At 62.8% G+C, this 56,274-nt stretch carries 52 protein-coding genes and 3 pseudogenes (2 of these 55 only partly in view); 34 read left to right on the plus strand and 21 right to left on the minus strand.

What is annotated here, in order from left to right; translation table 11 throughout:
• On the minus strand, positions 1-68 hold the start of the coding sequence (locus tag MacB4_RS10825; protein WP_206863823.1) for a YdcF family protein. Its footprint begins 763 nt before the window's first position; the window shows 68 of its 831 coding nt (coding positions 1-68); it begins with the start codon at positions 66-68; its stop codon lies beyond the left edge, outside the window.
• Between the two features lie 131 nt (positions 69-199).
• Between MacB4_RS10825 and MacB4_RS10830 the strand changes: the two genes are divergently transcribed.
• The 9 genes from MacB4_RS10830 (at position 200) to MacB4_RS10870 (ending at position 10,070) form a co-directional block, all read left to right on the plus strand.
• Entirely contained in the window at positions 200-967 is a 768-nt protein-coding gene (locus tag MacB4_RS10830; protein WP_206863824.1) for a hypothetical protein, read from the plus strand.
• Positions 968-1,052: 85 nt separating this feature from the next.
• On the plus strand, positions 1,053-1,787 hold the full coding sequence (gene pyrH / locus MacB4_RS10835) for a UMP kinase (RefSeq protein ID WP_206863825.1): 735 nt from the start codon (positions 1,053-1,055) through the stop codon (positions 1,785-1,787).
• Between the two features lie 62 nt (positions 1,788-1,849).
• Entirely contained in the window at positions 1,850-2,413 is a 564-nt protein-coding gene (gene frr / locus MacB4_RS10840) for a ribosome recycling factor (protein WP_206863826.1), read from the plus strand.
• Positions 2,414-2,432: 19 nt separating this feature from the next.
• Positions 2,433-3,014 (plus strand): DJ-1/PfpI family protein, encoded by a 582-nt coding sequence (locus MacB4_RS10845; RefSeq protein WP_206863827.1) that lies wholly within the window; start codon positions 2,433-2,435, stop codon positions 3,012-3,014.
• 47 nt (positions 3,015-3,061) lie between these two features.
• Positions 3,062-3,481, plus strand: a complete 420-nt coding sequence (locus MacB4_RS10850) for a hypothetical protein (protein WP_206863828.1) — start codon at positions 3,062-3,064, stop codon at positions 3,479-3,481.
• Between the two features lie 473 nt (positions 3,482-3,954).
• On the plus strand, positions 3,955-4,434 hold the full coding sequence (locus tag MacB4_RS10855) for a BREX-3 system P-loop-containing protein BrxF (RefSeq protein WP_206863829.1): 480 nt from the start codon (positions 3,955-3,957) through the stop codon (positions 4,432-4,434).
• A gap of 242 nt (positions 4,435-4,676) precedes the next feature.
• On the plus strand, positions 4,677-8,957 hold the full coding sequence (locus MacB4_RS10860; protein WP_206863830.1) for an AAA domain-containing protein: 4,281 nt from the start codon (positions 4,677-4,679) through the stop codon (positions 8,955-8,957).
• A 40-nt stretch (positions 8,958-8,997) separates the two neighbouring features.
• Complete coding sequence (locus MacB4_RS10865) at positions 8,998-9,255, plus strand: hypothetical protein (RefSeq protein ID WP_206863831.1); 258 nt, start codon at positions 8,998-9,000, stop codon at positions 9,253-9,255.
• Between the two features lie 44 nt (positions 9,256-9,299).
• Positions 9,300-10,070, plus strand: coding sequence for a DUF3800 domain-containing protein (locus tag MacB4_RS10870; RefSeq protein ID WP_206863832.1), 771 nt, complete (start codon positions 9,300-9,302; stop codon positions 10,068-10,070).
• 21 nt (positions 10,071-10,091) lie between these two features.
• On the opposite strand, the gene MacB4_RS10875 is transcribed toward MacB4_RS10870, so the two are convergent.
• Positions 10,092-10,334 (minus strand): transposase, encoded by a 243-nt coding sequence (locus MacB4_RS10875; protein WP_242529247.1) that lies wholly within the window; start codon positions 10,332-10,334, stop codon positions 10,092-10,094.
• Positions 10,335-11,186: 852 nt separating this feature from the next.
• Here MacB4_RS10875 and MacB4_RS11415 point away from each other — a divergent pair.
• Positions 11,187-11,381: pseudogene (locus tag MacB4_RS11415) on the plus strand (hypothetical protein); the annotation flags it as partial.
• 38 nt (positions 11,382-11,419) lie between these two features.
• Positions 11,420-11,569, plus strand: coding sequence for a hypothetical protein (locus MacB4_RS11300; protein ID WP_242529248.1), 150 nt, complete (start codon positions 11,420-11,422; stop codon positions 11,567-11,569).
• 750 nt (positions 11,570-12,319) lie between these two features.
• Here MacB4_RS11300 and MacB4_RS10885 read toward each other — a convergent pair.
• Both MacB4_RS10885 and MacB4_RS10890 read right to left on the minus strand, forming a co-directional pair.
• Entirely contained in the window at positions 12,320-12,571 is a 252-nt protein-coding gene (locus tag MacB4_RS10885) for a hypothetical protein (RefSeq protein WP_206863834.1), read from the minus strand.
• On the minus strand, positions 12,568-12,996 hold the full coding sequence (locus tag MacB4_RS10890; protein WP_206863835.1) for a putative toxin-antitoxin system toxin component, PIN family: 429 nt from the start codon (positions 12,994-12,996) through the stop codon (positions 12,568-12,570). The genes MacB4_RS10885 and MacB4_RS10890 overlap by 4 nt, the downstream gene beginning before the upstream one ends.
• A gap of 816 nt (positions 12,997-13,812) precedes the next feature.
• On the opposite strand from MacB4_RS10890, the gene MacB4_RS10895 reads away from it, so the two are divergent.
• A complete protein-coding gene (locus tag MacB4_RS10895; protein ID WP_206863836.1) occupies positions 13,813-15,036 on the plus strand; it encodes an ImmA/IrrE family metallo-endopeptidase in 1,224 nt (407 codons plus the stop codon).
• 17 nt (positions 15,037-15,053) lie between these two features.
• On the opposite strand, the gene MacB4_RS10900 is transcribed toward MacB4_RS10895, so the two are convergent.
• Positions 15,054-15,506: a hypothetical protein gene (locus MacB4_RS10900; RefSeq protein WP_206863837.1), complete on the minus strand. Its 453-nt coding sequence runs from the start codon at positions 15,504-15,506 to the stop codon at positions 15,054-15,056.
• A 74-nt stretch (positions 15,507-15,580) separates the two neighbouring features.
• On the opposite strand from MacB4_RS10900, the gene mauJ reads away from it, so the two are divergent.
• Positions 15,581-16,735: a methylamine utilization protein MauJ gene (gene mauJ / locus MacB4_RS10905; protein WP_206863838.1), complete on the plus strand. Its 1,155-nt coding sequence runs from the start codon at positions 15,581-15,583 to the stop codon at positions 16,733-16,735.
• On the opposite strand, the gene MacB4_RS10910 is transcribed toward mauJ, so the two are convergent.
• Positions 16,689-17,897: an ISL3 family transposase gene (locus tag MacB4_RS10910; protein ID WP_206863332.1), complete on the minus strand. Its 1,209-nt coding sequence runs from the start codon at positions 17,895-17,897 to the stop codon at positions 16,689-16,691. The two genes, mauJ and MacB4_RS10910, sit on opposite strands and share 47 nt — an antisense overlap.
• A gap of 308 nt (positions 17,898-18,205) precedes the next feature.
• Between MacB4_RS10910 and MacB4_RS10915 the strand changes: the two genes are divergently transcribed.
• The 11 genes and pseudogenes from MacB4_RS10915 to MacB4_RS10965 all read left to right on the plus strand — a co-directional run bounded on the left by MacB4_RS10915 (position 18,206) and on the right by MacB4_RS10965 (position 27,069).
• On the plus strand, positions 18,206-19,600 hold the full coding sequence (locus MacB4_RS10915) for an ISL3 family transposase (protein WP_206863839.1): 1,395 nt from the start codon (positions 18,206-18,208) through the stop codon (positions 19,598-19,600).
• Positions 19,601-20,053: 453 nt separating this feature from the next.
• Positions 20,054-20,461: a hypothetical protein gene (locus tag MacB4_RS10920; RefSeq protein ID WP_206863840.1), complete on the plus strand. Its 408-nt coding sequence runs from the start codon at positions 20,054-20,056 to the stop codon at positions 20,459-20,461.
• A 552-nt stretch (positions 20,462-21,013) separates the two neighbouring features.
• The gene (locus MacB4_RS10925; protein ID WP_206863841.1) at positions 21,014-21,235 is read left to right on the plus strand and encodes a DUF1778 domain-containing protein; all 222 of its coding nucleotides are present in this window, start codon (positions 21,014-21,016) and stop codon (positions 21,233-21,235) included.
• Positions 21,195-21,623: a GNAT family N-acetyltransferase gene (locus MacB4_RS10930; protein ID WP_206863842.1), complete on the plus strand. Its 429-nt coding sequence runs from the start codon at positions 21,195-21,197 to the stop codon at positions 21,621-21,623. Before MacB4_RS10925 ends, MacB4_RS10930 begins: the two co-directional genes overlap by 41 nt.
• 178 nt (positions 21,624-21,801) lie before the next feature.
• Positions 21,802-22,008, plus strand: a pseudogene (locus tag MacB4_RS10935) (hypothetical protein); the annotation flags it as partial.
• A 133-nt stretch (positions 22,009-22,141) separates the two neighbouring features.
• A complete protein-coding gene (locus tag MacB4_RS10940) occupies positions 22,142-22,432 on the plus strand; it encodes a hypothetical protein (protein ID WP_206863843.1) in 291 nt (96 codons plus the stop codon).
• A gap of 482 nt (positions 22,433-22,914) precedes the next feature.
• On the plus strand, positions 22,915-23,811 hold the full coding sequence (locus MacB4_RS10945) for a hypothetical protein (RefSeq protein ID WP_206863844.1): 897 nt from the start codon (positions 22,915-22,917) through the stop codon (positions 23,809-23,811).
• Between the two features lie 207 nt (positions 23,812-24,018).
• Positions 24,019-24,753: a hypothetical protein gene (locus tag MacB4_RS10950; protein WP_051460321.1), complete on the plus strand. Its 735-nt coding sequence runs from the start codon at positions 24,019-24,021 to the stop codon at positions 24,751-24,753.
• Positions 24,754-24,756: 3 nt separating this feature from the next.
• A complete protein-coding gene (locus tag MacB4_RS10955; RefSeq protein WP_206863845.1) occupies positions 24,757-25,485 on the plus strand; it encodes a hypothetical protein in 729 nt (242 codons plus the stop codon).
• Between the two features lie 61 nt (positions 25,486-25,546).
• Positions 25,547-26,293 (plus strand): hypothetical protein, encoded by a 747-nt coding sequence (locus MacB4_RS10960; protein ID WP_206863846.1) that lies wholly within the window; start codon positions 25,547-25,549, stop codon positions 26,291-26,293.
• A gap of 68 nt (positions 26,294-26,361) precedes the next feature.
• Positions 26,362-27,069 (plus strand): hypothetical protein, encoded by a 708-nt coding sequence (locus tag MacB4_RS10965; protein WP_206863847.1) that lies wholly within the window; start codon positions 26,362-26,364, stop codon positions 27,067-27,069.
• Between the two features lie 77 nt (positions 27,070-27,146).
• Here the strand turns inward: MacB4_RS10965 and MacB4_RS10970 are convergent, their stop codons facing one another.
• Positions 27,147-28,256, minus strand: a complete 1,110-nt coding sequence (locus tag MacB4_RS10970) for a Fic family protein (protein ID WP_206863848.1) — start codon at positions 28,254-28,256, stop codon at positions 27,147-27,149.
• A 460-nt stretch (positions 28,257-28,716) separates the two neighbouring features.
• Between MacB4_RS10970 and MacB4_RS10975 the strand changes: the two are divergent.
• From MacB4_RS10975 to MacB4_RS10985, 3 genes and pseudogenes are all read left to right on the plus strand, one after another.
• Positions 28,717-29,841 (plus strand): annotated as a pseudogene (locus MacB4_RS10975) (IS1380 family transposase).
• A gap of 297 nt (positions 29,842-30,138) precedes the next feature.
• On the plus strand, positions 30,139-31,632 hold the full coding sequence (gene ltrA / locus MacB4_RS10980) for a group II intron reverse transcriptase/maturase (RefSeq protein WP_206863849.1): 1,494 nt from the start codon (positions 30,139-30,141) through the stop codon (positions 31,630-31,632).
• Positions 31,633-31,647: 15 nt separating this feature from the next.
• The gene (locus tag MacB4_RS10985; protein WP_255551671.1) at positions 31,648-31,974 is read left to right on the plus strand and encodes a transposase; all 327 of its coding nucleotides are present in this window, start codon (positions 31,648-31,650) and stop codon (positions 31,972-31,974) included.
• A 1,126-nt stretch (positions 31,975-33,100) separates the two neighbouring features.
• Here the strand turns inward: MacB4_RS10985 and MacB4_RS10990 are convergent.
• Positions 33,101-33,439, minus strand: a complete 339-nt coding sequence (locus tag MacB4_RS10990; protein ID WP_206863850.1) for a phage holin family protein — start codon at positions 33,437-33,439, stop codon at positions 33,101-33,103.
• 287 nt (positions 33,440-33,726) lie between these two features.
• On the opposite strand from MacB4_RS10990, the gene MacB4_RS10995 reads away from it, so the two are divergent.
• Entirely contained in the window at positions 33,727-33,876 is a 150-nt protein-coding gene (locus MacB4_RS10995; protein ID WP_206863851.1) for a hypothetical protein, read from the plus strand.
• Between the two features lie 269 nt (positions 33,877-34,145).
• On the opposite strand, the gene MacB4_RS11000 is transcribed toward MacB4_RS10995, so the two are convergent.
• Positions 34,146-34,541 carry a hypothetical protein gene (locus MacB4_RS11000; protein ID WP_206863852.1) on the minus strand — a complete coding sequence of 132 codons (396 nt, stop codon included), beginning with the start codon at positions 34,539-34,541 and terminating at the stop codon, positions 34,146-34,148.
• 347 nt (positions 34,542-34,888) lie between these two features.
• On the opposite strand from MacB4_RS11000, the gene MacB4_RS11005 reads away from it, so the two are divergent.
• Positions 34,889-35,074, plus strand: coding sequence for a hypothetical protein (locus MacB4_RS11005; protein WP_206863853.1), 186 nt, complete (start codon positions 34,889-34,891; stop codon positions 35,072-35,074).
• Positions 35,075-35,623: 549 nt separating this feature from the next.
• On the opposite strand, the gene MacB4_RS11010 is transcribed toward MacB4_RS11005, so the two are convergent.
• The 6 genes from MacB4_RS11010 to MacB4_RS11035 form a co-directional block, all read right to left on the minus strand.
• On the minus strand, positions 35,624-36,022 hold the full coding sequence (locus MacB4_RS11010; protein WP_206863854.1) for a type II toxin-antitoxin system VapC family toxin: 399 nt from the start codon (positions 36,020-36,022) through the stop codon (positions 35,624-35,626).
• Positions 36,019-36,285, minus strand: coding sequence for an AbrB/MazE/SpoVT family DNA-binding domain-containing protein (locus MacB4_RS11015; protein WP_206863855.1), 267 nt, complete (start codon positions 36,283-36,285; stop codon positions 36,019-36,021). Before MacB4_RS11015 ends, MacB4_RS11010 begins: the two co-directional genes overlap by 4 nt.
• 368 nt (positions 36,286-36,653) lie before the next feature.
• On the minus strand, positions 36,654-37,820 hold the full coding sequence (locus tag MacB4_RS11020) for an FAD-binding oxidoreductase (protein WP_206863856.1): 1,167 nt from the start codon (positions 37,818-37,820) through the stop codon (positions 36,654-36,656).
• On the minus strand, positions 37,821-38,225 hold the full coding sequence (locus MacB4_RS11025; protein ID WP_206863857.1) for a hypothetical protein: 405 nt from the start codon (positions 38,223-38,225) through the stop codon (positions 37,821-37,823).
• A gap of 72 nt (positions 38,226-38,297) precedes the next feature.
• Positions 38,298-39,089 carry an ABC transporter permease gene (locus tag MacB4_RS11030; protein WP_242529249.1) on the minus strand — a complete coding sequence of 264 codons (792 nt, stop codon included), beginning with the start codon at positions 39,087-39,089 and terminating at the stop codon, positions 38,298-38,300.
• Positions 39,082-39,915 carry an ABC transporter ATP-binding protein gene (locus MacB4_RS11035; protein ID WP_242529250.1) on the minus strand — a complete coding sequence of 278 codons (834 nt, stop codon included), beginning with the start codon at positions 39,913-39,915 and terminating at the stop codon, positions 39,082-39,084. The genes MacB4_RS11030 and MacB4_RS11035 overlap by 8 nt, the downstream gene beginning before the upstream one ends.
• A 128-nt stretch (positions 39,916-40,043) precedes the next feature.
• Between MacB4_RS11035 and MacB4_RS11040 the strand changes: the two genes are divergently transcribed.
• Entirely contained in the window at positions 40,044-42,611 is a 2,568-nt protein-coding gene (locus MacB4_RS11040) for a glycosyl hydrolase family 28-related protein (protein ID WP_206863859.1), read from the plus strand.
• 63 nt (positions 42,612-42,674) lie between these two features.
• The gene (locus tag MacB4_RS11045; protein ID WP_206863860.1) at positions 42,675-43,064 is read left to right on the plus strand and encodes a DUF4260 family protein; all 390 of its coding nucleotides are present in this window, start codon (positions 42,675-42,677) and stop codon (positions 43,062-43,064) included.
• A 7-nt stretch (positions 43,065-43,071) separates the two neighbouring features.
• On the opposite strand, the gene MacB4_RS11050 is transcribed toward MacB4_RS11045, so the two are convergent.
• Positions 43,072-43,821: an SDR family oxidoreductase gene (locus MacB4_RS11050; RefSeq protein ID WP_206863861.1), complete on the minus strand. Its 750-nt coding sequence runs from the start codon at positions 43,819-43,821 to the stop codon at positions 43,072-43,074.
• Positions 43,822-43,939: 118 nt separating this feature from the next.
• Here MacB4_RS11050 and MacB4_RS11055 point away from each other — a divergent pair, with 118 nt between their 5' ends.
• Positions 43,940-44,371 (plus strand): hypothetical protein, encoded by a 432-nt coding sequence (locus MacB4_RS11055; RefSeq protein WP_206863862.1) that lies wholly within the window; start codon positions 43,940-43,942, stop codon positions 44,369-44,371.
• Positions 44,372-44,423: 52 nt separating this feature from the next.
• Here the strand turns inward: MacB4_RS11055 and MacB4_RS11060 are convergent, their stop codons facing one another.
• Positions 44,424-48,725 carry a DEAD/DEAH box helicase gene (locus tag MacB4_RS11060; protein WP_242529251.1) on the minus strand — a complete coding sequence of 1,434 codons (4,302 nt, stop codon included), beginning with the start codon at positions 48,723-48,725 and terminating at the stop codon, positions 44,424-44,426.
• A 172-nt stretch (positions 48,726-48,897) separates the two neighbouring features.
• On the opposite strand from MacB4_RS11060, the gene MacB4_RS11065 reads away from it, so the two are divergent.
• Positions 48,898-49,494, plus strand: a complete 597-nt coding sequence (locus MacB4_RS11065; protein WP_206863864.1) for an IS607 family transposase — start codon at positions 48,898-48,900, stop codon at positions 49,492-49,494.
• A 460-nt stretch (positions 49,495-49,954) separates the two neighbouring features.
• On the opposite strand, the gene MacB4_RS11070 is transcribed toward MacB4_RS11065, so the two are convergent.
• From MacB4_RS11070 to MacB4_RS11080, 3 genes are read right to left on the minus strand one after another with little or no spacing between them, the layout of a single operon-like run.
• Entirely contained in the window at positions 49,955-50,926 is a 972-nt protein-coding gene (locus MacB4_RS11070; protein ID WP_206863865.1) for a hypothetical protein, read from the minus strand.
• Positions 50,886-51,830 (minus strand): hypothetical protein, encoded by a 945-nt coding sequence (locus MacB4_RS11075; RefSeq protein ID WP_206863866.1) that lies wholly within the window; start codon positions 51,828-51,830, stop codon positions 50,886-50,888. Before MacB4_RS11075 ends, MacB4_RS11070 begins: the two co-directional genes overlap by 41 nt.
• A gap of 22 nt (positions 51,831-51,852) precedes the next feature.
• Entirely contained in the window at positions 51,853-53,220 is a 1,368-nt protein-coding gene (locus tag MacB4_RS11080; protein WP_206863867.1) for a hypothetical protein, read from the minus strand.
• 334 nt (positions 53,221-53,554) lie between these two features.
• On the opposite strand from MacB4_RS11080, the gene MacB4_RS11085 reads away from it, so the two are divergent.
• Positions 53,555-55,054, plus strand: coding sequence for an amino acid permease (locus tag MacB4_RS11085; protein WP_242529252.1), 1,500 nt, complete (start codon positions 53,555-53,557; stop codon positions 55,052-55,054).
• On the opposite strand, the gene MacB4_RS11090 is transcribed toward MacB4_RS11085, so the two are convergent.
• A protein-coding gene (locus tag MacB4_RS11090) for an AAA family ATPase (protein WP_206863868.1) crosses the window boundary here: on the minus strand, positions 55,022-56,274 show its 3' portion. 367 nt of this gene lie beyond the right edge of the window; only the last 1,253 of its 1,620 coding nucleotides appear in the window; its start codon lies off the right edge, out of view — the gene reads right to left on this strand; its stop codon occupies positions 55,022-55,024. The genes MacB4_RS11085 and MacB4_RS11090 overlap by 33 nt on opposite strands.

Genomic DNA, 56,274 nt, shown 5'->3' on the forward strand with positions numbered 1-56,274 from the left:
GATTTCCTTTCGGGAGAAAATCCGCTTGTCGTGCCGGAGGCGGCTTGGCTTCCTATGGAGCCGGGCATGTTCCCTCTTCTTTCCTATCCCCGCGTCCGGAGGACGGACCGAAAGCGGATCGCGATCGCAGCGGCTCCGAAGCCTCTCGACCGCGAGGATCGGCCGGCCAATCCGTGAGCGGGGGCGAGCGGTGCGTCCGATGGAAAAGCAAATCCTGCGTCATCTCCCGCTTGTACCGAGCCTCCTGGCTCTCGGCGGGTGGCTCCTTTCTTCCTGGCTCGTGCCGGGATCCGCGTGGGCGGACCCGGGGGAAGCGGAGCGGATCGTCCACCGGCTGGCCGAGCAGGACAAGCGGCTGGCGTTTCGCCGCCGCCAGTTCGATTACGATCTCCTGATCGTCCGGGAGAAGCTCGATGCCGACCGCCGCATCGTTTCCGAGAGCAAGGAGCGCCAGGTAGTCTATGCCGACCGGGCCCCCGATTACGGCTCGCGGCCGGAGAAGGGGCCGGAGGGGGAGACCGCCAAGGCGGCTCAGGAAGAGCCCTTCGAGGTCCTCAACCTGATCGACCACTATTTCTATGCGATGGACGGCAGCGAAACGGTCAACGGGGTCGACTGCTACAAGATTCGCTTTACCCCGAAGCCGAACATGCCCTACCGGAACCGGGAGGAGAAGGTCTGCAATGCGGTCTGGGGCCACCTCTGGGTTTCCAAGGAGGATGACTCGCTCATGCGAAACGAGGGCTTCCTCGAGCATCCGGTTGCTGTCGCCTGGTTCTTTGCGCGCCTCTACGAGCTGGAGTTTCGTTGGGAGTCGCAGCGGCTCCCGAACGGAGACTGGGGTCCCAAGGAGGTCCGCTACCGCTATGCGGTTCACATTCCCTTCGGCTGGCTGAGGGAGAGGGTCGTCCGTCAATACAGCGATTTCCGATATCATGGTGCTGCAAGGAGGCCCTCCATACGCTAGCCAAGCGACCGGGAAGGGCCATTCCGCGCCCAAGCAGGGAAGCATTGACAAGCGCAGCGAGAGAAGGGAAGGTGCCCTAGCCTCCATGGAACCGCCTGCGGATCACCGACGACCCCCGGCCTATCGACGGGTTCTCTTGAAGCTGAGCGGGGAGGTGCTGGGCGGCCCGGAAGCCCCGATCTCGATGGAGGTCACGCTTCGGATCGCGCGCCAGGTGGCGGAGGTCTACGGCTCGGGAATCCAGATTGCGATCGTCATTGGGGGCGGGAACATCTGGCGAGGAACGACGGGCCTCAAGAGCGGGCTCGATCGACCGACCGCCGATTACATGGGGATGCTGGCGACGATCATCGATGGCCTGGCTCTGCAAGGCGCCCTCGAGAGCATCGGGATCCCGACCCGGGTGCAGACCGCCGTCGAGGTGCGGAACGTGGCGGAGCCCTTCATTCGACGGCGCGCGATTCGCCACTTGGAAAAAGGGCGGATCGTGATCTTCGTGGGCGGCACCGGCAATCCCTTCTTCTCGACCGATACGACGGCCGCCCTGCGGGCGAGCGAGATCGAGGCGGAGGTGATCCTCAAGGGGACGAAGGTCGACGGGGTCTACGATAGCGATCCCCATCTCAATCCCGGGGCCAAGCGGTTCACGCAGCTCCGCTACATCGACGCGATCCAGAAGCGGCTCTCCGTCATGGATTCGACCGCCTTCACGCTCTGCATGGATAACAACATCCCGATCGTCGTCTTCGACGTCTTTGCCCCGGGCAACCTGCGGGCCGCAGTCTATGGCGAGCCGATCGGCACGCGGGTCTGCGCGTAGCGCCGAGTTCTCTTGTTGCACCGGGAACCCTCTCCCCTCAGAATGAACCAGAAAGGCAGAGCATGAGCAGCTTCGAAGAGATTCTCTTCCATACCGAGGAACGCATGGAGAAGGCCATCGAGCACCTCCGCGAGGAGTTCGCCTCGGTCCGATCGGGCAAGGCCTCGCCGGAGCTCGTGGCGAACATCTCGGTCGAGGCCTACGGCTCTCCGATGCGCCTTCGCGAGCTGGCGGCCATCACCGCACCCGACGCCCATCTTCTCGTCGTCCAGCCTTGGGATCCGAGCGTCGTCGATGCGGTCCGGAAGGCGATCGAGGAGGCGAAGATCGGGATCAATCCCATCGTGGACAGCAAGTTGATTCGGCTGCCGGTCCCCCCGCTTTCCGAAGAGCGCCGGCACGAGTTGATTCGCGTGGTGCGGAAGATGGCCGAGGAGGGCCGCGTGGCCCTCCGGGGCGTCCGTCGGCATGGGCTCGAGGAGGCGAAGGCCTTCCAGAAGGAGTCGGAGGTGAGCGAGGATGATCTCACCCGCGCCGAAAAGGAGGTGCAAAAGCTGACCGACCGGTTCATCGCCGAGGTCGACCGGCTCCTCCACACCAAGGAAGCCGAGCTCCTGAAGGTTTAGGCACGGGGGACCAGGGGCCGTGAGCGCGAAGACGATCCTGCTCCTCGTCGGCGATTTCGTCGAGGACTACGAGGCGATGGTGCCCTTCCAGGCCTTGCGGATGGTCGGCCATCGGGTGGATGCCGTCTGTCCCGGGAAGCGGGCGGGGGAGAAGGTCAAGACGGCAATTCACGATTTTGAAGGCGATCAGACCTATTCGGAGAAACCCGGCCACTGGTTCCCCTTGAACGCCACCTTCGCGGAGATCGACCCGAGGCACTACGACGCCCTGGTGATCCCCGGGGGGCGAGCTCCCGAATATCTGCGGCTCGACCCGGCGGTCCTGGATCTGGTCCGAGAGTTCCTCGATGCGGGCAAGCCGATTGCGGCCATCTGTCACGGCGCCCAGCTGCTCGCCGCCGCCGGGGGCCTGAAAGGCCGGCGGGCATCGGCCTATCCCGCGGTTGGACCTGAGGTCAAGGCGGCGGGAGGAACCTATGTCGATCTTCCGCCGACCGGGGCCCTGGTCGACGGCAACCTCGTCACCGCACCCGCTTGGCCAGCCCATCCGGAATGGCTCGCCCGCTTTCTAGAGCTTCTGGGGACCCGGGTGATCCCCTGAGCCTGCTCCGCTCCGGGAAAGAAAGGAGCTTGACCGTGCAAAGGAGGGTGAAAATGCCCGCTTGGGCCCGCTGGGGGATCCTCCTGCTCGCAGGCCTGCTCGGTGCCTGCGCCAATGTCGGCTACATGCCGACCGAAGGCCCGGGGTTCCTCCTCCCCGCCAAGCCCGGCACCAAGCGGGTCGTCGACGGGATGGACGTCTGGACGCGCGGCGGCCCAGACCGTCCCGCCTGGGTCCTGGGAACGGTCATGGAGACCCGGGGCAAGGGACCGATCGGCGGAGGGGGAACCCTGCGCGGGCTCGTCAAGCAGGCGAAGAAGCGCCATGCCGATGCCGTCGTCCTCCTGCAGAAGCAGAGCCAGTGGGTAGGCGATGCCGTGGAGGAGTTCGTCCTGCCCGATTGGGAGGTCAACCGGGAGGCCCTGCTCATCCGCTACCGGCATCCCAAGAAGGCCTTGAGGCATTGAGCCCGCAGGATGCTCCGTTAGAAGAGATCGGTCGTTGCTCCTTGGGGGCCGCCATCGACCCGCTCCGGGCAATCGATGGGCGTCGATGTTCCCAAGCTTTGTCTCCCGGCCATCGGCTGCCTTGAGGGCTTCCTGCCCGTCGGCTGGCGGACGATATTTAGCGAGCTGAGGGAAGGCGTCTCTAGGAAATCTACTGACACCAACTCTCACTGACTGCAAACTCCGTGAGTTGCCTAAGGTGCAATGACAGGAAAGTTGCCTTCCCGGCAGAAAGGTGCTTCCGATGCAGGAAAGGTGAAGCGACATCTTGGCCATTGAAGAGTTGTCTATCTATTGGGTGGCTCTTCAAGCTTTCTCGGAGAGGCTAGATCGGATGCCAGAAGATGGGTCGCCATCGGTGCTTTGGTGAGGTTGACGCGGACTGACCGGTTGGAAAAGGCACGCAGACCTGCGAAAGGTGGAGGAAACGAGTCATGGCGGAGCGCTTGGCGGATCCGGCCTCGCGAAAGAGAGGAGAGGGGCAGGAGCTCTCCGGCGGCTCGATCCTGATGGCAGGCCTGGCAAGGAGCGCGAAGATATCCGCGCTGCAGGAGGGGTTGGCTTCCTCTTCTGCACAGCGGTTAAACATGGATCCCCAGGTGTCTTGGTGGGCTCCTCATCCCACCGAGCGCCAGCGGACGCTGCCGGATTTGCGCCTCTCCGGCGAAAATCTGGCTGAAGCCAGCAGCAAGGACGTTGTCCCCGAGTTCACTGCGATTCTCTTCGTTACCCATCGGAAGCAGAACGCCTGGGATATGCTTCCAAAACTCTCCCGGAACGGGGCGGTCGTGCTCCCCTGGAATGAATCCATCGTGGATGGCGAGGCGTCTTACGCCATCCCGGACCACCTTGAATGCCGCCGTTACCCGATTGGCGGTTTTCTAGCGGCCAGTCCGGAGGTGGAGGAACGGTGAACGCAACCTCGCGCAAGACGGCTGCGCTGCTCCACTTTCTCCGAGCGACGGTTACTCTTCGGCGGGAGCGGGTCCCATCTTATCGAGACGAAGAGAAGCTTCTCTGGTTTGCGGATCTCCCTCGCAATCTGCCGCAAACGTGGAAAGACGCATGTAAATCGCCATTCCTGGCGGATAACCCGGCGGAGGTCCCCGATCGCTGGCTCGAAATTCGCAAGAAGCGCAAGCCGACGTTTCCCGCAGTGCCCAAGGAGCTGAAAGACTGGGTCTCGCAAAAATTTCAGTCTGATCCAGACAAATATGTGGATTGGGGACTGGAGGACCTTGTTGGCCTGCTCAATCCGCAGATCACTATCCCCGTCGAAAGGAGAGTGCCAGATCCTGGCGCTCTGCGGGGAGCGGGCCGCCCACAGACTGCGAGAGTTTCGGAGGTGCGGCGCCTAGGGGATCACTGTGAGATAAAGACTGTCTGGCGCAAATACCTCCTGAATGAGTGGCGGGCTTGGGCAGAGCAGATGCGCCGCTGGCAAATCGTCCAGCGCGTTTACGAAGACGTTGACTTCATGCGTCGGCGGCTTGAGGAAGCGGAGGAGCGTTATGAACTGCTCCTGGCGGTAGGGCTCCTGCAGTGGCGCGATTCGACTGGGGTGACCGTCAAGCGGCACTTGCTCACGGCTCCTGCTGAGATCAGCCTGGACGCAGTAAGGGGGATTCTCACAGCAGCGCCAGGTGCTTCCTTTGAGAAGTTCCGTGTTGACTTGGACATGCTCGAGCGACAAGCCCAGCCTCGGCTGGACGGCACCGACCTTGAAGATCGGTTGGAGGAACTGGATGTTCGGGCCTGGGACAAGGCCAGCGTCGCCAAGGTCCTTCGTATCATCGCTAACAAGACGAGCGGCGATAGCGAAGTCAGCGAAGACGTCTGGAGTCCACTGGAACGAGCGGATCAAAGGCTGCGAATTCTCTACGCACCCGCACTCGTCCTTCGCGAGAGGCGCCCCACGGTATACGAAGAGCTGATCGGCAATCTCCTGAACGCTTGTGAGCGGGAGCCGGCTTTTTCAACGACAGCCCCTTGGGAACGTTTCATCAGCGAGGGCGAAGCCGCGAGGAGTCCGACCGTCGGAGGAGCTGATCCCTCTGTCGATTTTGCCGACGCAAGCGACCGCCTTTACTTCCCCCGACCAACAAACGAGGAGCAACGACGGATTATCGATCGCCTTGCGGCTCACCCTTATGTGCTGGTCAAGGGACCGCCCGGAACCGGGAAGAGTTATACTATCGCCAATCTAATCTGTCACCTCCTAGCAACGGGTGAACGTGTCCTTATCACGGCCCATGTATCGAAAGCATTGGATGTGCTGCGGAAACTGTTGCCCGAGGAGATCCGTAATCTCTGCGTCACCGCTTTCGACTCAGGCCGCGAGGACCACCGGCTTCTGGAAGATAGCGTCCGGGGCATCCTTTCCCGGAAGAACGAATGGAGGGGGGCAGAGCAAGCGCAGAGCGAGATCGATCGATGGGAGGAGAAACTCCGTCAACTCGAAGATGAGACTGCCGCAGTTGTCCGCCAACTTCGGGAATTACGAGAAGCCGAGACTCACTCGCATACCCTCATTGGGGGATATCAGGGAACTGCTGCGCAGATTGCAAGGCAGGTCGAGAAAGAACGCGAGAGGTACGAGTGGTTTCCACCATTGCCAGACGAGCAGAGCCGCTGTCCCCTCGGGCCCGACGATATCGAGTTCCTCGCCGACGTTCACGCGGCCATGACTAACGAACATCTCAGCGAGCTCCGCCTGGAGGTCGGCACGTTTCCCCTTCCCGATCCCAGTGAGTTCGCGCAAGCGCTTCAGAGCCTTCGTGCCGCAGAAGATGAAGCTGAGTCCATGCGTGGCGCGTTATCCGATGAGTACTTGCCTGCGCTGCGAGCGGTTTGTGTCGCGAACCTCGATGCGTGCCGGAACTTTCTGAAGAATCTCGAGGCACACGCGGCGCGGGCGGAGTCCATTCTCGGTGACCCAACCCGTCAAATCGTGAAGGACTTGCTGATAGATTGGGGCCGTAATGGGGATCGATTGGAACGCGAGCTTAGGGGCCTCGTCGAGCAGATGCGCGCAGCACGGGAGCGCGCCGCTACCTTCCAGATCGACGTGCCGTCCGACATCGAGGGCGGGACGCTGTTGGCCGACACTCGGCAACGGCTTGAGCACTTTAGAAACGGCGGTCGGCGAGGCTGGGGTTTTCTTGCTCCTCGCGTCGTACGGGAAACGCGCTACATCGAGAAACGCTGCAAGGTCAATGGGAGGCCACCTCGCGAGGAGAAGTCGCTCGACGCGCTATTGGGGTTCCTCGAACTAAAGAGGCTCCTTCAGGAGTTCCAAACACGATGGCCGAGTCCGGTGGCAATTCCTCATAGCGAGCCCGCACGTGCAGTAGATCTGGTGGCGGATCTTGCTCAAGAGCTTACCCGTCTGGTGGAATACTTCAGAGCCTCTGATCGCAACGCTCTCGATCTAGTTCCGGTTGAGAGGAGAGTGACTCTGGCCGAACCCGCTGAGCGCACAAGGTGGCGACGCGCCCTCGAAGCCGAGCTAGCCCTTCGCCTTGCACAGCAGATGAGGGCGCCAGTCGAGGAGTGGCGCGGCATAATCCGTGGGCTTGCCCATAACGCGGTGCATCCCTGCATGGCTGAGCTTGCGCAGGCCATCGAGGATCTTGACCCCGCGAGGTGGACCGCCGCGTGGCAGGCGCGGCAACGCTTGATGAAGGCGAAAGAGGACTTACGCCACTACCAGGAGCTGCTTGGTCAGCTTCGAGGGACATCTCCCGAGCTCACAAGGCGCCTGCAGTCGACCCAAGGCAATCCGGAGTGGAAGGATCGATTGCGTCAGCTCGAACGGGCATGGGCTTGGGCCGCTGCGAGGAAGTGGCTTTGCAAGGTGGCAGACCCGGAGCATCACGAGGAGCTCACCGAAAGAGGACAGCGGCTGCAAAAGGATAAAGAGAAAACGCTCGAGAAGCTCGTAGCACTTAAAGCCTGGCACGCCTTCTTTCTGCGACTCGATGATCAGACGGAGCAAAATCTCACGGCTTGGACACAGGCAATCGCACGGATCGGAAAAGGAACGGGCAAGTATGCCTATCGGCATCGGACAACAGCCCGCCAGTACCTGAAGAAGTGTCTCCCCAAGATGCCATGTTGGATCATGCCGCTCCACAGGCTGTGGGCGACCACGGACCCGACGCCCGGAATTTTCGATACGGTGATCGTGGATGAGGCTTCGCAAGCGGGAATCGATGCCTTGGCGTTGCTTCTCCTGGCCAAGCGAATCGTCGTCGTCGGGGACGATAAGCAGAATAGCCCGGAAGGAGTGGGCGTCTCCGAAGATGACATTGCCCGTCTCGCGCGCGATCATCTTCACGACTTTCGATTCCGGGACGAATTCCGGCCTGACACAAGTCTCTACGACCATGCCGAGCGAGCTTTTGGACACCCCGTCTCCCTTCGCGAGCATTTTCGCTGCGTGCCCGAGATTATTCGCTTCAGCAACGATCTCTGTTACACAGATGCCCCCTTGGTCCCCTTGCGACAGCCGCCTCCCAATCGATTGGAACCGCTGCAATCTCACTTTGTGCCGCAAGGCGTCTGCGAAGGCAGTGGGGAGCGTATCCTTAACCGTGCGGAGGCAGAGGCAATCGTGGAGAGAATTCGCGCGTGTATCGATGATGACACCTATGACGAGAAGACCATGGGGGTGATCGTCCTGCAGGGACACGCCCAAGTGGATCTCATTGAAAAGAAACTAGCCGAGGCCCTTGAGTCCGATGTTCGTGAGAAGAGAAAACTGCGCTGCGGAGTGCCTGCTTCCTTCCAAGGAGATCAGAGGGATGTGATTTTTTTGTCGCTGATCGTCTCCCCTGATCATCGGTTTAGGGCATTGACGGAAATCGGAGCTCAGCGGCGCTTCAACGTCGCCATGAGCCGGGCGCGAGATCAGGTGTGGCTTTTCCATAGCGTCCAGCTGCATGACCTCAGTCGTGAAGATCTGCGCTGGCGCCTCTTGCAATTTTTTTCGAGCCCCGAGCAGATCCAGCCGGTCTATCAGGAGCTCGAGCGACTCGAGCACGAAGCACTACGGACCCATAGACGACCAGGCAGCCAGCCGGACCCATACGAAAGTTGGTTCGAAGTCGATGTCGCCTTAGAGCTGCTTCGTAAGAATTATAGGGTTCATCCACAGTATGAAGTCGCGGGCTACCGCATTGATCTTGTGGTCGAGGGATTGTCCAATCGGCTCGCCGTGGAGTGTGACGGTGACGCTTGGCATGGGCCCGAGAGATGTGAATCCGACATGGCGAGGCAGCGGCAGCTTGAGCGGGCAGGATGGAAGTTCGTGCGTGTTCGGGAGTCGGAGTGGTATGCCGATCGAAATCGCACGGTATGCCTCCTTGAACGTGAATTGCAAAGGATCGGTATTCGGCCGGTTCGAGAAGAAGTTGGGCAAGAGGAAGTAGAATAACTAACGGCCAGCGCTTAAGCAAAAACGGGGCTGCTTGGGCATGAGCACGAGGAAGGAGAACGGCAGGGGCTTCGCGAACCGGAAGAGAAGGATCCGAACGAGATGGGAGACGATCCGTGGCCCGTGGTCAGCCGATCTTTTGGACAATCTTCGGATCGCGGCCATCGACGCGCTGAACGGTGCGGGATTCGACTTCACCCCTCGTAAGTCGAACCGGAAGGAGGCCGAGGCACCCCCTTTCATGGAAATTGTGGCAGGTCTCCTGGAGCGGAAGCAGGAGGTCCTAGTGAGCATCTAGCAGCAAGCACAGCGTATCAGCAATAATAGTCAGGAGCCGAAAACATGTTTCTTGTGTTCGTGGACGAGTGCGGTTACGAGGAGAATTGGCAAACTGAAAGCAACATCAGAAATCAGCCTGTGCATGTTGTCGCTGCTGCTGCTATCGACTCGAATGAACTCGAGCGGATCTACACGAAAATTCGTAGCTCGGTTAGAGCCTGCGACCTTCCACACACCAATGCTGATTTGCTTGGGATGGGTGAAGAGATTAAGGCAGCTCCGCTGGACCGAGGGAAGGGATTTTGGGGAAAGCACACAAAATGCAAGAACCAAGTCCGCCAGAGCTACCTCGATCATAGGGAAGTAACCTACTTCGTAGTGTGTGTCGACAAAGCTCGCCATAAGGCCAAGTATAAGGAACCCAAGGATCCGGCATATTACGGTCTGAAATTGTTTCTCGAGCGGGTGCAGGGATTTGCGGAGGATATGCGTATTCAGGCGTTCGTACTGATCGATATCAACAAGCGGGACGAACCAAAACAGCGGAACGAGGTTACGAATCTAGTTCTCGAAGGATCGTCTGGGCAGGGTTCAGACAAGTTCTATGGGATGATATACCAGTGGAAACTCAAAATCACAAATGTTCTGGAGATCCATTTTGTCGACAGTAAATATTCCCTTGGCCTTCAGATCGCAGATTTCGTTGCGCGATGCGCCTACTCATGGTGGAAGTCCGGCGAGAAGCAAGATCACCCAGGGTGGAGCTTGATAGAGCATCGGCTTTATAAATACCCCGACCACCGCGGGTGGGGGTATAAGGAAGTTCCATCATAAGAACATGGCCTCTTCGCTGTTTCACGTGGGTAGAGCGGGAAGATCGAGGCGCAACTTTCCGGCTTTGAGGAACGCGGCAATTCTCAGGTAGCGGAAGCTTCGGAAGCCTCTGGCCATCCTTTTGGCAAGCTGGATCCGCCCCTGGATCGCTTCGATGGTTCCGTTGGTGATCCGGCTCCGGAGAAAGGCGATGATTCCCCCCAGGTGCTCTTGGATGGCTTTGGAGAGTCTTCGGAAGGGGCAAGCCGACTGCGATCCGCCCACTGGAACCACCAGCGGAGCTCTTGGCGATCCTTCGGGGAGAAGATCTCTGGGAGAGCCTCCTTTCCTTTCAGGCAGGAAGAGCCGCTTCGCTGCATTGGCAACGATCGTCACGTAACGGTAACCCTGCTCGCTTCAGGCACGTTGGCGTCTTCCAGTCTTCTCGAGTAGAGCGTGCGCCGCAAGCAGAACGGCTACAATGGCGCTCGTGCATTTATGGTTATGGATGTGAAGGCGCCGGACCGTAAGACATGCTTCCCCTCTCTCTCCATTGGCAATCCGGCGGGATCCATCAGCCTCGAGGAGGAAGAGGAGGTCATCTGGGCGGACATCGTGGCGGTTGGGAAGGATCGGCAGACCAAGTACCGACCTACGGGGCGGTCGCGGTCGAGCAGGTCATCTAGGGATTGGGGCGAGGATTCCATCCCATGCTCGGAAGATTCTGCTCAGGGCTCTCCGGGCCGCCTTGGCCGCCAATCTGGTGATCTTCTCCAAGGCTGAGTAGATTTTTCCTGGGCTGCCCGTGAGGAGCTATGCCTTCGCCGTCGGACATGGGAGAGATCACGGAGGAGACCCGCCCCGAGGCCAACAAGGGCGGAGCTCCAGGAAGCTTGGAGTCCCCAGACGGTGATCGCAAGCCGCTCAAGCCATTGCTGGGGCGACGGAAGACGTTCTGCCGCGATTGCTTGGCGCGCTACGGCGGCACATATTGGCGAGATGGAGAAGCGGGTCCCAATCCAGAATCCGCCGATCCGCCTCGACCACGTCAAGCGCGAGATCGTAGCGGCACACCCTTGCGATTCCGGCCGAGGCGGTCGATCTCGCTGGCAAGTCAGAATCCCGGCGGAGAGCGGAATGCCCAGAAAAGAACTGAAGAACAAACCCCTCGTCGAAGTCATCCTGGAGCTGAGGTGGATCCTACCGGCTGCGGGGATGGGAGGAGACCCGGATTACCATCTCTTGCTTGGCCGATTCTCGGAAAGGGTGGAGAGCGCATATCCGTTCCATGAGATGCTGCCGACTGCCCAGATTCCCGATGCGATGGCTATACAGGTGGTGCAGCACCGTTTTAGGACAGGGAAGGACCGATGGCCTCTGGTACAGATGGGCGGCGCGACCGTACACCATCCATCCCTGACGGGTTCTCGCGGTGGCTGGACAAGGCGCACGATCTGACCGACGACTGGTTCTTCAAGCTGATCGAGGGCGAACTTGAGAGCACATTCTCTGCTGAGTAGCGAGCTGGCCACCATCGATGTCCAAACGGGCTCGACGGGCATGGACACGTCGGCGTCCGGTGCCTGGAGAGAAGGCTCTGTCGAGCGGCCGGAGATGTCCTGCGTGACGAGCTGGCTGCCCCCCAAGGCTGGGCCTGGCCCGCGACGCCAAGGATCCCGCCAAGGCGCGCCGGATCCGGCGGAGCAACCTTGGGCGGAGGAAGCTGGCGCGTCGGCTATCCAGGGTTCGGGCGGAGGTGGAGGGGCGGGTCAACACGGCGGTCCGGGAGTTTCTTGGGGAGCGGAGGCCGTCGGTCTTCGCCAGGGAGATTCTGGATTTGCGTGGCAAGGCCAAGAGACTGGAGATGTCCCGGCGGATCATCCAGATGCGCGTCGGCGCATCAAAACCGCCCGGTCAACCGGAGAGCGAAACGGCCATGGCAATCCGGGCCCAGCCGGTCAAAACCGTGACGAAAAGGATGCGCTCACCATCCATAGACATGTTTGGGCACATTTTTAGGAGCAGACCGCTTCTAGGCTGGCTGGGAACGGACGCCCGGCGCTCATCACCGGGACGCTCGGGCAACCGTCGGCGGAAGGCTGGTAACCACGGACGCGAACCGGATCAAGGGTGATCCAGCCTGGACTTCCTGGCCGCAGCGGCCCGCGAGGCAATCTCGATCTCCGCGGAGGCCTTCTTGAGCGCCTTGTCCGGCGGCAGTCCGCGGGCGCACCAGCGCAGCTTCTTCCTTCCGCAATGACGGCGATGAATCAGTTGGCTAGCGCATCGCCCTTCACCGGAGCCTTGCCCTTGCCCGTTCGGCAAAGGATGTCGAGCGCCCTGGGGATGTCGGCGCGAGCCGCACGTTCCGCGAAATAGGCCTCCGTGCGCAGGGCCGAGAGTTTCTCGGCCACCGCCACGTTGATGAACTGGTTGATCGCCACCCCTTCCGTTTCGGCCACCTTGCGCACCTCGTCCATCAGCGAGGCCTGAAGCCGCAGCGCGAAATTGCTCTTCCTCATCTTTTAACCTCCAATGCTTTCCATGCCTCGCCTGGAGCGAGGACCTTGATCCCAAAATTCCCCGCGGCTTCCCGGAAGTCGCGAAGATTGAACGTCACGATGGCATCAGCCCTGCCGTTCGTTGCTGCCTCCAGCACCATGTCGTCGTCCGGATCGCGCAGCGTCGGCCGCCACAGAAACGCCAGTCGCACCGGCTCGGCCACCGCCGCCACGGCGTCCAGCAACGCAGTAACCTCGTCCACCGACAGCCCGGATGCCTCCAGATGCTCAGATCGCGTCATGACCGCCTGATACTCGATCATCAGCGGCATCGAGGCGAGCAGCGTGAAGCGCCGTTCCAACGCCGCAACCAGCAGGCGGCGGGATGCTCCCGCGTCGCTGCGAACGGCGGCGACCATGGTCGCGGTGTCAAGGATCAGCCTCATGGAGACATGATGGGATCAATGACAACATATTACATGCGATATGTGCAAGACCAACCGCAAGGCTGGCGTGGATGAACCGCCATTTCTCACCAGCGCGAGGTTTCACGAAAGAAAGGGAGGCCCGCGTCGATTGAGAGGGTGTTCGGCAGGGAAAGGCTCTTCGCGAGCGGGGATCGAGCAAGAGTTCTCCTCAATTGGGCCGAATGCGAGCTCTGTAAAGGATAGAAGCTCGCTTCGGGAGCAAGGCTCCGCCCGAGGGGATCTCCTGGTGAACGGGGAAGCACTCTGACCAGCGTGCCGATCTTGAAGAGCTTGAGCCAGAGGGTGTCAATCCGGGCGTTGGCCCACTCCGTTCCTACCGGCGAAAGGTGGCCTTCCCTTTACTCTTTTGAAGGCCTTCTTGCTTCCGCCCACGGTTGGCCTTCGTGAGAAATGGCGGCTAGTGGCCACCGCGATCCTCGATTGGCTCAAGGCGAAACGGCGCTCTGACCTGCAGCAGCAGCCCACCCCTTTGCCGCAACCGCTCAGAAAACCGCATCGGGGGGTCAGCTCTCCTTCTCCATAAGGCCAAGGAGTCAGTTTGCGATGTCGCTTGAGAGCAAAAAGACTTCCGCGGCGCATTTCTCGCGACACCACGATCTTTTCACCTTTCATCCGCGGACCCCAACTTTGGCGTGAGGTCCCAAGCCCAGCAAGAGGAGCTCTCCACTCTTCCACGCTTGGCCGATGACCTGGAGGACGATTTATCTTGCATATACTCCGTTTAGGGACAATTCTAGATAGAAACTCCATCACACAATAGCAAAAGGAACGAACATGGAGATGACGAAAGAGGAGCTGGGACGGCGGATTCGCTCCGCGAGGGAAAGCTGCGGGCTCACCCAGGAACAGCTCGGCGAGTCCGTTGGACTGAGCCGCGTCGCGCTCGGCCAGATCGAGTCGGGAGCTCGGTCCGTCTCGAGCCTGGAGTTGGATCGCCTCGCGCGGGCGCTGGGCAGGGACATCAAATCCTTCTTTGCCACGGCCTTCGCGGAGCGTGACGCGCTTTCGGCGCTTTTTCGCTTGGACGCCGAACTCGCCCAGCAAGTAGACCTCCGAAAGGCGTTACAGGACAGCATGGCGCTTGGGCGCGAGCTGACCAATCTCGAGCGGCTGCTCGAGATCGATCGCGTCCGGCTCATCACCCCAGCCTATAAATTGCGATCGGCGAAGTCGCGTTGGGACGCGATTGGGCAGGGGCAAAAAGTGGCCACCGAGGAGCGGCGGAGACTGAAACTTGGCCTAGCCCCCATCGGGGCCCTGAGCGAGCTGCTCGAGTCGCAAGGAGTGCGTACTAGTACGGTCGCGCTTCCGGAAAACATATCGGGGCTCACCCTTATCGACAGCACGATTGGCCTGTTCGTGGCAATTAACGCGAACCATGCACCTGTGCGTCAGCGTTTTTCCTTGGCCCACGAGTATGGACACGTGCTGATGGACCGAGACCGGGCTCTTGCGATCAGTCGGGTGGAGAACCATTCGGACCTGCTCGAGGTTCGCGCCAATGCCTTCGCGGCGGAGTTCCTGATGTCGGCCGAAGGCGTCGCGCAGTTCATCCTCGAGCTCGGCAAGGGGGTGACGAGCCGTGCCCAGATGGCGGTGTTCGACGAGGCTGAGGTAGTGCAAGTCGAGCAGCGCGCCACGCCCGGATCGCAAGCGATCCAGCTCCATGACGTCGTATTGCTCGCTCATCATTTCAGAGTGAGCCGGATTTCGGTCCTCTATCGCCTAATGAATCTTCGGCTGATCGACGAGCGCGAGTTCCAACGCCTCAAGGCCGAGGAAGACCGCGGAGATGGCCGGAAGATTGCGCGCTTCCTTGCTGCCCCGGAGGTCCCGACCGAAGATAGGTCTCATTTGCGCCGTCGTTTTCTCGCCCTTGCGCGAGAAGCCTATCGTCGAGAGGAGATCACGCGCAGAAAGTTCGCCGAGTTGGCTTCCATGGTCGGCCTTGGTCCACAGGAGATGGAGGAGTTCATCGCCTCTGCAAATTGGGAGTGATCGTGGCAAGCGACCAATCAACGGCCACCGATCGCCAGGGAGCTGTCGTCGTCATCGATACGAACGTCCTCATCAACCTGTTGCACATCGGGAAGTTGCCGCTTCTGGGTATGCTCGAGCCGTACCGATTCCTCGTGCCTGAGGAGGTGCTCGGCGAGATCATTGATCCAGCTCAGCGCGCGGAGACTGAAGCTGCGATCTGCCGTGGCGATCTTAGCCTCGTTGACATCGATAGTGTGGAATACCTTGCGTTGTTCAGCGAGCTGCGCGACGTGATGGGCCGTGGCGAAGCGGCATGCCTTGCGCTGGCCGAAACCCAGGGGTGGCACATCGCGTCGGACGAAAAGAAGTGCTTCCGTCGGGAAGCAAGCAAGAGGATCGGGGAGGAACGCATCTTCCGAACGGAGTTGATCTTGCTCGAAGCGATTCGCTTTGGCTGCATCACGGTGGCCGAGGCGGATGGCTTCCAAGCGGTTCTGGAGGCGAAACGCTACTTGATGCCATTCAAAAGCTTTGCTGATCCGCGGGGAGGGCTGTAAGGCCGATGAAAACCCCCTACGTCCAGCATTTGCTTGGGGCTGCTGCGCTCGGACGGATCAACGGCCGCCGGGGCTGGCTGTCGGTTGGAGTGGTTTCGTCGATTCCCTGGCCGCAGGATGATGTCTGGATCGAGTACGACGGCCAAGAATACTTCCTGCAGGGAGTGAAACCCGAGCAGAAAGGCGAGGTGCGTAGCGCGCCGGGCATCAGCACGCCTGCTGAGCAAGGCGATGTGGACGAGGCGATGTCGCGGCTGTACCGCTTCACCTCCGTCCTCGGTTTTTATAAGCGCGGCTATGTCGACATCACGAGCCAAACCTGGTGGGGGACCTCCATCGTTCGCTATCGCGCTAGCCCCAACCTTTATACCGAGATCGGAGAAGGAGGTGCGCACGGCTTCAATTGCAACCACATGCCCGTCATTGAAGATGACCAGGTGCGTAAGGCCCTCGCGTTTCTGCGCGAGGGACGCCGGCTGAGTCGCGTCCATGAAGGATACAGCTTTCTGAGCTTCTTCAAGGTCATTGAAAGTCAGATGCCAAGCGAGCAACGCGTCGAGTGGGTCGAGAAAAACCTGGACCGGTTGACCGACGAGAGAGCTGTAGAACGCATCAAGGCGCTGCGCGCTCAGGGCATCGATGTCAACAACCATCTGTTCGATTCTGGCCGTTGCGCGGTGGCTCATGCGAGTATCGACAAGGTCATCGTGGACCCCGACATTCCGGCTGACCGTCAGCGCATCGCAGCGGACTTGTGCATCATCGAGGCCTTGGCTAACCGCTACATCAAGGTTGACGCCGGGGTGCCCGATGAGATGGACGTGTACAAGAAGCGCGACCGTCTTGCTCCGTGGTATCCACTCATGACGCCCGAAGGGCTGTCTACTCTCAAAAGTGGTGGCCACATCGAGGTCCAGGATGTCGCGCAGCTCGGGTTGCTTGAAGGAGCAACAGTTTCAGTGAACCTTTGGCCTCATCCGCCTGCCGAGCAGTTTCGGGAAATGACCCTACATTTCATCGGCAGCAGTGAGGGAGTCATGCGGTTCATCACGCTAAGCTCGCGCGGCACCATAGTGCTTTCCTTCGCCATGGATGTCCCGCCTCTTCGCTGTTTCAAGTGGGTAGAGCGGGAAGATCGAGCCGCAGCTTTCCGGCTTTGAGGAACGCGGCAATTCTTAGGTAGCGGAAGCTCCGAAAGCCTCTGGCCATCCTTTTGGCCAGCTGGATCAGCCCGTTGATCGCTTCGATGGTTCCGTTGGTGATCCGGCTCTGGAGAAAGGCGATGATTCCCCCCAGATGCTCTTTGATGGTTTTGGAGAGTCTTCGGAAGGGGGCAAGCCGACTGCGATCAGCCCACCGGAACCACCAGCGGAGCTCTTGGGGATCCTCCTGGGAGAGGATCTCTTGGAGAGCCTCCCGCAACCCAATGGCTCTTCCCAATCGAGGATAGGCGGCGCAAAGGAAACTCCGCAGACCCTTCTGCTCCTCGCTTCGCGTCCATTCGTTACCTCGGAGCGCCCAGAGGCTTCCTTTCGGCAGCAACCCTTGACGCCCGAACTCCTTGCGCACCTGGTCGACCGCCTCTCCCGCCATCTGCATGACATGGAAATGATCGAAAATCCTCTCCGCCTTCGGAAAAAACTCCCGGGCTCCAGAGATGTAGGAGGGGCTCATATCCATGCAGATCGCTTCGATCTGCCCCGGATCGGCATTATGTTCCTTCATCTCCTTGGCGAAGGCCTCCAGAGCCTCCTTTCCTCTCCCCTCGGCCAGGAAGAGCAGCTTCCGACTCTCCGCATCGGTAACGACCGTCACGTAACGGTGGCCCCGCTTGCTACTGGTCTCATCCACCAGGATCTTCTTGACCTCGCTCCAGTCCTCGCGTCGGTAGGCCTTTTCCACGTAGTGCCCCAAGACCCGCCAGAGCCGGGTATCTTGCTCCTTGAGCATCTCCGCCATCGCGGAAACCGACATCTCCCGGGAAAGCATCAAAATGACCGCCTCCATCATGAGAGTAAACCCGCTCCCCGCCCTGGCCCAAGGAACCTCCACCAGCCGAACTCCATGCTCCGGACAGTCGATCCGAGGAACCCGAGCGATCAACTCGGTCCGGTACTGCCAGAAGTTCATGTGCCTCCACCGCTTCTCCACCGTATCGTGTACGGGGGAAGCTCTTCGACATTCCGGACAGGGAAACCGATGACCTTGCTGAAAATCGAGCCAGATCTTCAGAGTGTGCTCCTTCGCGGAGAGCTCACTCCGGCTCACCTTCCATTCCGAACCCAGTTGCAGCGCCGCAGCAAAAAGCTTGTTCGCATCCATCCCGCAAGCATCAACCAGGCAGCCCGGTCTGGCAATCCGCCGTCAAGGAGGATCGACGAAGTCGAAGTGTCCTTGACGGCTTCCTCTCTCCCCAAAAATCCGTCGAAGACGGATGGCAAGAACCCCGCTTCTTGCCATCCCTTAACCGAAATCCGCTCCCCCCTTACCCACTCAATTCAGCGAGGAGCCAAAAAACTTCTTGCTCGGTCATGCTTATCTCACACGGCGAACCTGATGGGTGGTGGCAGGTCTGGCTTCTGATCCGGCCTTGTGGCACCGACCCAAGCAGAATCACGAGGCTGTGAACAGTGCCCGCCAACATCCTGAACCTCCCGCAGTACCGGGTGCTGCGGGTTGAGGAATCTGACCATGACTACCACGTCACCGCTGAGCCGGTGGACGTGACCTCGGCCTGCCCGCACTGCGAGTCCGACCGGCTGATCTCTTGGGGCACCCGCGAGCAGGTGTTCAAGGATTTGCCCATGCACGGCAAGCGTGTAGGCATCTACATCGACACCAAGCGGCTGCGCTGCCAAGCCTGCGGCAAGACGTTCTCGCAGGCGCTGCCGATGCTGGCCGAGAACAGGATGATGACCGACCGGCTGGTGAAGTGGATCGGGCAACAAGCCTTGAAGCGCACCTTCACCTCGCTGGCCGATGAAACCGGCGTGGTCGAAGGAACGATCCGCAACATCTTCCGCGACTACATCAACGAGCTTGAGCAGACCGTCCGCTTCGAGACGCCGAAGTGGATGGGGATCGACGGACTCCACATCATCAACAAGCCGCGCTGCGTCGTCTCGAACATCCAGAGCAACACCATCGTGGACATGCTCCACAACCGAAACAAGGACACGGTGGCGAAGTGCCTGTTCCAGATGCCGAACCGGGACAAGGTTCAATACGTGGCGATGGACATGTGGACGCCCCACCGCGACGCGGTGAGCGCGGTACTGCCAGATGCCACCATCGTCATCGACAAGTTCCACGTCGTTAGGATGGCGAACGACGCGATGGAGAAAGCACGCAAGGGACTGCGTGCCGAACTGACGCTGAAACAGAAGCGCGGTCTGATGCACGACCGCTGCGTCATGCTCAAGCGCGAGCGCGACCTGAACGACGAAGAGCGCGTGAACCTCGATGGCTGGGCGAAGAACTACCCGGCCTTGGGAGAGGCATACAGCCTCAAGGAAGGCTTCTGCGGCATCTATGAGGCCGGGACGCCAGAGGAAGCCTTGCGGCGCTACGAGGCGTGGTACAGGGCTATCTCGACCGAAATCGGGCCATACTTCGCCGACCTGATCCGTGCCTTCACCAACTGGCAGCCCTTCATCCTAAACTACTTCGAGCATCCGGTGACGAATGCCTACAGGGAATCGCTGAACTCACTGATCCGGGTGATGAATCGGTTGGGCCGAGGCTACAGCTTCGAGGCCCTGCGGGCGAAGATTCTGTTCACAGAGGGCATTCACAGCAACAAGCAGAAGCGCCCACGGTTTGAGCGTAAACGCGAACCGGAGCTTGTCGAGATGGGTTATCGACTGCCGGACGATGCCATCGGGTACGGGCTGCCGGTGATGGAAAGGGTGCACCCGATGCGTGCGCCGGAAGCCTACGACCCACACAAGCATGCAAAACGGGAGAAGAACTACGGGGCCGACATTGCAACACTCATCCGCATGATTGAGGCGGGTGAGCTTTGATCCCGTTCCAACCCACTTTTACGAATACCCGGTTCTCCGGCGGGAAACCCGTGCGTCAACCGGCAAATCCGGCTTCGGACATCTTTCATGCTCCCGCAAGGTGAAATGCCGGAGAGGCATCCGTCAGCTCTCCGCAGGTCGATTCCCACCTGCTTAAGCGCATTTTTCACCGCCGCTTCGCATGGCAGGTCTTTCTTCGCGGCGGGCACGTGCTTGAAAACGTGCGCGGCGCCGGGACATCACCGGGACAACTGCTTGGGCACGCCCTTCACGCGCCGGACTTCGCTCAAAAGCTCTCTCAGCCACGGGCCAAAATTTGCTTGATCATCCCGAGTAAACACGAGCCCCTGGAATCTCCTCTGAAACTCGGCCGGGGCGGCGGCGCTCGGCTTCGAAACGAATCTGCGCTGGATCTCGAAAAGGTATACCGGCCGCTCGGCCAGTGGGAGCCGGATGACACCGGCGCCTCTGGGCGTCCGGGTGTGCGCGTCAATGGAAACCCAGGCGTTTGATCCTTCGGCCGGGCTGCCAACATCGGCGTGGAACGGCTTGAGCGCCGTGATCTACGGAATCTTCCACCAGATCGACAAGCGCTTCGAGTGGGTTGACAAGCGGATCGGCGACCTGCGGGACGCCATGGATGCGCGCTTCAAAAGCCTGGAGGCGCAGATTGATGAGCCATTCAAAAGCCTGGACAAGCGTATCGGCGATTCGCAAGCCCAGACGAACTCGCGATTCGACCGCCGCGAAAGGCTTTTGGAAGCCGCTCCGCGGCAGGAGGCGGGCGCGGAGCTCCAAGCAGCAATTGCGGCTGCGCTCAGCGGATGTCCGCCCGCGACGGCTCCGGCATCTCGGCGATGAGCCACCAGGTATCCAAGCCCGGCCCCAGCTTGGACGCCGGATCAAGCGGCAGTATCTGGCCGATGCTAAGGTCGAGCTGCGAAGGCCCATCCTCCAGCCGCCGAGACCAGGGCGATCGCCAGCAGTAGAATCGCCGAGCCGCTGGCAAGCGAACGCCACGATCTCGGCAGCCGGAGCGCGACGATCGCCGGCCCGATCACCCAGAAGTAACAGGGAAGAGCTGCCGAAGGCGATGGTTCCCAAGACGCTAACGCCAACCGGCGTAATGCTGGCCACGGCGATCGGGATGGGCAAGACCAGAAGAACGGCCAGGGAGGAGAGGCTGGGAGGCCATGTCGAGACATTGCCGCGTGGCGGGGAAACTTTGCCGGAGCGTTGCCGGCAAGCCAAGCGTATCTCACTGGTCGCCGAGGCATTGCGCTAGAACAGCGTTACGGATCGCTTGATGATAGTTTGTTAGCCAACTACAGTTTGCCTGTTTCGTAGTATTGCTGAATTGGATCCATTCCAGTTTTCTACTGCGGCAAAGAAAGACATTGGGCAGGTTCCACCATGAGCGCGCAGCCTAGGACTGAGTCGAAGCATTCCCTCGTGCCCAACGAAGCCGCTGAGGTTAGCCGAGTGATCAAACTGTCTCCAGAGGGGTGGGAAGCTTTCGTCGCCGAGCTTGACGCTCCGCCTCGGGATTTGCCGCGCATGCGCAAGCTGCTAAGCGAACCGACCGTCTTCTCGAATGGCAAGCGCCAGAGAGCGGCTTGCGATCGCCAAGCTTGATGCGCTGCACGACCTTTCCGCTTTCGATTACGGAGAAAAGGCGTTCGACGATTTCCTGGTCAACTACGCTCTAGTAAGTGAGCAGGAAGACGCCTCGCGGACTTACGTTGGCCTTGTCGGCGAGAACACTGTCGTCGGTTTTTCCACTCTCGCGGTCGGAGCGGTCAGTGCGGACAAAGTGCCAGAGCGCTTAAAAAAAGGACTAGCCAGTTATCCAATCCCGATCGTGCTTCTTGCGCGACTCGCCGTGGATCAGAAATGGCAACGGAAGGGAATCGGCGCTGGCCTCTTGCGCGACGCGGTTCAGCACGCTCTCCAGGTTGCGGAGATTGTCGGGGTGCGCGCGATGGTGTTTAATGCCAAGGACAGCAGGGCGAAAGCATTTTAGGCTCCTCGCTGAATGGAGCGGGTCAGGGGAGCGGATTTTTGTGTTCAGGGGTGGCAAGAAGCGGGGTTGTTGCCCTCCGTCTTCGACAGAGTTTTGGGGAAAGAGGAAGGGGGGTGGACGTGGCGATCAGGAGTTCTCCCCGGCGTCTTTCGATGGCTCCTCGGCGCAAGATCCGGTGCGGTCCGCCGCGGAGGCGGGGCTTGCGCTGCTGGAAGCTGGGGGAGACTTCGCCGATGGCATCCTCGCGCAGGAAGGCAAGTGGCTGGGCGGCCAAACCTTTGTCTCCTTCGACAAGAAGGCGGTCGCGCTCCTCTCCAAGCGGGAAAGGCCACGCGGTTGCTGCCATTGCTACCATAGCGGAAAGGCCCGCCTCGACCACCAATAGCCTCTTCCTCCCGCCATCGGTAGCTCCTCCACCCGCTTCGGGTAAGGGAGCGAGTTCTGCGCGCTCTTGTCTGCCATGGCGCATCTCCCCCGGGCCAGATCCGCCGAGCTGCACCGGAAAAGGAGCCAAAAGGATGGCCAGAGGCTTTCAAGGCTTCGGTTCCCTGAGGATTGCCGCGTTCCTCAAATCCGGAACATGGCGGCTCGATCGTCCCGCTCCCCCCGCGGGAAGGAGCGGAGAGGCTGGCAAGGTCAGCGACGACTCCAGCCAGGTGAAGGCCACGGATCTGCTGCCGGTTGGCAGGGAGCGGCAGACTAGGGAGCCGGTCGGCGTGGCGGTTATGGTCTCAGCCAAGGTGCGTCCTTATGAGCTGGAGCCGGCGGAAGCTCGGTCGAAGGCGTTCCTCAGGGCGGCGGAGGCGTGATCTTCGCCTGGTTTCATCCTGAGCGGGGAATGGAGGACCCTTAGCGTCGATCCTGGCCAGCTAGCTTCTCCGCCCGCGATTTCGGCGCAATTCTCCTTGGAGCCGAACCAAGCAGCGCGTCAAGCCTTCGGAAGCCGTTGCCTCTCCTGGTGATCCCGTGCTCGGGATTGTCGCCAGGCATCGGATGAAAGATCCCCCCGGGGCTTTTACCCGTGGCCTGTGGGAAGAGAGAAAGAAGAGCGACCTTGCCCTGCTTGCCGGTGGAGAGCGGGGATGACCCGGTTGGAGCTGGAAAAGCCAAAAGCCGATGAGAAAAGAGATTTTGGCGGCCATCCGGCCCGGGAGCATGGCAAGCATGGGATCCTGTCAGCGATCGATCTTGAGGGCGCGCCCCGGGGGCAGCTTCCTGGGAAGAACCTCTCCGGCATCGACTGGAAAGTGGCGTGCCTCGGGTGCCGCCGGCGAGAAGTACTTTGTTCAGCATGGAAGAGAACAACCAGAGCTCGCCGGGAGCGCCGACCGGCGACAGATGGGGATTGGCGCTGGAGGAATCGAGGACCTACCGGTGGCAGATGGTCCATGGGCCGGTGATGTCGGCCGTCGAGGGCGACGTTGGCCGGGAGTATATCCGGGCGATGGCAAAGGCCAAGGCGGCCTTTGCTGAGGCCGGGAGGGATGCCAGCGGTACGGAGCGGTATCGGTATGGCAGCTTGGCATCCATCTTGGACGCGCTGGCTGAGCCGCTTCGGGCCAACGGCTTCGAGATCACGCAGCCGCCGGTCGTCTTGCCGGGATGGGCAGGGGCGGTGACCGAGGTTGCCCATGAGAGCGGGCAATACCGCGCTGTAACGGTCATGTTGCCGGTAACGGCCGGGAGGAGGATGGAGGGAGGCAAGGAACCGGCGGCTCCCACAGCCCGGGAGTATGGGGCCGCAATCCGCCATGCCCGGCGTTATGGGCTGCTGGGCATCCTTGGGCTTCCGTCCGAGGAGGTAGAGGAGGGGGAGGGCTTCTCGCCAACGCCGGAGGTTTGGGGAGCCGATTGGCAGGATCGCCGCGTGGTGGTGACGGTGCTCAAGTCGGAGATCCAGCAGGGGAGCTCTGGGGGCAAGGCCTGGAGCTGCTTCCGCTTGTTGGTCCGGGAGAAGGCTGGGGAGGAGTACTGGCTGACCACCTTGGAGAGCGAGGTGGCCAACCAGCTGCTTGCGACCCGCACCGCGGTGGTCGAGATCGAGGAGGTGAGGAGCGGTGGCAAGGCCTATCGCAAGCTGAAGCGGGTCATTGGGAGCTCCCTGGGGTCGGCTTCTGCGTGCGATCCGGCCCATGCCGACTTCTGGCCGGGCGATCTGGCCATCCCGGACGAAGAGCCCCCCTTCTAGGGCAAGGGAGCGTGAAGCCTGGAGCCGTCCGTCCGGCGGTCGGAGAGACCGTGCAGGAAACCGGGCGGCTCCCGGCGGCTGGGCGCTATCGGAAGAGGCGGCGAATGGGCAGGCCTTTGCGCTTGGCCGGAAGCTGCGGATCGACCCCTGGGTGCTTCCCTCCCTTTGGATCTTGTGCAGCCATGGGGAAGTGCGCACATTGCTCCAATGGCAATCGAGAATCCTTGCGCGGAGGAGATCCTGAAGGCGCTTGGCGCCAATCCCGAATGGCGGGAGGCGGTTCGCAAGGAGCTCTGCGGCGAGGAAGCGCCCCAATTGAGCCCGGAGGAGGGGGAAGCCTGGCGGCAGCTTCTGGAGACCCATGCGATCCTTGAGAGCGGGATCCAGGAGTGGATGCGGTTTGCGGCCGCAACGGGAAAAAGGGTGGAGTCGATGGCGAGGCGTGTCGAGGAGCTCCGCAAGCCCATGGACCTCATCGACTCCTGGGCTCTGGCCGAGTGGGCTTCGGAGCGGATCGGGAAGATCGTGTGGCAGAGCGGCGTGAAGCTGGTTGCCGGAGGGGAGCGGGATCTTGTCGCGCATCTGATCGAATGGGCGGCGGAAGCGCAGGTCTTGAGCGGGAATGAGCGACGGGATCTTCTCCTGGCCGATTTTTTGGGCCTTGGCATGGAGCGATGGTCGGGGGAGCCCGTCTGCGTGGCTCTCCTCTTCTCCAAGAGCTGGAGCTTTGAGGATATTGAGTGCGCGGCAAGGCACGGGGATCTTTGGCTTAAGGTGGTGATGGCCGCGGAGGCGGCCAGGCCGGGCACGGTGACGAGCTTCCTGGCCCGGCCGCCTTCCAAGCGGCACGCCGTGGTGGCCAGCTTTTCGAGGAATTGCTTGGAAGAAGAAAAGGCCATTCGGCGGCAAGTCTGCTACGAAACGATCGTTCGGGAGATCTGATGGATGAAGAGTGAGGTTAAGGACGAGGAGATTCTGGCCAAGGCGAGGGAGAGCGCCGAGTGGAAGGCTGCCGCCCGGAGGGCGATGGTAGCGGAGAGGAGCGCGAGCCTTCCGGAGGAGAAAGGGGAATTCTGGAAGAAGCTCTTGCAGGTCAATGGCGGCCTTCAAGCCTCGATCGAGGCTGGAGAGTTGTCGCGGGCGGCGTTGGATCGAGCCGAGGGCCTTTTTGAGGACACGGTCGATCGGCTCACGGTCAAGCTGAACCTAATGGCCGGATACAAGCCGATACGCAAGCTGGAGGAGCGGATCGAAATTCTGCTAGGGAGCGCCGGGCTTTTTGCTTATGGGATGGAGCGCCGCGAATTCCGGAAGGTCATTGAGGAGGCGAGCGATGCGGGGGGTCTGAGCCCTGAGGAGGAGGACGATCTCCTTCGTGTCGATTTTTTGGGAGTGGGAACCGATGTTGACACCGAGGAGCGGGTCTGCATCGCAGCGGCTGCGTCCCGAGTCGTGCATCGGCGGGTGATTGCCCGTGCTGCGCGAGGGGCCCGCCTCTGGTTCCAGGCGGTCAGGGCTGCCTTGGCGGTCGACCCGGGGCTCCTGGCCGAGTACCTGCCGGCGCCACCGACCGGCTCTCGCGCCGTCGCTGTCGGCTTTTGGATGCGGATCTCGGATGTGGATGAGGCAGAAAGGCTGGGGGTTCGATTCGGGAGGGTGGGCTGGAAGCCCTGAGCGCACCGCCGCGAGTCGCACTTCGCATTGCCGGTAGCCTTCTTTGGGAGGATATTCGGTCGTGGCTGAGGAAATGGGCTCTTTGGAGGAGATTCTTTCGGCGCTCGAGGAGCGTCCGGAGTTGAGGGAAGCCGTTCGCGCGAAGCTGATGGCTGAGGATGGTCCCCAGCCGTCCGCAAGCCCGGAAGGCTTGCTCGACGGGCTCCGGGAGACCAACGCGATCCTCAAGTCCTTCCTGCAGGAGTCACTCCGCTTTCAGAGCTCGGTGCGGGGCGCGATGCAATCGCTCGACGAAGCGCTCCAGGCGCTCAGCCAGCAGCTCGATCTCATTGTCGGGCAGGGCATGATGAGATGGGGGAGAGAGCGCATCCAGAACCTCGTGCGGCGCTCCGGCGTGCGGCTGGCCTATCCGTTGGAGTGGCAGCTCCTCGAGGAGGTCATCGAGTGCGCCGTGCAAGCGGGAGTGCTGAGCAGAAGCGAGATGGATGACCTCTACGAAGCGGATTTCCTGGGGGTGGGCCAAGAGCTTGCCACGGGCACTCCTCTCTGCGTCGCGGCGGCGATCTCCTGCGTAGTCGATCGGACAGTCATCGAGCGGGCGGCCTCGCATGCGGATCTCTGGCTCAAGGCGGCGAGGGCCGCGATGGAGAGGCGGCCGGAGCTGCTTGCCAAGGTCCTGCCGACCGCGCCGGTCGATCGGCGGGCGTTGGCGGTTGGCCTCTGGATCGGCTCGGTGGACGCTGACCATGCCGACTCCCTTCGCGTCGACTTTGAGAAGGTGATCGAGGATCCTCTGTGGCATTTCTAGCCACCCGGCTGGAAGGGTCGGAAAAGGCAATTGGAGTGGCAGAGGGCTCAAGGGGAGGAAGGCAAGCGATGGCCAAGGATCGATTGGAGCTCAAGGAGGCCCAGGCCCGGCAGATCCTCGCCGAGGATCGATCGAAGCTTCCCGGAAGGGTCGGTGAGGTATGGGCCGCCATCGGCGAGGCGAATGCGGTCCTGCTGGAGTCGGTGGCGCACGGATTGCGATCGCAAGCCTTGCTGCAGGAAGCCAAGTTGCGGATCGACCAGAGGAGGAAAGCCTTTGGTTGGAAGATCGAGCGCATGGCCCGGGCCGACCCCATCGCCTGGGCGAGGGATCACATCCCGAGCATCGTTTGGCGGTCGGGCATCCAGCTCGAGCTTGGGATCACGGGGAGGGTGGTCGAGGATCTGCTGGAAGGCGCGCTTCAATCTGGGGCGCTGGCGGAGGCGGAGCGGCAAGAGCTCCGTTCCGCGGATTTCCTGGGAATCGGCTGCGAGTCGCGGCGGGCGCTCACGACCTGCGTTGCTCTCCGCACCTGCCAGATCGTGGAGCCGGAAGGAGTCCTCCGCGCAAAAAGGAATGCGGAGCTCTGGCTTCAGGCGGTGAAGGCCGCGACGGCGGCGAAGCCCGAGGCATTTTCCCGGCTTCTACCAAAGGCTCCCGAACGATCTGTGGCGATCGTCGCCGGGGCTTGGATGAGCTTCCGGTGCTTCCGCGAGATTGGCCTCTATAGCTGGAGCAATGGGATGCGCTTCCAGAGGGTTCCGTGGCCGGTCTGATGGGCTTCCCGCAAGCTCTCCAGCAGCAAAGAGCCGGCTTTGGAAGTCAGTCGTGGGGAGGAGGGGAAGCGCAAGGATCAGAGGCTTGGCTCATCGGGCACCACCACCGAGAAGCTGGCCTCCTTGCGATCGCCAGGATCCCTCGAGAGCACGCCGAGCTCGAGAAGCTCGCGAATATCGCGCTCGGCCGTCAAGAGCGGGCAGTGGGCGATCTTCGACCATTTCCTGGCCGTTAAATGACCTTTGAAACCCTCCAAGCAGCGGCTGAGCATGAGCTTCTGGCGCTCGTTGAGCGGCGACCGAGCGTGGATCGTCCAGAAGCGGGCCTTCCGCAACGCCTGGCGGTGCATCTCCCGCGCTCCGTCCACGGCGCGGGAAAGGCAGCCCAGGAACCAGGAAGCCCACCCGGTCAGGTCCAATCCGCATCGATCGGCGTTCTCCAGGCTCCCAGAGTATCCCTTCCGCTCCTTCGCGATCTGGCGCGAAAGGCTATGGAAGGTTCTCCCCGAGTCCTCGGAACGCGCCAAGGCCAAGCCTGCGATCGCCCTGCCGATGCGGCCATTGCCATCCTCGAAGGGATGGATCGTGACGAACCAGAGATGGGCAATGGCCGCCTTCAGGACGCCGTCGATCGCCTGCTCGGCGTTGAACCAGGCAAGGAACCTGCCCATTTCCAGCGGCAGGCGGGATGCCGGAGGCGCCTGGAAGTGGATCTTCTCCCTTCCCATTGGGCCAGAGGCAATGACCATCGGCCCTTTGGCGTCGTCGCGCCACGCGGCTGTCCGGATCTTCCCCGAGCGGGAAGAGCCTTCCGGGAAAAGGGCCGCATGCCAGCCGAACAACCGCTCCTCGGTGAGCGGAGCTCGAAAATTCCGCGTTGCGTCCAGGACGATCTCAGCCGCCCCTTCGGCTTGCCGGTGGAAGGCGAAGGGAGCCTCAAGGCCAAGCCGCCGCGCCACGGCGGACCGCACGGCATCCCGGTCGAGCCTTTCGCCTTCGATCTCGCTGTTCCAGAACGCCTCTTCTGTGATCGCCAACGCCTCAGCCTCAGCGGACTGCGGGATTCCGAGCGCGAAGATGGCTTCCCGGAGGCTCCCCTGCTTCCGCCGAACGGTGGCAAGCTGCTCTCGGATGGCCTCGGCGTCGAGCTTGAATGCCGGCCACTCCCGCTCTTCCCAGAGGTGCATATTGGCACGCCGCTTCTCTCTATCTCAGCCGCAGCGTTCTTGGCGTGATCGAGGGGTGCACGGCTTCCTTAGCCAAACGCGACGGGTCACCGTAGCGCTTGCCGCTCTGACCCCCGGAGGAGCAGGAGGCCGGGCCCCGTGGAATGGGGCCGGCTCCCAGCCCGCGGGACTGGGGGTAAGGCTCCGCGGAACCGCGATGGTGTCCGGCGAGATGACCCCGATGCGCGGTGAAGGCCCCCGATCGGCAATGGTAGCCTTCTTGGCCCCATGGGAGCCCGCGATCCTCCCGGGTTGCGGCATCAAAGGTCGCAAATGACGGAGATCTAGCCGCCATTTCTCACGAAGGCCGACCAAAACGGGAAGCAAAAAGCCTGCAAAAGAGCATAGGAAAGGCCGCCTTTCCCTGGTATAAAGTGCGTGAACGATACGTAATTACAACCAGGAAGGAAAGCGGCCTTCGATGACAGAGTGTAGCCAAGAGACTTTTGGATTTACAGCCCATTTTTCGCGTCGGGTGGAAGCGGGATTTACCGCGGGTCGGGTTTCGAGTGATGGGGGCGCGATCCTCTTACGAGAAGCGGATCGGAAGATCGGGTTGTTAAGACGGCTGGAGCGTTGCTTCCGGGATCGACGCCATCCGGGGCGCATTGTGCATCGGGTGCGGGAGATGCTAGCGCAGCGCATCTTCGGGATTGCGCTGGGCTACGAGGATCTCAATGACCACGAGCAGCTGCGTACCGATCCTTTGGTGGCTCTCCTAAGCGGTAAAAGGGATCTGGAAGCGGATCTGGCGGGCAAGAGTACGCTCAACCGCCTGGAACTGGTAGGTCGAAGCGAACGCTACCACAAGATCGACTACTCGGCCGAAGCGATCGACCGGCTGTTGGTCGATCTCTACCTTGAATCGCATCCCCAGGCTCCCAAGGAGGTGGTGCTCGATCTGGATGCGACCGACATCCCTCTTTACGGCCATCAGCCCGAGCGCTTCTTCCATGGCTATTATGATGCGTATTGTTATTTGCCGCTCTATATCTTCGCCGAAGATCAGCTCCTCGGCGTGCGGCTTCGGCCATCGAACCAGGATGCGGCGGAGGGATCCCTTGCCGAGATCATCCGGATCGTGGGACAACTCCGCACCCATTGGCCCGAGGTCAAGATCGTGCTCCGGGCCGACTCGGGCTTCTGCCGGGAAGAGATCATGGCCTGGTGCGAAGCCAATCAGGTCGACTTCCTCTTCGGCCTGATTCGCAACGAGCGCTTGTGCCGACCCATTGAGGCGTCGATGAAGCAGGCCCGTCGTCTGCACGAGTCCACGGGCAAACCGGCTCGCGTCTTTTCCGAGTTTGCCTATCGCACCTTGAGTAGCTGGTCGAGGGAGCGCCGAGTGGTCTCCAAAGCTGAGTACTTGGAGTAAGGAAAGAATCCGCGCTTTGTCGTCACCTCTCTCTCCACCGAGGAGTGGCCCGCCCAGGCCCTCTACGAGAAGCTCTACTGCGCGCGCGGAGAGATGGAGAATCGGATCAAGGGTGCGCCGGCAAAACCGGCGAAGAGTAGGTGGTGCAAGTCCACTGCACTGAAGAAATAGCGAATCACAGTGGCCCTGAGTCATGCGCCGTTGACCGTGAGGACAACGGTGAAGCGTTGACAAGGGTACGCACAGGCCAGCCATGGAGCCGCGAAAATGGTTTATGTTCCGAACGCTGACACGGTCTTTGACGTGGAAGGCAACACGGCCGGAGGCGATAACGCGAGCCTTCGATCGGTTCGGCGTGGTCTTTAGAACCTGGCATGTGCGCACGCTCTTCGTACGGGAACCGGGAGATCTTGGGCCTGACCGGCAAGCACTACCGGTCCGCATCGGGAAGGTGAGGAGCCAAAGCCGATGATGAACGGACCCAAGAAGTCTGACCTCGCCATAGTAGCTGAGAAGCCGACGAACAAGGCCGGGAAACCGGCGGCGGAGCCGGTGGAGCCAAGGGCGAGGACCGAGGGGAACACGCATCAGCAAAGCACGGACCGGACTCAGGGCCGGGTTCGCGTGTCACAGGCGCTGGAGCGTGTACGGCAAGTAGCAAAGGCGAGGAAGAAGGAACGGTTCACTGCGCTGCTCCACCATATCAGCGTCGATCTACTCCGTCAGTCGTTTTACGCACTCAAGCGCAACGCGGCTCCCGGAGTGGACGGGGTGAGATGGTCGGACTACGAGGCAAACCTGGAGAGCAATCTGCAAGGTCTGCATGATCGGGTTCATCGGGGCGCGTACCGGGCACTGCCCAGCCGGAGGAAGTACATTCCAAAGCCGGATGGGCGGCAGCGGCCGTTGGGCATCGCGTCGTTGGAGGATAAGCTCCTCCAGCGGGCGGTGGTGGCGGTGCTGAATGCGATCTACGAGGAAGATTTCCTCGGGTTCTCGTATGGATTCCGGCCGAAGCGCAGTCAGCACGATGCGCTGGATGCTTTGGCAACCGGCATTCAACGACGGAAGGTGAGCTGGATACTCGACGCAGATTATCGAAGCTTTTTCGACACGGTGAGTCATGAATGGCTTATTCGTTTCCTGGAGCATCGAATCGGCGACGAGCGCATCCTCCGTCTGATCCGCAAATGGCTGAAGGCGGGAGTACTGGAGGCGGAGGTTGTCACGGAGAGCGAAGCAGGCACGCCTCAGGGTGCGACGGTGTCGCCCCTGTTGGCCAACGTCTATTTGCATTACGTGTTCGATCTCTGGGTGCAACAGTGGCGGAAACGCCACGCCCGCGGGGACATGATCATAGTGCGCTACGCCGATGATAGTGTCCTCGGCTTTGAGTATGAAGCCGATGCCCAGCGGTTTCTGGCGGAGATGGGGACGCGGTCGAAGGCATTCTCGCTGCAACTGCATCCGGACAAGACACGGATCATTCGGTTTGGCCGTTTTGCGGCTCTCAATCGAAAAGAACGTGGTCGGGGCAAACCGGAGACCTTCAACTTTCTCGGCTTTACCATGATCTGTGGCCAGAAGCGCACGGGTGGCTTCCAACTTCTGCGAAGAACCCGCCGCGACCGTCTGCAGCGCACGATACAGCGCGTGAAAGAGGAATTGCAGCGAAGGCGGCACCAGCCGATTCCTGATCAAGGAAAATGGCTGGCGCAGGTGGTCAGGGGCTTTTATGCATACCACGCAGTGCCGACGAACTATCCGGCGCTGCGGCTGTTTCGGGTTCGCATTGCACAGCTCTGGAAGCGCGCGTTGTCACGGCGTGGCCAGCGCGGTCAGTTGACCTGGAAGCAAATGCCCAAACTCGTTGATGCCTGGCTGCCACCACCGCGTATTCTGCATCCTTGGCCCGAGCGTCGCTTCGCCGTCAAGCACCCAAGGTGGGAGCCGTGTGCCTGAATCGGGCTTGCACGGATCTGTCCGGGGGGCGTTCCGCAAGGAGCGTCCCTACCGGGAAAACAGCTCTACCTCTTTGCCGAGCGCCTCTCGACCGCGCAAATGGCCAGCAATCAGCTTCGCCTCTACTTTTCGGCTTTGGCCTATGCCCTGGTCGAAGCGCTGCGACGGCTGGCTCTGCAAGGAACGGAGTGGGCCAACGCCCAGGTCGACACCCTCCGGCTCAAGCTCGTCAAGATCGGCACGCTGGTCCGTGTCAGCGTCCGACGCGTCCTCTTGTCGATGAGCAGCGCCTATCCTTGGAAGCACCTCTTCACCCACGTCTTCCAGATGCTGCGTTGCTGAGCATCCCTGAAAACCAGAGCGCTTCCCCCTGCAGTAGAGCCTCCCATCGGGCGGAGCCTTGTTCCCAAAGCGGATTTTTGCCCTTTACAGAGCTCGCATTAAGCCAAATCGAGCAAAAATCTTGCTCCATCCCCACTCACGAAGACCCTTTCCTCGCCGAACATCCTCGCAATCGACTCGGCCCTTCCTTTCTTGCGCGAAAGCTCGCGTTGGTGAGAAATGGCGGCTAGCTCTCGGCGCTGAGCGCCATAAGCTACCCATGGCCGCCCGAGTCCTTCTTCACCAACCCACCCAAAGAAACGCACATTGCTGCAATCGATGGGGCGGCCGGTGTCAAGATGATGCTCGGCGGCCTGGCGGTCGGCATTCGTGAGCGCACGCGCGCATTCGACCGACGCGAGGAAGCTCTTCACTTCTCTTTGCGATTGCGTTGCTTTGGGCATGCTGCTTCCTATGGCACCCCGGCTGATGGATCCAGGCGGGGCTTGCCGATCTCCGGCGGGCCATCTTACATCGTTCTATTCCCCATGCGCCAGACGGCAAGAACCGAGGCCAGCAAGGTCGCCTGGCACCCAGACCTCGTTCAAGTGGGACGTAATCAGGGCAAGTAGTCGCGAACGGAGGTGAGCCTCTTCCGCCAATCGGCCATCGCCAAAGAATGTTGCCTGGGCCGGACGATCGAAAAAAGCGCCCGCAAGGTGCTGCGGAGATTCCGGTACCGGAAGGGAGAGGCGTTCTTCCTCTTAGGCGGGAAGTGGCATCGCGCTCTTCGGGCACTGCCGACTGGACAGAGTGGAGAGGCGGGGCTCCTCGCTGAATTGAGTGGGTAAGGGGAGAGCGGGTTTCGGTTAAGGGATGGCAAGCTTTTCGCTGCGGCGCTGCCACTGGGTTCGGAAGGGAAGGGGATCTTTTGGCTCTACCCACTCGGAACAGAGAAGAGGCACCGGAACTGCCAAGATCGCTTCGGCAAAGCGGTCGCCTCTGCCCCGGCTGGTCGTGAATCACCCGCTTGGGGGTGAGGCAAGGGCGGGGAGCGACTCTCCAACGTCGCTGGCCGAGCTCGAGCGCAAGTCGCACGGCCGCTTCTTTCCAAGCCAGCGGCGGACCGCAGCCCGCAGAACCCCCGCTACAGCCAACCTTCCAGCGCCAGCCGGACGAGGCTGATCACGACGGCACCGCCGACGGCGGAGCCAAAGGAGGGGACGATGAAGCCCGAGACGAGCTTGCCCGTCCAGTAGAGGAGGAGAGCGTTGATCAGGACCAGGAAGAGACCGAAGGTCAGGAGGATCAACGGAAAGGAGAGGGTGACGAAGATCGGCTTGAGCAGCGCGTTGATGATGCCGAGCACGAGTGCGGCCACCAGCAGGGAAGAGAGGCTTTCGTAGCGGATCCCGATGAACTTGATGTGGGCGGTGACGAAGAGCGCGATCGCCAGGATCAACCAGCGGATCAGGATCGTTCCCATGCCGCGCCTTTTTCCCCGGGACCGCTGCGGTTGACAAGCACAAAAGGAATCGGCCGCTTTTCGCGGTCTTCTCCCGCAATGGCCCTGCGCAGGTTTGCTTTGTCTAACCGGCCAGCAGAGGCATGGGCGTGAGCTGGAGATTCTCCGCTCAAGTCTGACTCCTCCGATGTGGGAAGGCTGCGGGATTGCTAGAGACAGGGCAAGGGCGCTGGCGAGCCGCGATTTCTCAGCATTGCCGAGGTTTTGCGCAAACGCACGATCCTGCCCATCGACGGAAATCGCTCCTTGTGCCGACCCGATCGATTCCCGAGCTTGCTGCGGCCACTCCCCGCTTTTCCGTGAACCTGGAGCTGCTCTTTCTCTTGAATCCGCTTTTCCGCCTTTGCGGAAAGGACGCCATGTCGGCCAATCTCGATGGCGCGGCATTGCCGGAGTGACGACGGTCGCCCGGGAGATGCTGATCCCGACTAGATATGAGGCTTGTGGGGTAGAGGCGCTCTTTTCCTTTGGAGGCGTTGATCGTCTTGCCCAAACGAGCGCTCATCCACGCGAGCGATCGGGCGATCCGCGTGTGCATCTCCCGGCAAGCCTCCTGAACTCGCCCTGGCGCTAGACGTCCAAGAGCTGCAGGTTCCGGCTTCGTGGAGCGGATGAAAATGGAAGCCAAGCCTGCGAGCGATCCCAACGAAGGGCAATTCCCAGTCGCCTAGGGGGATCCGGCCTGCGCGGGAAGTGCGCGCTCCACGCGATCCGAGGCTCCGTTTCCGGCAGTGCCATTCGAGTTGGACTGCGGCGGGGCGGCGCGAGACCACTGGATCGCCGCGTAGTAGCCGCTGACGCTATAGTGTACCTGGGAAGATGCAGTCCCTCCAAAGGTGCCGTAGCTACTGTTGCCCAAGGTTTGCTGCTGCTGGGTTCCGGACCAGTTGCCGGTTGTCCCCGTCACGAACCGATCCGAGCCCAGCAAGATCAAGGCATCCGCTCCAACCTTCTTGGCCATGGCTACCGCTCGCGTTCTTGGGGAACCGAAAAGTCCGTTCCTGGCGCCAATCAACCCGATGATCACATAGGGCCTGGCGGGAGGGGTCGTATAAATGGACATCCCGTTGACCTCGCCATGGGCACCTGAGCCCTGCTTGCCGATCTCAGGGCGTTCGAATGGTTGCCAATCCGCTCGTATTGCTAAGGCTTCGGGCGTCCCGAAAGCGAGCAGGCCACACGCGAGCGATAGGACAGAAATGGCTCGCTTTGCAGGTTGCATTCTTCGACCGGACTGACCCTTGGCGACACGGAGAACTGCACCCCTTATGCGGTTTGCTGGGCAGCGGCGGTAAATGGGCTGGGGTGCGGGTGCGGCAGCCCAGCGCGTCGTTTCGCCTTGAGTCGATCGAGGATCGCGGTGGCCGCAAGAGCATCGCCGAAAACCGCGCCCCATTCGCTCACGTTTTAATGGCTGGTGATCCGGAGGTGCCTCGTTCGGAGCGGCACAAGATCAACGGGAAGGAGAGATGGGCCACGTTGGGCCCAAAGCTTTCGAACCTGGCGTTCGTCTCGCGAAGGCTCCGCCGCCTGGTCAATGAGCGGAGTGAGCCGATCCCGGACCGGCTGATCGACGAGCCTCCAGGGCGAGGCTAGGAGTTGGTGTCGACCTCAACCCAGGGCTCGCTGCTGAGCATCCAGATTTGCTCTTCTACAGCCATATAGGAAGGAGGCCGCTCGCCAAGGCGCTCCTGCTCACGCGGCCAACTCGTCTATCGTCCTTCCCCTTGGTCCGAGCCCGATAGGAAGCACGGCTCTGCGGCCGAAAACCTCGGTAGCCAGCAAAAAAGAGGGAACGTTCGTCGATAAACACCAGTCAGCTCCAGGGTCTTGTGAAGTCACCGGGGCTTGGGGTTGTCGACGCCTCTTCGCTGTTTCCAGTGGGTAGAGCCGGAAGATCGAGCCGCAACGTTCCGGCTTTGAGGAAGGCGGCAATTCTCAGGGAACGGAAGCTCCGAAAGCCTCTGGTCGTCCTTTTGGCTCCTTTTCCGGTCCAACTCGGTACATCGGGCCTGGGGAAGATGCGTCATGGCGCACGACAGCGCGCACAAAATGCTCACTTACCCGAAGCGGGTGGAGGAGGTGCCGATGGCGGATGGAAGAGGCTATTGGTGGGGCTATTGGTGGTCCAGGCGGGCCTTTCCCCTATGGCAGCAGCCGCGTGGCCTTTCGCTGCTTGGAGAGCAGCGTGACCGCCTTCTTGTCGAAGGAGGCAAAGGTTTCGCCGCCCAGCCACTTGCCTTCATGCGCGATGATGCCGTCGGCGAAGTCTCCCCCAGCTTCCAGCAGCGCAAGCCCCGCCTCTGCGGCGGGCCGGTTGACGACGACATTGCCCGTATCCAGTAGCGCCCGGATGGCGTTCGAAACCTCTTCCTTCGGCAGCCTGGCGCCCTGCCGCAAGATCCAGACCAGCTCACACAGCGAAGGCAGCGTTACCGCGATCCGCGTCGCACTCTTGAGCAGGTCGCGTGCCGTCCGGCACTGCGCGGCATCGTCCTGCAAGATCGCACGCGCCAACACGTTCGTGTCGGCGATGATCTTCATTTGTCGGGCAATCGGCCTGCCCAGCCCGCTGCCGCGATGTCGTTCATCTCCTCGATGGTCAGCGGCTTTTTGAGCCTCACCTTGCCGTCCAGGGAATGAAAAAAGCCGTCAATGGTTCCCCTCGGCCGCGCTGCCCGGATCCGCAGCTCGCCACCCGGCAGCTTTTCCACCTCGAGCCGCTCCCCCGGCTCGATACCGAGGTGCTGGAGCAAGTCCCGCTTGAGCGTAACCTGCCCCTTCACTGTGACCGTAAGCGCCGCCACTACGTCCTCCCTGGTTCCATTGCCAAAAGTAAGGTAAATATTAATTACGGTCAAGACGGGAAGCACTTTTCCGGGTCGTGTCGATCCGAAGTCCCCAAGGCGTCTTGCACATCCTTGCCCGCTTCGGCTCCGGGCCGTATGGGATCTTGCGCCGAGGAGTCATCGAAAAACGCCTGGGAAAACTCCCGACCGCCGCGTCGAACCTCCCCTCCTCTCCCCCCAAAAAGCCGTCGAAGACAAATGGCAAGAACCCTGCTTCCCGCCATCCATTCACCCAAATCCGCTGTCCATACCCACTCCGTTCAGCGGAGAGCCGTTGGCGATGATCCCTCCCTTCCGCGAAATCTCGCGTTGGTGAGGAATGGCGACTAGCCAGCCTTGGCTGAGCTTCCTCGGGCTCGAAGCCGCCTGGGGGAGAAGGTCACCTCGCTAACGCCCTGGGCCGCGATGTGGGGGGGGAACGGGGCGGCGGTCAGGAGGGCTGCGGCGATCTCCCCGAGGGCCGGAGAGGTCTCGATCCCAAAGCCGCCCAGGGCCGCAACCCAGAACAAGCCGGGAAGGTCGGGGTCCCATCCCAAGACCGGGCACTCGTCGGAGACGAAGGAGCGGAGGCCGGCCCAGCGGCGGAGGAAGGAGGTGGGCCCGAGGGGAAGGGTCGTCGCCTCGGCCAGCCGTTCGAGAAGGATCTGGCAGTCGCGCTCCTCGGGCTGGGCATCGCAGGGGGGGAGGGGAGTCTGGTCGGCGGGGGAGGCGAGGAGCTCTTCCCCCCAAGGCCGGAAATAGAATCGCTCGTGGACCTCGAGCACCATCGGCCACCGCTCGATCCCGGCTTGGGGATCGGGCCGGAAGGTCATCACGGTTCTCCGCTTCGGGACGATGCCGAGGGGAGCCGCCCCGGCCATGCGGGCGACCTGGTCGCACCAGGCTCCCGCGGCGTTGACGAGGAGCGGAGCCGTGAAGGCCCCGGCAGGAGTCTGCACCCGCCAGAGCTCGCCCTTCCTTTCGATCGCCTGAGCTTCCGCGCGGAGCAAGATGCGCCCTCCACGTCGGAGAAGCCCTTCCTGCAGGGCCTGGAGGAGTGCGGGAAGGTGGATATCCATGCCCCCGGCTTCGAGCACGGCTCCGCCGACGAAGGAGGGCCGCAGGACGGGCACTTGGGCGCAGGCCTCCGCGGGAAGAAGGCGCTCGATCGAGGTTCCTTCGGCGGCCATCCTTTCGGCGAAGGAGTCCAGGGCGGGGAGATCGGCCGGGGAGGCGACGAAGAGAGCATCCCGGGGTGAGGCGAGATTGCGTGCGGGAGGGGCTTCTTGCGGATGCGTAAAGAAGGGCCGGCTGGCGCGGCAGAGGGCACGCACGGGAGCGGTCCCATGGCTTCCCCGAAAGAAGACGGCGGAGCGGCCGGTCGAATGGTATGCGGCTCTCTCCTCCCGTTCGAGGAGGAGGACCGAGCGGCCTTTTTGGGCAAGGTGGAATGCGGTGGTGAAGCCGGCGATGCCACCGCCGATCACCAGAGCATCCATGGGGCCGCTCGTCATCTACTTCTCCTCGGAGCCCTTCTGGAGGCCATTGACGAAGGCATCGACCTTCGCCTTGGCGAAGTCGAGGTTGAGCTGGGCGCGCTTGAGCTCAAGCTTGGCGAGCGAGGCGGTTTCCTTGGGCGTCTGGTTGCCCTTCATCGTCTCCTGCTCGCGTTCCTGGATGGCCGCGCTGAGGGAGGCCAAGGCCTCTGCCGCGGCGCGCTTCGTCCTTTCCGAAGGATGGCGCCGGAACTCGGCGATCCGCTCCTCGGCGGTGGTCGCCTTCTGCTCGGCGCTGCAGCCGAAGAAGAAGAGCAGGGGAGCGGCCAGGACGAGGAAGCGGGCGATCCGTCGCCAACGAGAGCGCTTGGGAGCGAGCGAGGGCGTGGACGAGGCACGTCGTCGGAATCCATGGCCGGCCATGCCAGCGATCGAAAGCGAAAATCGGTCGGGAGGCGAGCCGGAAATGACCCAAGAGGTCGTCTTCCGGTGGGATCAGACCAGGATCCGGGGATAGAGCTTGGCCGCGAGGATGGTCAGGGCCGTGAGGGTGATGGCCAGGACCGAGAGGTCGGTGCCCAGGCCGACGGTGCTCGAAGAATGGACGAGCATGAGGGTGCGCAGGGCATCGACCAGGTAGGTGAGGGGGTTGATGCGCGAGACGAGGCGGAGCCAGCCCGGCATGAGGTGGATCGGATAGATCGCGTTGCTGGCGAAGAAGAGCGGCATGGTGAGCAGCTGGCCGATCCCGATGAGGCGTTCGCGCGTCTTGACGAGGCAGGCGACGATCAGGGAGAGGGTAGAAAAGAGAGCCGAGCCGAGGAGGGTGAAGGCGAGGAGGGCGAGCATCGCTCCCGGCTCCCAGCGGATCTGGACTCCGAGGGCTGCTGACAGGCCGAAGATCACGACCGCCTGCGAAAGGCTGCGGACGCCGCCGCCGAGCGCCTTTCCCAACACAAGGGTCCAGCGGGGTGCGGGGCTCACGAGGTAGCGGGTCAGAACCCCGGAATCCCTCTCCCAGATCGCGGAGATCCCGTAGAAGATCGAGATGAAGAGGGCACTCTGGGCGAGGATGCCCGGTGCGAGGAAATCGAGGTAGGGAAGGCCCCCGGTCGGGATGGCGCGGATCCGGTCCATCACCTTGCCGAAGATCAGGAGCCAGAGCAGCGGTTGGACGACCCGGGTGAAGAGCTCGATCGGATCGTGGCGCAGCTTCCGGAGCTCCGCTTCCGCGATCGCGGCGGTCTGGTCCCAGGTCGCCAGCAGCTCGGGAAGTCCCTTAGCCATGGCGCCGGATCGCCTTGCGGGTGCGGAGCGCCTCCGCATACGAGCTGCCTTCGGAGGGATGAGGCTCGCCCGCGATGTCGAGGAAGACCTCCTCCAAGCTCCGTTGCCCGCTTCCGGAGCGACAGAGCTCCTCGGGAGAGCCGAGGCGGACGAGCCTTCCCGAGCGGAGAAAGCCAACCGTTTCGCAGAGCTCGCTTGCTTCTTCCATGTAATGGGTGGTGAGGAAGATCGTCATCTGCCAACGCTCCCGGAGCTCACGCAGGTGGTGCCAGAGGGCTCGTCGGGCGACGGGGTCGAGCCCGGCCGTCGGCTCGTCGAGGAAGAGGATCCTGGGCTGGCTGACGAGCGCCTGGGCGATCTCGAGCCGGCGGATCATTCCGCCCGAGTAGTGGCGGACGAGCTCCGCGGGCTGCTCGATGCCCATGAACTCGAGGGCTTGCTCGATCCGGTCGCGGCGCTCGGAGCGGGGGATGCGGTAGAGCTTGGCCCCGATCGAGAGGTTCTCGTAGCCGGTCAGATCGGGATCGGCGGAGAGCATCTGCGGGACATAGCCGATGCGGGCGCGGACGGCGATGGGGTCGCGGACCACATCGTGCCCGTCGACGCGGGCGCTCCCCGAAGAGGGGGGGAGCAGGGTGGTGAGCATGCGGATCGTGGTCGTCTTGCCCGAGCCGTTGGGTCCGAGAAGTGCGAAGATGGCGCCGGCACGGACCTGAAGCGTCAGCCGGTCGACGGCGCGGAAGGAGCCGAAGCAGCGGCTGAGCTCCTGCGTTTCGATGGCGAAGGGAGTGGGGGCTTCGGGTACCATCGGGGAGAACCCAGACATGAGGTGATCCCCACGCGGGACCATCCTCTTTTTGTCGGGGGCGGCAGAGAATTGCAACCCTTGGAAGCGCAACCCCAAAAGGGAACCGCTTGCTGGACGGTTCCGCTTGAGGCAGTCTGGCAGGCGGAATGGCCCGGGTCGCATCTCTGGCGTTTGCGCTCTTGCTCCCCTCGTTGTGCCTGCCGGTCCGTGCGGCCAAGATTTTCTGGGTCTCGGAGCCGATTGCACCCGGGGAGATGGCGCTCCTCTACGGCGGCGACCTGGGAGGGGTGCGGACGATCACCAGCTGGCCCTTGGAAGACGGAGAGCCCAAGCTCCCGCGGAGCGGCTTCCCCTCGCCGCCTTTGACGGTGGTCCCGGTCCCGGTGTCGCAATCCTCCTCTTCCTCCCTCAAGGTCCCCATTCCCGGAGCCTTTGAAGCGGGCATCTTCGCCCTGGACGCCGATGGGGAAAAGCTCCTCGTCAACCGTCCGAAGCCCGAATGGAGCCAGCCGGAGCGCCTGCTGCCGGGCCTGGGCGAAAACGAGGCGGTGGCGGGGAGTCGGATCGAGGTCTTCGGACGCAACTTCCTCCTCGACCTGGAAGGGCCGAAGCACGTGCTCCTCCTGCTCCGGGAGAGCGGGACGGGCAAGACGGTCGTGGTTGCCCCCGATCGCGCGGAGCGGTATCGCCTTTCGGTCCGCCTGCCCGAAAGCCTCGCCCCGGGAAGCTATGAGATCTGGGTCCACAATGGGCACGGAGGCGAATGGGGGTGGGGAGGGGGAGCGACGCTCGTCGTCAAGAGCGCCGAGGCCTGGCCCTCGACCCTCTTCGACGTGCGGGAGTTTGGGGCGAAGGGGGATGGTGTCTCCGACGATTCGGAAGCGGTGCGGAAGGCGCTGGCCGCCGCGGAAAAGGCGGGAGGAGGCATCGTCTACCTGCCCGCGGGCACCTACGCGGTCCGGGAGGCGTTTTTTCTGCCTGCGAAGACCCTCCTCGAAGGAGATGGGAAGGACTTCACTTGGCTCAAATGGCCGCAAAACGCTCCCCATGGGCCGAGCGACTTCCTTCCCGCCGTGCTCTACGGCAGCGGCCAATATTCGATCGAAGGCCTCTCCCTGCTGGTGCGGAACGCGCGACGCGTGCTGCTCGACCTTTCGGTAGTCGCCGATCGACTCGTTCCGGCGGATCAGGTGGAAGCGGAGGTTCCCCTCGCATTCCGGAAGCGGGCGGCCGGTGCGCCTTGGGAGACGCGGGATCTCTTCTTGCGCAACGTGCGGATCGACTACCTGCCGTTTGCCGGCGCTCCCGGTCGGAAGCCCGAGCATGATCCGCAGTGGGCTCTGGGCCGGTGGGGCCTGGCGGGCCGGGAGGACGAGGAGCTCTCGCTCTTCTTGGGAGGCGTCCGCAACGTCGAGATCTCGGGCTGCGAGCTTGTTGGGATGCGCCACCGGCTGCTCGACCTCCGCAACGGCCGGATCATCGGCAACGATTTCTCCAACCCGATGGGGGCTTTTTCTCACACCGAACTGGGCGGGCGCTATCTTGCTCTCCTCGACAACTGGGTGGCCGACGGTAGCGTCCTCCAAAGCCATCTCGACGCCTGCCGCTTTTTCGTGGTTGCCCACAACAGCTTCAGCGATTTCGGACGGGGAGAGCGGATGGCGTTGGCCTTCCAAGGTCAGCCGCTCCGGGGAAAATGGCTCGGAAAAGGAGGCCTCCCGGTCCGGTGGTTCCCCGTGGAGCGAATGGAGGGGAAGACGATCGCGCTGCGTCGCGAGCGGCTGGCTCCGGGAGAGCTGCGGGGTGCCGGGGTGCGGATCGAGCGGGCCGATGGCTCGGAATCGTGGATTCCCGTGCAAAGCAATGACGAACGGTCGATCCTCCTGGCTTGGCCGGTGGGGACCGGCTCGGAAGTCCCCGACTGGATCGAGACCGCCGGGTACCTGCCACCCCTGCTTTCCGCGGTCTCCCGGGTCTCCGGCAGAGAGCTCTTTCTCGCGGACAAGGTTGCGGGAGACTATGCCGGGCTCGATGTGCAGATCGTGAGCGGCCGGGGAGCGGGACAGGTGCGCACCGTCGTCCAGGCGCAAGGGGATCATCTCACGGTCGATCGCGACTGGGAGGTCGCTCCGGACGCAACGAGCCAAGTCTTGCTCCACCAAGTGCAGGGCAATGGGATCTTCTTCGGGAACGAGGCGGAGGATCCAAACGGTCTCTTCGTCGGAGAGGGCGATCTCTACGACTCGGTCTTCGACGCGAACACGGTCCGCCGGAGCTTGGGCATCTGGGAAAGCTCGGGGACCTTTCTCCAGTTTTTGGAAAATGTCCTCGACATCGCTGTCCGCTATGGGGAGCCAGCCCCCGGAGCACCTTCTCTGCCCGATCACGGAATCCTCGGCGTGCTGGCGGGAGGGGAGATCGGAGAGCGCTTCTCGAGCCCCTTCGAGCTGCTCCGGGGCGTAGTCTTTCGCCGCAATCGCCTCGCCTTCGGCCACCGCATCCGGGTGGGATCGAGGCCAGGGGCGAGCGGGAGCGCCGCCGTCGTAGCTCGGGACCTGGTGATCGACCACAACTGGTTCGAGCACGGGACGGTAGGAATCGAGCTCGAGCGCGGAGTCCGGCAGGCGGTGATCTCCCGAAACCTCTTCTTCGATGTCGCGGTGCCCCAGCAGGTGAACCAGGCGACCGAGGTAGAGGTGATTCCGGGGCCGTAGCCGCCAGTTTTGGCTTCGCATGCACAACGGATTCCGGCACACTGGGCCTCCGAAACGGGCGATATGGCGTCGGGCGCGGTCCACGGAACTCCTCTCCTCCTGTTGCGAGGTGAGGGGCTCGCCGTGGCGCTGGCCTCCGGGGTTGCTTTCGGCTCTCTCGGGCAGTCCTGGCTCCTGTTTGCCGGGCTCTTTCTCCTGCCGGATCTTTCCCTGCTCGCTTACCTTGCAGGCTCGCGCCTTGGAGCGGCGGCGTATGATGCTCTCCACACCTATCTTGCCCCGATCCTTCTTTTCGGCGCGGGAGCCGCTTTGGGAGCGCCGACCGGGATGGCGATCGCGCTAATCTGGAGCGCCCATATCGGTTTCGACCGCGCGCTAGGCTTCGGCTTGAAGTATGGGGACGGCTTCGGCTCCACCCACCTGGGGACTCTCGGGCGCCCTCAGAAAGGCTAGCCGTTTCTCACAGCTCCTGGAAGGTTGGCCGGATCAGGATCTCGTTGACGTTGACGTGCGGAGGCTGCGTCACGGCGTAGACGATCGCTCTGGCGATGTCCTCGGCTTGGAGCGCGCGGCCTTCCTGGAAGTACCGCTGGATCCCTTGCAGGGCCTCCGGATCGCGGATGGTCTCGAGCAGCTCGGTGATCACCGCTCCGGGCTCGATGATGGTGACACGGATGTTGTCGGATGGGGAGAGCTCCATCCGCAGCCCCTCGGAGAGGGCACGGACGGCGTACTTGGTCGCGCAATAGACGGCACTTCCCGGAAAGACCTTTCTTCCTGCGACCGAGGAGAGGGTGATGATATGACCGCTCTTCTGCTCGAGGAAGAGCGGTAAGACCGCGGCGATGCTGTGGAGAACGCCTTTGACGTTGACGTCGACCGTGGCCATCCACTCCGCCACCCGGAGGTTGCGCAAAAGGGAGAGCGGCATGATGCCGGCATTGGCGACCAGGATGTCGACGCTGCCGAACTGCTTGCGGCTGGTCTCGACGACCTCTTCCACGTCTCGCGCTTCCCGGACGTCGCAGCGGAGGGGGAGGGCGCTTCCCCCTTCCTCCGCGATCTGGCGGGCGAGCGCTTCGACGCGGTCGAGGCGGCGGGCGGTCACTACGACGCTGGCGCCCGCGCGAGCAAGGGCGAGCGCGGTCGCCCGGCCGATGCCGCTCGAGGCTCCGGTAACGATGGCGGTCTTGCGGGAGAGAGGCTGCATCGCGGCTCCTTTTGAGCAGAAGCGTAGCAAACCCAGATCGGGAAGGTCGAGCGGCCGCTTTCTTCTCCTTTTTGCCATCGAAATTGACTCCGGCGCGCGGTAGGCTTTCGCGGCAACCATGCGGACGACCCCCTTTGCCGGTATCGCCTTCCGTCTGGCGTTCTGCTGCGTCGCGATCCTTTGGATCGGTGGCTGCGCCCGGGAAGAGACCTGTCCCGTAGTGACCGAGCAGGACAAGCGGCAGTTTGCCGAAGCCCTCCAGGCAAGGCCGCTGGTTCGAGTGACGGTGCTTTCGATGGTCCCGAGCCGCGTCTACCGATGCGGCGTCGCGGTGCGCTGGTCGACCTCGGTGAACATGATTGCCCTTTCAGCCGAGGGGAGGCCAACGACTACCTACTGCGGCAGCTTCGAGATGGCGGCCGACTTTCCCCGCAATTCCTTCGGGGAGATCGCCGTGGCTGCGTCTCTTCCCGCCTACTGGTCGGACACGGTGCGGGACATTCAGGGCTACGCCTTGATGAGCCGCCGGCCCTCGGGCGCTCCCCGGTAGCAAGGTCGACCTGCCTTTTGACCGCGCCGCGATCGGCAGCAGGAAATGGCGGCTAGCCCCGGGCATCGGCACGCCGGAGGAGCCGCTTGGTCGCCTCCCACTCTTCGCCGGGATCGAGCGGGTGGAGGAAATGGCTCTTTCCGGAACGGAGAACGGCGATCGGCTCGCCGTCGCGGTAGAGCAGGCGGTTGCCGGCAAGGACGGGCAATCGCTCGCCGGGGGTGAGGATGCCGATCAGGTTGGCGGGATCGGCGCCGCAGACCGAGACCCAGCCGCCGGTCTTGGGTTGGTCCCGGATCTTCCGGAGAGAGGCGGCCGCGTCCGGGAGCGCGAACTGCTCCCCAGAGAAGCCCGCGACGAAGCGGCCACCGCGGATCTCTTCCCGTGCTTCGAGCCGGCGATAGATGCTGAGAAGCTGCCACCAAGGGGGAAGGAGCTCTTCTCGGTCGAGCAGCCGGCGAAAGACGACGCCGTAGCGCCGCAGCAGGACGCGGGCGACCGCCTCCGCCCGCTCCTCATCTCCGAGAGGGGAGATCGGTGGAGTCAGCGACCAGCGTCCCGCAGGCACGTCGTGGTCCTTGCACCGCTCCCGCACGGGCAGGAAGAGGCGAAGCCCGGAAAAGCCGTCGGAGTGGACGAGCCCGCTCCCTGCCAGCTCCGCCAGGGCCTCAATCGCTTCTCCCCGGAGGAGGCCGCAGCCATCCTGGATGTCGGATCGGAAGGAGGGGCCGTGGGTCTGGAGATAGGTGAAGACCACCGCCGCGCGGTGGCGGAGCTGGCCGGATGCGGAGAGAGCCCCGTTCTGCCAGACCGGGAGCCTGCCTCTGGGCAGGAGGACGACCGGGGAAGAGGCCACCAGGCGCGCCCTCCGGCCCTCCTCTTGCGCAGGGCGCAGCCGGTGCCAGAAGAAACGGCCGTCCAGGCAGAGTCGTTCGAGCCAAGACGGGTCGTAGCCCTCGATCCGGGCCGGAAGAATCTCCTGCTCCCAGGTTTCCGCCGGCGCGGAAACTCCCTCCAGGAGCGGAAGGATTGCGGAGAGGCTCTCGGGGCCCGCCGCCCGCTCCTCCGGAGCGAGCCTCTGCCACGCCAAGAGGAAGCGGAGGAAGTCCGAGGCGGAGGCCGGGCGGACCGAGCGGCGGAGGCTCTCTTGGCCGTAGCGATGGATGCGGGCGAGCAGCCCGCGCACGCACCACTGCTCCTCGGCTTCTCCGCCGAGCCATCGGCCGCGGAAGAGAAATCCCTCCGCCTCGAGCGTCAAGAGGGTGGGGAGCAGCCGTTCGGCTGGAAGCCCGAGCGGACGGCCCAGAGCCGTGGCGCAAATCGGCCCGAGCCCCTGGAGGCGAGCGCGGAGGAGCTCGCGGAGGGCGATCTCCGGCTCCAAAGGCTCGGAGCTGGGTGGGAAGTCCTCCCTTCCGAAAAGGATCTTCCCGTTCGGGAAGAGGCCTCTCCAGTGGGCGAGCCACGCGGGAGAGCTCCAGAGGGGATCGCTCGAACCGGGCTGTGGGCAGAAGGCCAAGGCCCGTCCGGCCTGCGCCAGCTGCTCCAGGAGCTCTTCCCAGGGCCGTGCCGGTCTCTCCCAGGAGAGCCCGAATGGCTCCGGCCGTCCCTCCCGGGCTTCCCGGGAGGTGAGGAATCCGAGCAGCAGGAGCGCGTCTTCCATCTGATCCGGATCCTCCGGGTCGGGCCAGGCTTCTTCTTGGACCCTCCCCACCGCTTCCGGATCGGCGCGGGAGAGCTCCCGGAGATCGGCGGGCGGGCGGTATCCGGAGTAGGCGACCGCACGGGCCCGGCGCTCTTCGGCCGGAGCGGGGTCGAGAAAGGAGTAGGGGCGTGCGGCCAGGATCGCGCGAGCGGCTGGGGAGGGCTCGCGGAGGTCGCATCCCTGGGAGGCGATTTCGCCGGCGCGGAGCTTGCCGAGGATCTCCTCCAGGCCATCCACGTCCATCCCCTCCGAGAGGCAGTCGCGGAGGGTCTGCTCGACCAGAGGATGATCGGGGCATTCACGGTCGCCGCTGAGGTTCTCGAGGCAGGCGACCGCATCGGGGAAGATTGCACCGAGCAGCTCCTCGGCTTCCATCCGCTGGAGAAGGGGAGGGATCTTGCTCCCGCCGCGCCGCCGCGGGATCGCGAGCGCGATCGAGGCGGTCCAGCGCCAGCGGACCGTGAACATCGGGCTCGCCAGGAGCGCCTGGATCAGGACCGAGCGGACCGATTCCGGATGCAAAAAGGAGAGAATCTCCTCGAGCGGAAAGCTGTGCGCATGAGTGAGCGAGAGAAGGATCGCATCCTCGGTCGCCGCCGCCTGCAGCTCGAAGTTGAACTTCCGGCAGAAGCGCTTGCGCAGCGCAAGCCCCCAGGCGCGATTGACGCGGCTTCCGAAGGGAGCATGGATCACGAGCTGGGTCCCGCCGGAGGGGTCAAAGAAGCGTTCGATCCCGATCTGCCCCGGATGGGGGACGAAGCCGAGGGCGGCCCGGGTTGCCGCCAGATAGGAGGAGAGCTCGCGGGCGGCGCGCCCGGAGAGCTCGATCCAGCCTTCGAGCTTCTGGGCGATGTGCGCCTCGGTGTCCGGGAGCCCGCGCCCTTCGGCTTCCGCAAGCCATTGGTCGACACGGCGGCGGACCCGGCCCGCGCACGCGGAAAGCTCGCGGCTGCGGCCCGGAAGCTCCCCGAGCCAGAACGGGATGGTGGGAGCCTCCCCGTGCGCATCCTCGACGCGGACGACCCCCCGCTCGATCTTGCGGAGCCGCCAGGAGGTATTCCCCAAGGCAAAGACATCCCCCGGAAGGCTCTCGACCGCAAAATCCTCGTTCACGGTCCCCAAGGCGATCCCTTCGGGTTCGGCGACCACGGTGTATTCCCCGTTGTCGGGAATCGCCCCACCGTTGAGCAGCGCGGCGAGCCGGGCGCCCTTGCGGGGAAGAACCCGGTTCTGCGCGCGGTCGCGGAAGAGAAGGGCGTGGCTCCGCTCCCGCCTCGGGGAATAGCCCTCGGAGAGCATCTGCATGAGCCGGAGGAACTCCTCGCGGCGGAGCCGGCGATAGGGGTAGGCCCGTCGGACCATCTGGAAGAGGGCCTCCTCGTCTCGAGGCCCGGTCGCCACCTCGGCGACGATCTGTTGGGACAGCACGTCGAGCGGCGCTTCGGGGATGACGAGCCGATCGAGGATCCCCTCCCGGACCGCCAGCAGGAGCCCCGCGCATTCGACCAGCTCGTCCTGGCTGAGCGGAAAGAGCCTCCCCTCGGGGATCGCTTCTCCCAGGCGGTGGCCCGATCGGCCGACCCGCTGCAGAAGGGAGGCGATCGAGCGGGGCGAGCCGAGCTGGCAGACGAGGTCGACCTCGCCGATATCGATGCCGAGCTCCAGGGAGGAGGTCGCGACGAGGACCGGAAGCCGGCCACTCTTGAGCCGCTGCTCGGCCGCGAGCCGGCGGTCGCGGCTCAGGCTCCCGTGGTGCGCGGCCACGGCCTCTTCCCCGAGGCGTCCGGTCAGATGGTGGGCGACGCGCTCGGCGAGGCGGCGGCTGTGGACGAAGACGAGGGTCGTCCGATGGGAGCGGACGAGCTCGGCCACGCGGTCGTAGATTCCTTCCCACGCCTCGGTGGAGAGTACCGGCTCCAAGGGGGAGGGGGGCAGCTCGATCGCGAGCTCGATCTTCCGTTGGGAGCCCAGATCGACGATCGCGCAGGGAGCCGCCCCGCCCTCGGCGACTCCGGTCAGGAAGCGGGCAAGCTCCCGGATCGGCCGCTGGGTTGCCGAAAGCCCGATGCGCTGGAAGGGAGAGCGGGTCAATCCGGAAAGGCGCTCGAGGGAAAGGGAAAGGTGCGCTCCCCGTTTTCCGGAGGCGATGGCGTGGATCTCATCGAGGATGACGACCTGCACGGAGGAGAGGAGGCTGCGCCCGCCGGTGCTCCCGAGGAGCAGGTAGAGCGATTCCGGGGTTGTGACCAGGAGATGCGGGGGATGGCGGATCATCCGGGCGCGCTCCGAGGCCGGGGTGTCCCCGGTGCGGACGGCGATGCGGATTTCCGGGGAGGGGAGAGCTTGAGCGGCGAGCTCCCGGCCGATGCCGGCGAGCGGCTCCAGGAGGTTCCGGTGAATGTCGGAGGAGAGAGCGCGGAGCGGGGAGACGTAGAGGACCGAGATCTCCTCGAGGAGCTTCCCCGACTGGCCGCGGCGGACGAGCTCGTCGATCGCTCCGAGGAAGGCGGCCAGGGTCTTGCCCGAGCCCGTTGGCGAGGAGAGGAGAACCGGCTTCCCGCTCTGGATGAGGGGCCAGGCGGCCCGCTGGACCGGGGTAGGGGCCCCCAGGGTCTTGGCAAACCAGTCTCGGACGGCGGGGTGAAAGTTCAAGATCCTTTCCAAGAAGGATGGGCGGATGGCGGCTTGCCGCAAGCTCGGAGAAGCGTCGACCCGGCTCGTCGGGCTCCCTCTCTTTCGGAAAAGCGAACGCGGCGTCGCTCAACGGTTGCCAACCGGAAAATCATCTATGGACATCAATCAACTCATATGGGATTTGTTTTCCATGAAGCTGAGTGTCTGGGCGAGACAGCAGGGCCTTTGCTACAAGACGGCTTGGCGGATGTGGAAGGACGGGAAGCTGCCCGTGCCGGCCGAGCAGCTGCCGACCGGGACGGTGATCGTGCATGCGGAGGAGAGGCAGCCCAGCAGCGTGGCCCTCTACGCCCGCGTCTCCAGCGCCGACCAGAAGGGGGATCTGGACCGGCAGTTGGCGCGGCTGACGGAGTTCGCCCTTGCCAGGCGGTTATCGATCGTCGAGGCCGTCAAGGAGGTGGGCTCGGGAATGGATGGCCAGCGCAAGGGGCTCTTGCGGCTTTTGCGCGATCCCAAGATCGGCACCATTCTCGTCGAGCACCGGGACCGGTTGATGCGCTTGGGATTCGAGCAGGTCGAGGCGGCCTTGGCCGCGCAGGGTCGATCGGTGCTGGTTGTCGATTCGGAGGAGAGGACCGACGACAAGGTCCGCGATCTAGAGGAGGTCATCCTCTCCCTGGGTGAGAGGCTCTACGGCAAGAGCGCCGCCAACGACCGGATGAAGAAGGCATTGGGAGCTCTCATAAGCAAAGCCAATCTCCCGCCTGCACCCGCCGGATGCGCTTGAGGCGGGCGCCAGGGTCGGCCGCGGCTCTCCGAAAGACCGTTCCTCTCCCGCTTCGGCGGAGAGATCGGGGAACGGAACCGACCAACGGGACGCGAGGTCGATTGGGCGAGGTATCCCTGGGGGCTGATCTGGTCTTGGGCAAGGGCGATCGAAGGCAGGTGGTGCTGGGTTGCGAAGAGGGAGTGGAGTCCAGGATCGGTCTCGTCTGGGGCGGCGGCCAGGAAGTGCTCCTTGGGCAGGAGACCGCTGTGGTCGCACCCGGCAAACACCAGCACGCGGCCATGCGCGACATAGGGAGCGGCCGTGGCGCTGATTGACTCGTTGCGCCTGGTCATTCCCTCCGGACTGTACGCATAGACCAGGAGCTCTTCTCGGGTGGGACTCTGGGTGATGAGCTAGCGCAACTCTCTGTCCCTGGCACCGGTTGCCTCAAGAACCGTGGCCTCGTCGCCCGTGGCGCCTAATGGCGCACTGCCTTTTGCAATTCCGGATGGTCGGCATCGAACTGGGCATTGATCGCATCGATCCCTTTCATCATCCGATCGTCCTTGAGGGCGCGGGCGAGGAAGACGAGCCCAATGTGCGCGTTCATGTAGGCGCCACCCAGCATCATGGAACCCATCTCCAGCAGGGAGAAGGTCGGGGCGGCATTGGGTCCTTCCGTAAACTCGGCGATCTCTTGCCAAAACCAGCTCGGCATCGTTGAAAGCTTCCACTTCCATCCCTGATCGAGGAAAACCCGACCAAAGGCCTTGAGGAACTCGGCTGCGGACCAGGGCGCTTCCAAAACCTGACGGAGCTTTTCCGGTCCCCATTGGGTGAAGAGCGCGTAGTGCTCCTTGAGGATTCCAGCGAGTCCTGGATGACGGTTATGAATAGCCGTGCCAAGATCATGGAGCTCGTAGACGGCTTCCCGCTGCACCGGGCTAAGCTGCGAGAGGAAAGCCCCCGATCGGAAGGCATCCTCAGTATTAACAATCTCGTGCCTCTCCTCGTCGGAAAGATTGAGAAACTCCGGGGACCAGCTCATCCGCCAATAGGCAAGGGGATCGATGACGGCTTGGGGAACCGTGGCAAACTCCCGGGAGAGTTTTTCCCGGTACTGCAGGAGCTCCCACTTTCCGGCTTCGGTATAGAGGTCGGGGAAAGGGACCGACCAGCGGGAGGCGAGGTTCATGGCCCATCGCCCTTCGGGCGTCTTCAGCGCTTGGGCAAAGACCTTGGGGTCGACCCGCTTAAGAAAGGAGAGCGTTTCCGGAATGCGAAGGGTTCGAAGCTCTTCGATCACGGCTTGGACCTCCGCAGAGGGTGGAGGAGAGGCTGGTTTCTCCTGGGCCATCGCGCTGCTGGCCAACCCTAGGAAGAGGGTGAGTGGGAGGAAGAGGTCGATTTTAATGGTCAGCCTCTTTTTGCGCTGCTGCAAATTCGGCATCCACCCGTGCGTGGACTTCGTCGACCGCACGGCTCATCTGCTCATCTTTCATGGCACGGGCGAGGAAGACCAGGGCCTCATGGGCACCATCGAAGGCACTGCCGGCTTGTCTCGAGCTCATGGCCATCAGGGAAAAGGTGGGATAGGCGTTGGGTCCTTCCGTAAACTCGGCGATCTCTTGCCAAAACCAGCTCGGCATCCGGGAGAGCTTCCAGTCGCCTCCCTCACCGAAAAAGATCTCCGCCAGAGCCTTGAGGAACTCGGTCGCCGACCAGCGACCTTGGAGGACCTGGTGGAGCTTTTCAGGCCCCCACTGGGTGAAGAACGCGTAGTCCTCCTTGAGGATTCCAGCGAGTCCTGGATCACGATTATGAATAGCGGTGCCAAGATCATGGAGCTCGTAGACGGCTTCCCGCTGGACTGGGGTGAGCCGCTCAAGGAAAAACCCCGATCGGAAGGCATCCTGAGTGGAGAGCACTTGCTTTTCTTCGTCCTCGGGTAGATCTAGCTCTGGGCAAACTACCTTGACTCTCCAATAGGCGAGGGGATCGAGGATCGCCCGGGGAAGTTGGGCAAACTCCCGGGAGAGCTTTTCTCGGTACTGAAAGAGCTCCCACTCTCCGGCTTCGGTGGAGAGGTCGGGGAAAGGAGTCGACCAACGGGAAGCGAGCATCATTGCACAGCCTCCTTCGGGTGTCTTCAGCGCTTGGGCAAAGACCGTTGGGTCGACTCTCTTGAGGAAGGAGAACGTTTCGGGAATCCGGAGGTTTTTGAGCTCTTCGATCACGGCTTGGACCTCCGCAGAGGGTGGAGAAGAGGCGGGTTTCTCCTGGGCCATCGCACTGCTGGCCAACCCGAAGAGGAGGGTGAGGCGAAAGAAGCGATTGTAAAAGATCCTTTGCATTGGTGTTTCCTTGCGTACTCGTTTACTCGGGTTTTTTCTCCTGCGCTGGTGGTTGTGTATCTTGTAGCCAACGCTCCCTTTGCTGGAATGAATCGCGCAGGCTCTTTTCGATCGGTTGATTCCCGTCGGTCAGAGACCGATACGGGTCTTTGCGGAGGGCATCGCCTATTTGCTGGTTGAACTGTTCGGGAGTCACACCGCTGAGGTTGCGAAGGGCGGCCGATAGCGCTAGGAAGCCCTGCGGGCTAATCTTGCTTTGGACAATAGCAACGGATGGCCGGTGATGCTTGGTTTCCAAAAGATAGTTGAGTCCCGGATAGGTCTCGTTCGGGTTGGCTCCCGGCATCTGCTCATTGGGGAGGTAGCCCGTGTGGATCCCTCCAATGATCACCACGACCCGGCCACGGGCGGCGCTCGCGTCGGCCACCTGCGCGAACGACTCGTTGCGGCTCTTCATTCCCCGTCCGCTCAGCGCATAGGCCGATACCTGTTCGGAGGTGGGATTCTGCGTAATGAGCTTTCCGGTCTTCGTGTCTAGCCCGATGGTAAAAGGGAGGTCTCCGGCCTTCACCGCAATCCCCATCCGATGGGCAACGAGCCAACCGCGCGCCATCCGCAGGTTGGCTTGAAGCAGCGCAAGCTCATCGTCGTCTAGTTTAAAAGTTATTTGCGCCTGCCTTGGGTTCGCATCGATGGCTTCATTCCGCTTCGCAAGCCAAGCGACCTCTTGCGTTTTAATTTCGGGCTTCATCCCGACCGACTCAAACGTCCCCGCAAAGAGCGCAGCGGACATATTCGCATAGCTAGGATCGTTGAGGTAGCGGTCAAGCAGTGGCTGCTTGTCCTTAGGATACTCGACCACCACGGTGCGGACCCCATGTCCATAGGATAAAGCAAGGAAGTTTTGCTCGCGGTGGATCATCTCGGAATCGTGGTGAACTTCCCCCAATAGAATCACCCGGATTCCCGCCTGATTGAGCCAGTTCCAGGCTTGCTTGTCTTCCGCATCGGCGGGAGAGGGGGTTTTTGGCGGTGCAAACCAGGGAGCTTTGCGGACATTTGCTGCTGCATCGGCCTCTGCGGGCGTCGCATCCGCCGCTGGCGCGCTTGCGGACCCGGGTCCCGATCCGGCTGGGGAAGCGGCGTTGACGGAAGCTGTCGGCGGCGATGCGCCAGTGGCGCCGGGTGGAGGAAGCGGCGGACAGGCGGTGCAGGGCTCGGCCGCCGCTGGCGCCTCCCCTTGCTCTGCCGAACCATTGGGTCCGGGAAGGGCGACTTGGCTGAGGCTTGGAGGAGTTATCGCGCTGAGAAGGAGGAAAAGAAGGGAAAAAATGCCTGCGGTCCGGGCGAAGAGATGGGAAGGCTTCGGCGCGTTGGGTTCCGTTTGCACGAGGGTCCATCTTCTTTGTTAGGACATCGGGCTTGCGCGCGGACCCGGTCCCCGGAAAAACGCAGCTGGCCCAGTCGGCTTGCCCGAGAAGATTCGGCTCGGGTGAAGGAACTCGTCTGCGGGGAATCTCGGTTTTTTGGAGCTCGGCGGCGATCCGCTGCTCCGAAGCGGCGGGAGCTTCCCGCGCACCTGGCGCATCCGAAGTGCGCCTGGAAGGGGCATGCTGGCCGGTCATCGACGGCAGCGAGCAGGCTGGATTTGGGAGAAAAAGGATCGAAAATCATCGCTTTCGGTACGACGATTGCTTCTCGTGCAGGGGAACGAAAAGGGGAAGATGGAGCCGCGGGGAGCAGCGGGAGGAGAGTCACCCAACCAGCAGCAGCCGCCCGTCGAGCTCCATCGCACGCTCTCGGCGCTCGATCTGATGCTCCTTGGAGTGGGAGCGATCGTGGGCGCAGGGATCTTCGTCCTCACCGGTGTCGCTGCGGCGACCGCGGCGGGACCGGGCCTCTCTCTCTCCTTCGTGGTAGCGGGCCTCGCCTGTCTCTTTGCCGCTCTCTGCTACGCGGAGTTCGCTTCGGTGGTGCCCACTGCCGGGAGTGCCTACTCCTATGCTTCGCTGAGCATGGGGGAGTTCGCGGGCTGGCTGACGGGGTGGAACCTGATCCTGGCCTACCTGCTGACCGGCGGGGTCGTCGCCATTGGGTGGTCGGGCTATTTTCAGGAGCTCTTGTCGGGAGTCGGGCTCTCGCTGCCCGCCTCCTTGGGCAAGGCGCCGCATGAAGGGGGGGTGCTCAACCTTCCAGCGGCGCTGATCGCTCTGGGCCTGAGCGGCGTTCTCGCCTCAGGGGCGCGGGAGAGCGCACGCTTCAACCACTGGATCGTCGGGGTGAAGCTCCTCGTGATCGGGCTCTTCCTGCTCGTCGCCGTGCGTCATGTCAATCCGCAAAACTGGCATCCGCTGCTTCCCTTCGGCTGGAAGGGAGTGATGACCGGGGCCGCACTCATCTTCTTTGCCTACGTCGGCTTCGATGCCGTCTCTACGGCGGCGGAGGAGGCAAAGGAGCCGCAGCGCGACCTGCCGCTGGGGATCCTGGGATCGCTCGTCATCTGCACCCTGATCTACATCTTGGTGGGCGTGGTCTTGACCGGAATCGTCCCGTACCGGATTCTCGACGTCAAGGACCCGGTCGCTTTCGCCCTGGTCCAGGTCGGGGAGCGGGTGGCCGCGAACTTCGTGGCCGTCGGGGCGATCGCCGGAATTACCTCCGCGCTCCTGGTGAACATGTACGGGCAGTCCCGTGTCTTCTTCGCCATGTGCCGGGACGGCCTGCTGCCAGGCTCCTTGGGCAAGATTCATCCGGTCTCCCGGACCCCGGCGCGCATGATCCTGCTGATCGGGGCCCTCGTTGCGGGAATCGCGGGCTTCCTGCCGATCGAAGCGGTCGCGGAGCTGACCAACATGGGGGCGCTGGCCGCCTTTATCGTCGTCGCCCTGGGAGCGCTGGTTTTCCGAAAGAAGAGGCCCGGGCTGCGACGGCCGTTCCAGGTCCCGGCCATGCCGTGGAGCGCCTTGGCCGCGATCGGATTTTGCGGCTACCTGATGACCAACCTGAGCCGCAGAACCCTGGTCTGGTTCCTGGCCTGGATGGCATTGGGTGCCTTCGTCTATCTCGTCTTCCTGTGGGGTCGTCCGGGCCGACCAGCCCACGCGGCCCTGACGCGGGGAGACACCGATGGAGGGCAACCGGCACCCTACCCCGCGGGCATCTGGTTCCCAACGGGAGTGAGCCGAACGCAATCAGGGGTGAGGGGCGGCCTTTCGGGCGGCTAGCGCCTGAAGGGCGCTGGAAACGGCGGCGTCTGGATGCTCCCGGCAGGGGATCACGAGGTGTGCCTCCTTGGACAGTTCGTCGGGTGGCTCAAACTGCTGGTCGAGAGAGGCGAGGTTCTCCAGTCGAGCGTCGGAGACCATCCCCGGTTCCTTCTCCCGTGCCAAAAGCCGATCCTTCCGGTCGGCTTCTCCGGCTTGCGCCTCCAGGAAGAGGAGGTCGGCTCCCGCTTGCCGGCAGAGCTCCTGAAGCCGCCTCCGCTCCTCCCGACGGGAGAAGGTGGCATCGAGAAGAGCGCCTGAATCCGTCCGGAGAATCTCTTCGGCGCGCCGGAGCAGCTCCCGGTAGGTCTTCTCGGAGAACTCCGGGGAGTAGAGCCAGGACCGTACCTCTTCGCTTGGCCTTCCTTCGGCGGGGAGCCCGGCGAGCTCCTTGCGAAGCGGATCCGAGGAGAGAAGCTTCCAGCCAAGAGTGTCGGCGAGCCCGGCCGCCAGGCTTGTCTTGCCAGATCCGATCCGGCCCATCACTGCAAGGATGGCCGGTCGGGAGCCGACCGTGGCATAGCGGAGCCCGAGGGCAAAGTAGCGCCGGGCGCGCCGCCGGCAGGCCTCTTGCGCCTCCTGCGGAACCAGCGGATCGCGGGCGGTCATCGATTCGACCTTGCCGCGGACATAGGCCCGCTGGCAGCAGTAGAAGTCGGTCAGCTCGAGCATCTCTGGATCGTCGAGCCGCCGCGCCATCTCCTCGAGGAAGTAGCGGCCCAGGTCCAGGTGGCCCTGGAAGGCGAGGTCCATCGCCAGAAAGGCCGCGTCGCTCGCGACATCGACCGAGCGGAAGCGGTCGTTGAACTCGATCCGGTCGTAGATGCAGAGGGCTGCGGGCGAAATGTGGATGTGCTCGAGGTGGAGGTCGCCATGGCCGCTCTTGATCCATCCTTTGCGCACCCGCTCCTCGAAGAGCGCGGCGCGCTGCCGATAGAACTCATCGGTGAAGAAGCGGAGCGTCTCCCAGGTCGTCCGGTCGATCGTCCTGCCGATATCCCCCTCGGTCTGGGCAAAGTTCTCGTCGGAGGTGATTCGCAGCTTGTCGACCCGGCCCCAATCGAGAACCGATGGCTGCGGCCGCTGTCCTCGATAGAACGCGGCCAGCCGCTCGGCGACCCGGTCGAGCTCGCGGTGGCCGAACCGCCCCTGGAGGAGGAGGCGCTTGGCAAAGAACTCCT

Origin of the sequence: Methylacidimicrobium sp. B4 (assembly GCF_017310545.1) — a bacterium.
GTDB lineage: Bacteria > Verrucomicrobiota > Verrucomicrobiia > Methylacidiphilales > Methylacidiphilaceae > Methylacidimicrobium.

What these genes read in the sequence shown, in the direction of transcription:
- MacB4_RS10830 (WP_206863824.1), top strand. Translation starts at nt 200, where the DNA reads ATGGAAAAGCAAATCCTGCGTCATCTCCCGCTTGTACCGAGCCTCCTG.
- pyrH (WP_206863825.1), top strand. Translation starts at nt 1,053, where the DNA reads ATGGAACCGCCTGCGGATCACCGACGACCCCCGGCCTATCGACGGGTT.
- frr (WP_206863826.1), top strand. Translation starts at nt 1,850, where the DNA reads ATGAGCAGCTTCGAAGAGATTCTCTTCCATACCGAGGAACGCATGGAG.
- MacB4_RS10855 (WP_206863829.1), top strand. Translation starts at nt 3,955, where the DNA reads ATGGCGGAGCGCTTGGCGGATCCGGCCTCGCGAAAGAGAGGAGAGGGG.
- MacB4_RS10865 (WP_206863831.1), top strand. Translation starts at nt 8,998, where the DNA reads ATGAGCACGAGGAAGGAGAACGGCAGGGGCTTCGCGAACCGGAAGAGA.
- MacB4_RS10870 (WP_206863832.1), top strand. Translation starts at nt 9,300, where the DNA reads ATGTTTCTTGTGTTCGTGGACGAGTGCGGTTACGAGGAGAATTGGCAA.
- MacB4_RS11300 (WP_242529248.1), top strand. Translation starts at nt 11,420, where the DNA reads ATGGCCTCTGGTACAGATGGGCGGCGCGACCGTACACCATCCATCCCT.
- MacB4_RS10885 (WP_206863834.1), bottom strand. Translation starts at nt 12,571, where the DNA reads ATGAGGAAGAGCAATTTCGCGCTGCGGCTTCAGGCCTCGCTGATGGAC.
- MacB4_RS10890 (WP_206863835.1), bottom strand. Translation starts at nt 12,996, where the DNA reads ATGAGGCTGATCCTTGACACCGCGACCATGGTCGCCGCCGTTCGCAGC.
- MacB4_RS10895 (WP_206863836.1), top strand. Translation starts at nt 13,813, where the DNA reads ATGGAGATGACGAAAGAGGAGCTGGGACGGCGGATTCGCTCCGCGAGG.
- mauJ (WP_206863838.1), top strand. Translation starts at nt 15,581, where the DNA reads ATGAAAACCCCCTACGTCCAGCATTTGCTTGGGGCTGCTGCGCTCGGA.
- MacB4_RS10910 (WP_206863332.1), bottom strand. Translation starts at nt 17,897, where the DNA reads ATGGATGCGAACAAGCTTTTTGCTGCGGCGCTGCAACTGGGTTCGGAA.
- MacB4_RS10920 (WP_206863840.1), top strand. Translation starts at nt 20,054, where the DNA reads ATGACACCGGCGCCTCTGGGCGTCCGGGTGTGCGCGTCAATGGAAACC.
- MacB4_RS10925 (WP_206863841.1), top strand. Translation starts at nt 21,014, where the DNA reads ATGAGCGCGCAGCCTAGGACTGAGTCGAAGCATTCCCTCGTGCCCAAC.
- MacB4_RS10930 (WP_206863842.1), top strand. Translation starts at nt 21,195, where the DNA reads ATGGCAAGCGCCAGAGAGCGGCTTGCGATCGCCAAGCTTGATGCGCTG.
- MacB4_RS10940 (WP_206863843.1), top strand. Translation starts at nt 22,142, where the DNA reads ATGGCCAGAGGCTTTCAAGGCTTCGGTTCCCTGAGGATTGCCGCGTTC.
- MacB4_RS10945 (WP_206863844.1), top strand. Translation starts at nt 22,915, where the DNA reads ATGGAAGAGAACAACCAGAGCTCGCCGGGAGCGCCGACCGGCGACAGA.
- MacB4_RS10950 (WP_051460321.1), top strand. Translation starts at nt 24,019, where the DNA reads ATGGCAATCGAGAATCCTTGCGCGGAGGAGATCCTGAAGGCGCTTGGC.
- MacB4_RS10955 (WP_206863845.1), top strand. Translation starts at nt 24,757, where the DNA reads ATGAAGAGTGAGGTTAAGGACGAGGAGATTCTGGCCAAGGCGAGGGAG.
- MacB4_RS10965 (WP_206863847.1), top strand. Translation starts at nt 26,362, where the DNA reads ATGGCCAAGGATCGATTGGAGCTCAAGGAGGCCCAGGCCCGGCAGATC.
- MacB4_RS10970 (WP_206863848.1), bottom strand. Translation starts at nt 28,256, where the DNA reads ATGCACCTCTGGGAAGAGCGGGAGTGGCCGGCATTCAAGCTCGACGCC.
- ltrA (WP_206863849.1), top strand. Translation starts at nt 30,139, where the DNA reads ATGATGAACGGACCCAAGAAGTCTGACCTCGCCATAGTAGCTGAGAAG.
- MacB4_RS10990 (WP_206863850.1), bottom strand. Translation starts at nt 33,439, where the DNA reads ATGGGAACGATCCTGATCCGCTGGTTGATCCTGGCGATCGCGCTCTTC.
- MacB4_RS11000 (WP_206863852.1), bottom strand. Translation starts at nt 34,541, where the DNA reads ATGTCCATTTATACGACCCCTCCCGCCAGGCCCTATGTGATCATCGGG.
- MacB4_RS11005 (WP_206863853.1), top strand. Translation starts at nt 34,889, where the DNA reads ATGGCTGGTGATCCGGAGGTGCCTCGTTCGGAGCGGCACAAGATCAAC.
- MacB4_RS11010 (WP_206863854.1), bottom strand. Translation starts at nt 36,022, where the DNA reads ATGAAGATCATCGCCGACACGAACGTGTTGGCGCGTGCGATCTTGCAG.
- MacB4_RS11020 (WP_206863856.1), bottom strand. Translation starts at nt 37,820, where the DNA reads ATGACGAGCGGCCCCATGGATGCTCTGGTGATCGGCGGTGGCATCGCC.
- MacB4_RS11025 (WP_206863857.1), bottom strand. Translation starts at nt 38,225, where the DNA reads ATGGCCGGCCATGGATTCCGACGACGTGCCTCGTCCACGCCCTCGCTC.
- MacB4_RS11030 (WP_242529249.1), bottom strand. Translation starts at nt 39,089, where the DNA reads ATGGCTAAGGGACTTCCCGAGCTGCTGGCGACCTGGGACCAGACCGCC.
- MacB4_RS11035 (WP_242529250.1), bottom strand. Translation starts at nt 39,915, where the DNA reads ATGTCTGGGTTCTCCCCGATGGTACCCGAAGCCCCCACTCCCTTCGCC.
- MacB4_RS11040 (WP_206863859.1), top strand. Translation starts at nt 40,044, where the DNA reads ATGGCCCGGGTCGCATCTCTGGCGTTTGCGCTCTTGCTCCCCTCGTTG.
- MacB4_RS11045 (WP_206863860.1), top strand. Translation starts at nt 42,675, where the DNA reads ATGGCGTCGGGCGCGGTCCACGGAACTCCTCTCCTCCTGTTGCGAGGT.
- MacB4_RS11050 (WP_206863861.1), bottom strand. Translation starts at nt 43,821, where the DNA reads ATGCAGCCTCTCTCCCGCAAGACCGCCATCGTTACCGGAGCCTCGAGC.
- MacB4_RS11055 (WP_206863862.1), top strand. Translation starts at nt 43,940, where the DNA reads ATGCGGACGACCCCCTTTGCCGGTATCGCCTTCCGTCTGGCGTTCTGC.
- MacB4_RS11065 (WP_206863864.1), top strand. Translation starts at nt 48,898, where the DNA reads ATGAAGCTGAGTGTCTGGGCGAGACAGCAGGGCCTTTGCTACAAGACG.
- MacB4_RS11070 (WP_206863865.1), bottom strand. Translation starts at nt 50,926, where the DNA reads ATGCCGAATTTGCAGCAGCGCAAAAAGAGGCTGACCATTAAAATCGAC.
- MacB4_RS11075 (WP_206863866.1), bottom strand. Translation starts at nt 51,830, where the DNA reads ATGCAAAGGATCTTTTACAATCGCTTCTTTCGCCTCACCCTCCTCTTC.
- MacB4_RS11085 (WP_242529252.1), top strand. Translation starts at nt 53,555, where the DNA reads ATGGAGCCGCGGGGAGCAGCGGGAGGAGAGTCACCCAACCAGCAGCAG.